45 protein-coding genes, 2 tRNA genes and 1 riboswitch are annotated in these 51,500 nt (G+C 73.2%); of the genes, 15 read left to right on the top strand and 32 right to left on the bottom strand.

Annotation, left to right across the window (positions count from 1 at the left end):
* Nucleotides 1–130 precede the first annotated feature (130 nt).
* Nucleotides 131–1,075, top strand: coding sequence for a hypothetical protein (locus ABZS66_RS28975; RefSeq protein ID WP_354763039.1), 945 nt, complete (start codon nt 131–133; stop codon nt 1,073–1,075).
* A gap of 40 nt (nt 1,076–1,115) precedes the next feature.
* On the opposite strand, the gene ABZS66_RS28970 is transcribed toward ABZS66_RS28975, so the two are convergent.
* Nucleotides 1,116–2,078, bottom strand: a complete 963-nt coding sequence (locus tag ABZS66_RS28970; RefSeq protein ID WP_354763037.1) for an RICIN domain-containing protein — start codon at nt 2,076–2,078, stop codon at nt 1,116–1,118.
* A 358-nt stretch (nt 2,079–2,436) separates the two neighbouring features.
* Between ABZS66_RS28970 and ABZS66_RS28965 the strand changes: the two genes are divergently transcribed.
* From ABZS66_RS28965 to ABZS66_RS28950, 4 genes are all read left to right on the top strand, one after another.
* A complete protein-coding gene (locus tag ABZS66_RS28965) occupies nt 2,437–2,628 on the top strand; it encodes a hypothetical protein (RefSeq protein WP_354763035.1) in 192 nt (63 codons plus the stop codon).
* Nucleotides 2,629–2,868: 240 nt separating this feature from the next.
* On the top strand, nt 2,869–4,938 hold the full coding sequence (locus ABZS66_RS28960) for an alpha/beta hydrolase-fold protein (protein WP_354763033.1): 2,070 nt from the start codon (nt 2,869–2,871) through the stop codon (nt 4,936–4,938).
* A gap of 126 nt (nt 4,939–5,064) precedes the next feature.
* The gene (locus tag ABZS66_RS28955) at nt 5,065–5,523 is read left to right on the top strand and encodes a MarR family transcriptional regulator (RefSeq protein WP_354763031.1); all 459 of its coding nucleotides are present in this window, start codon (nt 5,065–5,067) and stop codon (nt 5,521–5,523) included.
* Between the two features lie 24 nt (nt 5,524–5,547).
* On the top strand, nt 5,548–6,060 hold the full coding sequence (locus ABZS66_RS28950) for a nitroreductase family deazaflavin-dependent oxidoreductase (protein WP_354763029.1): 513 nt from the start codon (nt 5,548–5,550) through the stop codon (nt 6,058–6,060).
* On the opposite strand, the gene ABZS66_RS28945 is transcribed toward ABZS66_RS28950, so the two are convergent.
* The 5 genes from ABZS66_RS28945 to ABZS66_RS28925 form a co-directional block, all read right to left on the bottom strand.
* Nucleotides 6,019–6,894, bottom strand: a complete 876-nt coding sequence (locus tag ABZS66_RS28945) for a leucine-rich repeat domain-containing protein (RefSeq protein ID WP_354763027.1) — start codon at nt 6,892–6,894, stop codon at nt 6,019–6,021. The two genes, ABZS66_RS28950 and ABZS66_RS28945, sit on opposite strands and share 42 nt — an antisense overlap.
* Before the next feature lie 39 nt (nt 6,895–6,933).
* A complete protein-coding gene (locus ABZS66_RS28940; protein WP_354763025.1) occupies nt 6,934–7,926 on the bottom strand; it encodes an RICIN domain-containing protein in 993 nt (330 codons plus the stop codon).
* Between the two features lie 410 nt (nt 7,927–8,336).
* Nucleotides 8,337–9,065, bottom strand: a complete 729-nt coding sequence (locus tag ABZS66_RS28935; protein ID WP_354763023.1) for a hypothetical protein — start codon at nt 9,063–9,065, stop codon at nt 8,337–8,339.
* Between the two features lie 560 nt (nt 9,066–9,625).
* Nucleotides 9,626–9,699 (bottom strand) — tRNA-Ile (locus ABZS66_RS28930).
* A 103-nt stretch (nt 9,700–9,802) separates the two neighbouring features.
* Nucleotides 9,803–9,875, bottom strand: a tRNA-Asn gene (locus ABZS66_RS28925).
* Nucleotides 9,876–10,101: 226 nt separating this feature from the next.
* Between ABZS66_RS28925 and ABZS66_RS28920 the strand changes: the two genes are divergently transcribed.
* On the top strand, nt 10,102–10,431 hold the full coding sequence (locus ABZS66_RS28920) for a hypothetical protein (protein WP_354763021.1): 330 nt from the start codon (nt 10,102–10,104) through the stop codon (nt 10,429–10,431).
* A 49-nt stretch (nt 10,432–10,480) separates the two neighbouring features.
* Here the strand turns inward: ABZS66_RS28920 and ABZS66_RS28915 are convergent, their stop codons facing one another.
* From ABZS66_RS28915 to ABZS66_RS28865, 11 genes are all read right to left on the bottom strand, one after another.
* The gene (locus tag ABZS66_RS28915) at nt 10,481–11,488 is read right to left on the bottom strand and encodes a sugar phosphate isomerase/epimerase family protein (protein ID WP_354763019.1); all 1,008 of its coding nucleotides are present in this window, start codon (nt 11,486–11,488) and stop codon (nt 10,481–10,483) included.
* 367 nt (nt 11,489–11,855) lie between these two features.
* The gene (locus ABZS66_RS28910) at nt 11,856–13,394 is read right to left on the bottom strand and encodes a ThuA domain-containing protein (RefSeq protein WP_354763017.1); all 1,539 of its coding nucleotides are present in this window, start codon (nt 13,392–13,394) and stop codon (nt 11,856–11,858) included.
* Nucleotides 13,395–13,583: 189 nt separating this feature from the next.
* Nucleotides 13,584–14,762: a xylose isomerase gene (xylA, locus tag ABZS66_RS28905; RefSeq protein ID WP_354763015.1), complete on the bottom strand. Its 1,179-nt coding sequence runs from the start codon at nt 14,760–14,762 to the stop codon at nt 13,584–13,586.
* Nucleotides 14,759–15,919, bottom strand: a complete 1,161-nt coding sequence (locus ABZS66_RS28900; RefSeq protein ID WP_354763043.1) for a Gfo/Idh/MocA family oxidoreductase — start codon at nt 15,917–15,919, stop codon at nt 14,759–14,761. The genes xylA and ABZS66_RS28900 overlap by 4 nt, the downstream gene beginning before the upstream one ends.
* Nucleotides 15,920–15,995: 76 nt before the next feature.
* Nucleotides 15,996–17,051: a substrate-binding domain-containing protein gene (locus tag ABZS66_RS28895; RefSeq protein ID WP_354763013.1), complete on the bottom strand. Its 1,056-nt coding sequence runs from the start codon at nt 17,049–17,051 to the stop codon at nt 15,996–15,998.
* 129 nt (nt 17,052–17,180) lie between these two features.
* Nucleotides 17,181–18,239, bottom strand: a complete 1,059-nt coding sequence (locus ABZS66_RS28890; protein WP_354763011.1) for an ABC transporter permease — start codon at nt 18,237–18,239, stop codon at nt 17,181–17,183.
* A complete protein-coding gene (locus ABZS66_RS28885) occupies nt 18,236–19,801 on the bottom strand; it encodes a sugar ABC transporter ATP-binding protein (protein ID WP_354763009.1) in 1,566 nt (521 codons plus the stop codon). Before ABZS66_RS28885 ends, ABZS66_RS28890 begins: the two co-directional genes overlap by 4 nt.
* A complete protein-coding gene (locus tag ABZS66_RS28880; protein WP_354763007.1) occupies nt 19,798–20,988 on the bottom strand; it encodes an ROK family transcriptional regulator in 1,191 nt (396 codons plus the stop codon). The genes ABZS66_RS28885 and ABZS66_RS28880 overlap by 4 nt, the downstream gene beginning before the upstream one ends.
* A gap of 281 nt (nt 20,989–21,269) precedes the next feature.
* Nucleotides 21,270–22,082: an ABC transporter permease gene (locus ABZS66_RS28875; protein ID WP_354763041.1), complete on the bottom strand. Its 813-nt coding sequence runs from the start codon at nt 22,080–22,082 to the stop codon at nt 21,270–21,272.
* A 9-nt stretch (nt 22,083–22,091) separates the two neighbouring features.
* The gene (locus tag ABZS66_RS28870; protein WP_354763005.1) at nt 22,092–22,853 is read right to left on the bottom strand and encodes an ABC transporter permease; all 762 of its coding nucleotides are present in this window, start codon (nt 22,851–22,853) and stop codon (nt 22,092–22,094) included.
* A gap of 1 nt (nt 22,854) precedes the next feature.
* Complete coding sequence (locus tag ABZS66_RS28865) at nt 22,855–23,787, bottom strand: ABC transporter ATP-binding protein (protein WP_354763003.1); 933 nt, start codon at nt 23,785–23,787, stop codon at nt 22,855–22,857.
* 54 nt (nt 23,788–23,841) lie between these two features.
* On the opposite strand from ABZS66_RS28865, the gene mptB reads away from it, so the two are divergent.
* On the top strand, nt 23,842–25,188 hold the full coding sequence (gene mptB, locus ABZS66_RS28860) for a polyprenol phosphomannose-dependent alpha 1,6 mannosyltransferase MptB (protein ID WP_354763001.1): 1,347 nt from the start codon (nt 23,842–23,844) through the stop codon (nt 25,186–25,188).
* Here mptB and ABZS66_RS28855 read toward each other — a convergent pair.
* Both ABZS66_RS28855 and dnaG read right to left on the bottom strand, forming a co-directional pair.
* Complete coding sequence (locus ABZS66_RS28855; RefSeq protein ID WP_354762999.1) at nt 25,117–25,647, bottom strand: hypothetical protein; 531 nt, start codon at nt 25,645–25,647, stop codon at nt 25,117–25,119. The two genes, mptB and ABZS66_RS28855, sit on opposite strands and share 72 nt — an antisense overlap.
* A 13-nt stretch (nt 25,648–25,660) precedes the next feature.
* Nucleotides 25,661–27,511 carry a DNA primase gene (dnaG, locus tag ABZS66_RS28850; protein WP_354762997.1) on the bottom strand — a complete coding sequence of 617 codons (1,851 nt, stop codon included), beginning with the start codon at nt 27,509–27,511 and terminating at the stop codon, nt 25,661–25,663.
* Between the two features lie 104 nt (nt 27,512–27,615).
* Between dnaG and ABZS66_RS28845 the strand changes: the two genes are divergently transcribed.
* Together ABZS66_RS28845 and ABZS66_RS28840 are read left to right on the top strand one after the other, a co-directional pair.
* A complete protein-coding gene (locus ABZS66_RS28845; RefSeq protein ID WP_354762995.1) occupies nt 27,616–28,605 on the top strand; it encodes an ElyC/SanA/YdcF family protein in 990 nt (329 codons plus the stop codon).
* Between the two features lie 167 nt (nt 28,606–28,772).
* On the top strand, nt 28,773–29,837 hold the full coding sequence (locus tag ABZS66_RS28840; protein ID WP_354762993.1) for a polyprenyl synthetase family protein: 1,065 nt from the start codon (nt 28,773–28,775) through the stop codon (nt 29,835–29,837).
* 263 nt (nt 29,838–30,100) lie between these two features.
* On the opposite strand, the gene ABZS66_RS28835 is transcribed toward ABZS66_RS28840, so the two are convergent.
* Both ABZS66_RS28835 and ABZS66_RS28830 read right to left on the bottom strand, forming a co-directional pair.
* A complete protein-coding gene (locus tag ABZS66_RS28835; protein ID WP_354762991.1) occupies nt 30,101–30,796 on the bottom strand; it encodes a hypothetical protein in 696 nt (231 codons plus the stop codon).
* Nucleotides 30,797–30,974: 178 nt separating this feature from the next.
* A riboswitch (cyclic di-AMP (ydaO/yuaA leader) is annotated at nt 30,975–31,129 on the bottom strand.
* Nucleotides 31,130–31,175: 46 nt separating this feature from the next.
* On the bottom strand, nt 31,176–32,720 hold the full coding sequence (locus ABZS66_RS28830) for a diguanylate cyclase (protein WP_354762989.1): 1,545 nt from the start codon (nt 32,718–32,720) through the stop codon (nt 31,176–31,178).
* A gap of 91 nt (nt 32,721–32,811) precedes the next feature.
* Between ABZS66_RS28830 and ABZS66_RS28825 the strand changes: the two genes are divergently transcribed.
* A complete protein-coding gene (locus ABZS66_RS28825) occupies nt 32,812–33,633 on the top strand; it encodes an aldo/keto reductase (protein WP_354762988.1) in 822 nt (273 codons plus the stop codon).
* On the opposite strand, the gene ABZS66_RS28820 is transcribed toward ABZS66_RS28825, so the two are convergent.
* From ABZS66_RS28820 to ABZS66_RS28805, 4 genes are read right to left on the bottom strand one after another with little or no spacing between them, the layout of a single operon-like run.
* On the bottom strand, nt 33,630–34,274 hold the full coding sequence (locus tag ABZS66_RS28820; protein ID WP_354762986.1) for a response regulator transcription factor: 645 nt from the start codon (nt 34,272–34,274) through the stop codon (nt 33,630–33,632). The two genes, ABZS66_RS28825 and ABZS66_RS28820, sit on opposite strands and share 4 nt — an antisense overlap.
* Nucleotides 34,262–35,536, bottom strand: coding sequence for a sensor domain-containing protein (locus ABZS66_RS28815; protein WP_354762984.1), 1,275 nt, complete (start codon nt 35,534–35,536; stop codon nt 34,262–34,264). Before ABZS66_RS28815 ends, ABZS66_RS28820 begins: the two co-directional genes overlap by 13 nt.
* A 20-nt stretch (nt 35,537–35,556) precedes the next feature.
* Nucleotides 35,557–37,965, bottom strand: coding sequence for an ABC transporter permease (locus tag ABZS66_RS28810; protein WP_354762982.1), 2,409 nt, complete (start codon nt 37,963–37,965; stop codon nt 35,557–35,559).
* Entirely contained in the window at nt 37,962–38,681 is a 720-nt protein-coding gene (locus ABZS66_RS28805; protein WP_354762980.1) for an ABC transporter ATP-binding protein, read from the bottom strand. The genes ABZS66_RS28810 and ABZS66_RS28805 overlap by 4 nt, the downstream gene beginning before the upstream one ends.
* A 162-nt stretch (nt 38,682–38,843) precedes the next feature.
* Here ABZS66_RS28805 and ABZS66_RS28800 point away from each other — a divergent pair, with 162 nt between their 5' ends.
* Complete coding sequence (locus tag ABZS66_RS28800) at nt 38,844–40,061, top strand: DUF6596 domain-containing protein (protein WP_354762978.1); 1,218 nt, start codon at nt 38,844–38,846, stop codon at nt 40,059–40,061.
* A gap of 90 nt (nt 40,062–40,151) precedes the next feature.
* On the opposite strand, the gene ABZS66_RS28795 is transcribed toward ABZS66_RS28800, so the two are convergent.
* Both ABZS66_RS28795 and ABZS66_RS28790 read right to left on the bottom strand, forming a co-directional pair.
* Nucleotides 40,152–42,413 (bottom strand): FtsX-like permease family protein, encoded by a 2,262-nt coding sequence (locus tag ABZS66_RS28795; protein ID WP_354762976.1) that lies wholly within the window; start codon nt 42,411–42,413, stop codon nt 40,152–40,154.
* Nucleotides 42,410–43,087 (bottom strand): ABC transporter ATP-binding protein, encoded by a 678-nt coding sequence (locus ABZS66_RS28790; protein ID WP_354762974.1) that lies wholly within the window; start codon nt 43,085–43,087, stop codon nt 42,410–42,412. Before ABZS66_RS28790 ends, ABZS66_RS28795 begins: the two co-directional genes overlap by 4 nt.
* Nucleotides 43,088–43,211: 124 nt before the next feature.
* Here ABZS66_RS28790 and ABZS66_RS28785 point away from each other — a divergent pair, with 124 nt between their 5' ends.
* On the top strand, nt 43,212–44,429 hold the full coding sequence (locus ABZS66_RS28785; RefSeq protein WP_354762972.1) for a histidine kinase: 1,218 nt from the start codon (nt 43,212–43,214) through the stop codon (nt 44,427–44,429).
* Nucleotides 44,426–45,091, top strand: coding sequence for a response regulator transcription factor (locus tag ABZS66_RS28780; protein ID WP_354762970.1), 666 nt, complete (start codon nt 44,426–44,428; stop codon nt 45,089–45,091). Before ABZS66_RS28785 ends, ABZS66_RS28780 begins: the two co-directional genes overlap by 4 nt.
* 17 nt (nt 45,092–45,108) lie before the next feature.
* Here the strand turns inward: ABZS66_RS28780 and ABZS66_RS28775 are convergent, their stop codons facing one another.
* Together ABZS66_RS28775 and ABZS66_RS28770 are read right to left on the bottom strand one after the other, a co-directional pair.
* Complete coding sequence (locus tag ABZS66_RS28775) at nt 45,109–46,170, bottom strand: tetratricopeptide repeat protein (protein ID WP_354762968.1); 1,062 nt, start codon at nt 46,168–46,170, stop codon at nt 45,109–45,111.
* A gap of 23 nt (nt 46,171–46,193) precedes the next feature.
* On the bottom strand, nt 46,194–46,331 hold the full coding sequence (locus ABZS66_RS28770; protein WP_354762966.1) for a hypothetical protein: 138 nt from the start codon (nt 46,329–46,331) through the stop codon (nt 46,194–46,196).
* A gap of 121 nt (nt 46,332–46,452) precedes the next feature.
* Here ABZS66_RS28770 and ABZS66_RS28765 point away from each other — a divergent pair, with 121 nt between their 5' ends.
* Nucleotides 46,453–47,613, top strand: a complete 1,161-nt coding sequence (locus ABZS66_RS28765; protein WP_354762964.1) for an MFS transporter — start codon at nt 46,453–46,455, stop codon at nt 47,611–47,613.
* Here the strand turns inward: ABZS66_RS28765 and ABZS66_RS28760 are convergent.
* Entirely contained in the window at nt 47,573–47,995 is a 423-nt protein-coding gene (locus ABZS66_RS28760; protein WP_354762962.1) for a VOC family protein, read from the bottom strand. The two genes, ABZS66_RS28765 and ABZS66_RS28760, sit on opposite strands and share 41 nt — an antisense overlap.
* Before the next feature lie 62 nt (nt 47,996–48,057).
* On the opposite strand from ABZS66_RS28760, the gene ABZS66_RS28755 reads away from it, so the two are divergent.
* Nucleotides 48,058–49,041 (top strand): YafY family protein, encoded by a 984-nt coding sequence (locus ABZS66_RS28755; RefSeq protein WP_354762960.1) that lies wholly within the window; start codon nt 48,058–48,060, stop codon nt 49,039–49,041.
* Nucleotides 49,042–49,198: 157 nt separating this feature from the next.
* Here the strand turns inward: ABZS66_RS28755 and ABZS66_RS28750 are convergent, their stop codons facing one another.
* Complete coding sequence (locus ABZS66_RS28750) at nt 49,199–50,440, bottom strand: FAD-dependent oxidoreductase (protein ID WP_354762958.1); 1,242 nt, start codon at nt 50,438–50,440, stop codon at nt 49,199–49,201.
* A partial coding sequence (locus ABZS66_RS28745) for a deoxyguanosinetriphosphate triphosphohydrolase (RefSeq protein ID WP_354762956.1) occupies nt 50,433–51,500 on the bottom strand: 1,068 nt, incomplete at its 5' end. The genes ABZS66_RS28745 and ABZS66_RS28750, both read right to left, overlap by 8 nt.

Raw genomic sequence — 51,500 nt, 5'->3', positions numbered from 1 at the left:
GGCAGTCACGATCGCGGCGGCATGCGGTCTCCGGGGCGACTCGCGGGGATCTTGTCTGGCGTAACGCATCGACGTAGCGTGGCCGATTGTCGATGGCGGGCATCGGCGCGGGTCGGCAAGGATCGGACAGATGCGACGTAAACGGATCGGCAGCGTCGCGACGGCTGTGCTCGGCCTGATGATCGCCGTGCCGGCGACGGTCCTCACCATGGCGTCGCCGGCATTCGCCGAGGGTGGATGCTGCCAGGTCAGCATCGACGACCTGCCCGCACAGTTCCCCGCCGGAGGTGACCCCGTGCCCTTCACCGTGCACGTGGTCAACCAGTCGCAGGAGACCCTCCGCTATCTCGACGTGTCGTTCCTGCTGCAGGCGGACGGCCTCGTCGGCGACCTGGTGGACCTGCGGCGCCAGCGCACCCCCGACAAGCCGCGCGACGTGGGGACGTTCACCCAGCGCGGCGTGCGCAGCGGTGCCGTCACCGCAACCGAGCAGATCGACTTCGGGGCGCTCGCGCTGCCGCCCGGCGACGGACTGGACGTCACCTACCAGCTGTCGTTCAGCAAGAAGCTGCCGAGCACCGCGCTGACGCTGTCGGTGCAGGTGCGGCCCAGGAAGGACAACACGGGCGTCAGCGCGGCCGGCCCGTACCGGTCGTCGATCGTGCCGCCGGGACAGCAGCCCCCGACCCAGGCGGGTTCGACGCCGACGCCGTCACCGGCGGGCAGCGACCCGTCGGCGCCGGCCGGCGGCACAGCGCCGATCGGCCAGTCACCGCTTGCCGGCGGCGGCTCGCCGGGCGGCGGCGGCTCGCTGACCTGGCTGACGTACACGATCGGCGCGCTATTGCTGCTCGGTGGGATCGGCGTGATCGGCCTGCTGGTGTGGCGGCGCGGACCGCAACGCGTTGCGGCCGATCGGGACCCGACGTATCCGCACGTACCGACCCAGCCCGGCAGCCCCGGCACGTACGGCACGCCCGGCGTTCACACGGCGCCGACCGCCCTGTACCCGATCGCGCAGAACCCCTCCACCGACCCCGGTCAGCCCTGGTCCGGCACGGCCGCCGGCCGGTGAGCGGCGCATCTCGAACCGCACCGGGTGCGCGCGGCGTGCGTCACGGCAGGGTCCATCGTTGCCCATCGGACTGGTTACAGGCCGCCATGCGCAGCGAGGCCCGGCTGCCCTCGTCGTCGTCCGGCCCGCTGAGACACCGCCCCGACGCCGGGTTGACCAGCGAGTCCGCGGTTCCCGGCCGCCACTGCTGGGCGGGGCCACCGTCGCAGGTCTGCAGGGTGACCCGGTCGCCCGATGCCTGCAGGCATCGGGCCAGGGCCTGAACGGTGCCGTCGGCCGCCACGGTCCAGGTCTGACCCGAACTGCCGTCGCAGTCCCACCTGCGGATCCTGTCGGCGCGCGGGCCGGCGTCGCCGTCGAGGCACAGTCCGGAGACGCTGGTGATCCGGCCGGTGCGGGTGCCGGCCGGCGGTGGCGGCCCCGCTACGGGCTGCTCGTCGGGCACCGGGGAACCGCTCGGCTGGACGCCGTCCGATGGAAGGGGTGGCGGCACGGATCCGGGCGGCGACCCGGGCGGCGACGACGCCCCGGTGGTTGACAGCGGGTTGGCCGGCAGGTCTGCCGCCGGCGACGGCGGTGAGGCCGGCGCGGCGCCGGTGGCGAGGTGACTGCCCTCCGGTGCCGCGGCCCCGTCCACGTCCGCGGCCGGCGCCGCCGACTGGTCGCCGAACGCGAGCACAAGCGCGGTCGTACCCAGCAGCAGGATCAGCGTGCCCGAGCCGATGGAGAGCAGGCGACGCCGGCCGCGATGGACCGCCGAGGCGTGCCTGGTCAGGGCTGAGCCGATCCGCCTGCCTGTACGGGCCGGGCCGGCGCGCTCGGGCGTCGCCACCGGCGGGTCGTCATGCTCGGGTTGACCGGCCGACGGCGGCGGGCCGCCCATGGCGTCGTCCGCGGGGCGTTCCGGGTGCTCGCGAAGGCGGACGTAGGGACGTACCAGCAACGGCTCGTCGTCGATATCCGGACCGGCTGTGGCCAGCTCCGCCTGGTCGGGGTACGTCATCCGCCGGCCCCCACTGTCCGTGCGAGGACGACGAACATCACCAACAGCGTGTCGAGCGGCATGCACCGACGGTAGGGGCCATGGTCGTACGCCGATGAGAGCGTCCGAGGGTGAGATGCGGTTTCACCCTCCGGCGTCACCCTGCGCGGGCGAGAACGTGTGCGGGCGGTAGGCCGCCAGATGATCTGACTCCTTCCCGACACTCCCCCGGATCTGCGTAACCCGAGCGAGCCGATGCCCGCCCGTTCAACTAGGGCAGACGTGGGGAGCGCACCTGGAGGCGCGGCTCAACAACTGGCTGCGTGCGCCGCGACCCTGCCCTGTGACGTGATCATCAGCATCCTCACCAAGGACCGTCATGAAGGATTTCAGGGCACCCGAAACCCGCAGCGAGGCCCTCACACTCCTTGAGAAGCACACCGAACGGGACGGCATCTGCGAAGGCTGCCTGGGCTCGTGGGCGCGGCTGGTCCCCTTCCCCTGCTCGCTCGTACGGTCGGCCCACCGCATCCTCGCCGGCACCTCAGCCGACCCGGCCACCGACCGGTGACCGCGTCCTCGAGACCGCTGCGCGTCGCGCCGCGGGCTCGGGGTGCCGGCCTGTCCAGCCACCCGGCGGGCGCCGCCGACTGATCTCATACCGGGTTTGTCCGGGTCGACCACCGACAACGACACCCGTGACTTGACAGCGATCATCGCGAAGACGACACTCGCCGGACACGATCCCGTCATCAGCCGCCATTCACACAGCCGTGTCTGTAAACGTTTACAGCGCGCTGAGGAGGCCCCCGTGAAGCGTTTCCTCATCCCCATACTCTCGGTACTTTTCCTCGCCGTGGGCAGCGTCGGAACCGCCGAGGCGAGCCGCGCCCAACCCGGCACCCTCGTCACTGCGGTGGCGGACAGTCCGGCGCTGGCAGAGCAGATCGCCTACACCGCCTACCTGCCCTACGGGTACGACAAGAACACCAATCGCTACCCGGTGCTCTACCTGCTGCACGGCCGCGGCGACACGATGGCCGCCTGGACGCAGGTGAAGTCCGCACTGGACCAGCTGATCCAGCAGAAGACGATCCCGCCGGTCATCGCGATCCTGCCGGACGCACCGTGGAGCGAGCGGGGTAACTGGTACGTCGACTCGCGCTACGACAGCGGCCGGCCGGTCGAGACGGCGCTGACCCGCGACCTGGTCAACGCCGTGGACGCCAGGTACCGCACCGCACCGATCCGCCAGGCCCGCCTGGTCGGCGGCTACTCGATGGGCGGTGCGGGCGCGCTGCGCTTCGCGCTCGCCCACCAGGATCTGTTCGGGTCGGCACTGGTGCTCAGCCCGGCCGTCTACACACCGCTCCCGCCGGCCGACTCGTCCACCCGGGAGTTCGGCGCGTTCGGCGACGGCGCCGCGGCCTTCTCCGACGCGGTCTATCAGGAGCTGAACTACCCGGCGCTGCTGGCACGCGTCGACGCCGACCTGCCGGTGCGGCTGTTCATCGCGGTCGGCGACGACGAGTGGGCCAACCCCGACCCCGCCGACGCCCGCCACGACCTGGACTTCGAGGCCGAGGCGCTGTACAACGCCGCCCGCCGGGTCCCCGGGATCTCGGCCGAGATGCGCATCCTCAACGGCGGCCACGGCTGGGACGTCTGGGGCCCGGCATTCGCCGCGGGCATGGCGGACCTCGGCCCGCTGCTGAGCACCGTCGCACCGCAGGGCCTGCCGGCGGCACCCGTCGGAACGGCCGGCACCGACTGGGCCGGCGGGGTCGCGCCCGGCCCGGACGGTTCGGTCATCACCGGATTCGCCGCCAGCGGGTCGTTCGGCGCCAATCCGTACCACGGCAAGCTGGACGCGGTGGTGATCCGCCGCAACGCTGACGGCACGACCGCCTGGAGCACCCAGTTCGGCACCGCCGCGGACGAGCGGCTGTACGGCGTGGTCACCCTGCCGGACGGCGGTGTGCTCGCCGCCGGCTACACCAAGGGCGATCTCGACGGTCGGCACCCGGGCACGAGCACCGACGACGCGTTCGTGGCGCGCCTGGACGCGGCCGGCGCGGTCCAGTGGATCACGCAGTTCGGCGCCGCGGACGCGGCGGATCGCGGCTACGGCCTCGCGGCCGCCCCGGACGGCGGCGCCTACGTCACCGGCTACACCAAGGGAGCGCTCGACGGCGCCAACGCCGGCGACAAGGACGCCTTCCTGGCCCGCGTCTCCGCCACCGGCCAGCTCTCCTGGGTGCGCCAGCTCGGCGGTACCGGCGAGGACAAGGCGTTCGGCGTGGCGGCTGACGCCACCGGCGCCTACGTCGTGGGTACCGCCGGCGCGGCCCTGCCCGGGACGCAGGCGCTCGGCGGGTACGACGGCTGGCTCGCGCGGTACACCGACGCCGGGGCACGGTCCTGGGTGACAGCGCTCGGCGGCGCGGACGACGACCGGCTCAACGGCGTCGCCGTCACCACCGGCGGGCTCGCTGTGGTGACCGGATCAGCGGGCGGCGATCTGGTCGCCGCCGCGTACACCAATGGCGGGCAGCAGCGCTGGACCAGCACGGTCGACAGCGGCGCGACGGACGGTGGTGCGGCGGTCGTGGCGCTGCCGGACGGGGGCGTCGAACTGGTCGGGTACACCCGCGGCCGGGTGACCGTGCCGGCCGGCGGAGCGGATGTGCTGACCGTCCGGCTGTCGGCGAAGGGCAAGACGCTCGCCACCGGGCAGCTCGGCTCGGCTCGCGACGACGGCCTGGACCCGTTCGCCGAACCCAACCTCTACGCCGCGGCCGCCGCGGACGGGGCTGTGCTGATCAGCGGGCTGACCTACGCCAGCAACGGCCCTGGAAACGGTGACGTGTTCACCGGATGATCCGGCGGCCGGCCGTTCACCTCCACACGGAAGTTGTCGCCTTCGGTGCCAACTTCCGTGTGGAGGTCGGTCAGCCACGATACTTGAGCTACTCAATCATTGAGTCGGTGTAGTAATGTCGGCGACATGGCAGACCGCGAGGCAAGGTTCGCCGAGGCGGCCCGGCTGGCGCAGCTGCTGGTCGACATCACCGAACAGGCGAAGGCCGACTTCGCCGCCACGGTCGCGGCCTTCGGTCTGCCCGTGCCGGTCGCCCGCGCGATCGTCCTGCTCACCACGCCGGCGCCGATGAGCGACCTGGCCGAGCAACTCGCCTGTGACCGCTCCTACATCACCAATCTCGCCGACCAGATGGAAGAGCGCGGCCTGATCACCCGGGTGGCGGGCAAGGACCGCCGCGTCAAACTGCTCGCGCTGACCGACGCCGGGCTTGCCGTCCGGGACCAGATCTCCGAAGCGGTCAGCACGAACAACATGATTTTGCGCCGGCTGACCGACGCCGAGCGCCGAACCCTCGCACCCCTGCTCGAACGACTCCGCGGCGCCCCTGGCCCGCGCGCTCCGCACCAGGGTGGCGGCTGCTAGCACCCAACACGAGTAGGAACCCTCATGAGCTTCGATACACGCAAGGGCACCCGCGGCACCCGGCAGCCCAACGGCCGGTTCTTCCGCTGGGTCAACAGCCTGATGACCCGGCGGCTGCGCCGTTCCCCGGAGGGCAGGATGATGGGCTTCAACGCCCTGATCCTGCACACCGTCGGGCGCCGCAGCGGCCAGGAGCGCGTCAACCCGGTCGGCTGGTGGCCCGGCCCCGACGGCTCCTGGATCATCTGCGCATCCGCCAACGCCGCAGCCGACAACCCGGCCTGGTACTACAACCTCGCCGCCCACCCCGACAAGGTCACCATCGAGGTCAACGGCCAGACGATCCCGGTCACCGCCGAACAGCTGCACGGACCCGAGCGCGAGCAGGCCTGGCAGCAGATCACCGGCTCCGCGCCCCGGTTCACGCAGTACCAGGAGAAGACCGACCGCGAACTCCCGGTCATCCGCCTCACCCGCCACGTCACCGCCGGCGAGTCATCCCGGCCACTCGCTGACGGTGATCCCACGCGCCCGTAGCTGCGCGATCTGCCGCTCAGGCAGCAGGGCAAGCGGGGTGAGGGCCAGCTTCCGCAGGTTGCGCAGCGCCTCCACACCCGCCAGCGACCGGATGCTGAACTCGTCGGACTCGCCGTCCCACTGCGCCCAGACCATGTGCGCGGTGGCGTGCCCACCCCCGAGCCAGCTGAGGGTCTCGACGGTGTCGAGCTCCGCCTGGGGTACCGCGACCGCCATCAGCCGGGCCAGGTTGTCCTCGTCGAACTCGAACTCGTCGAAGAAGTACGTCGGCGGCAGCTCGACCGTGCGCTGCAGCGTGTCGAGCACCGCCAGCTTCAGGATCGGGTCGCCGAACGGCGCCGCCGCCGCGACCGGGTCGGGCAGCAGGTTGTCCACCTGGACACCGCGCGCGGCCAGCGCTGCGAGCACCTCGTGACCCGGAGGGTGCAGCACGCCCGCGGCGGCGATGTGCACCCGCTTGAGCCCGTCACACGCGAGCAGCGGGGTGAGATCCGCGTCCGGCGGCACACCGAGCCACAGCAGCTCCAGACCGGGCAGCGCGGCGAGCGGTCCGAGGTCGTCGACCTCGGATTCCCGCAGGTACAGGTTGCGCAGCCCCGGGAAGCGGTCGATGCCGGCCAGTGCCCGGATCCTGCCGTCGGCGCCGTCCGGCAGGGCGTCCCACAGGTCCGCCTCGTCGGTCCAGCAGGCCCGGTCGGCGTCGGCCGGGACCTCCACCGCGAGCAACTCGGCGTAGCGGGCCTTGAGCTCCTCGATCGGGCGGTCCCGCGCTTCGCCGACCACGTCGTTGTGGTAGTCGGCCTCGAGCAGGGCCAGGCGCAGGCAGGGGTCCATGCGGGCAACCTACTCGTCGTCGAGATCGACGTGGCGCTCCTACGGCAACGTCCATCGCTGCGCATCGGACTGGGTGCACGAGGCGATCCGCTGCGGGCTTCCGCGGCCCGAGTCACCCTGCAGCTTCCCGAGACACCGCCCCGACGCGGGGTTGACCAGGGAGCCCGCGACGCCGAGCCGCCACTGCTGGTCCGGACCACCGGTGCAGTCGCGCAGGCGCACCAGACCCGTCGTGGCCTGCAGACATCTGCCCTGGACCCGCATGGTCCCGTCGTCCGCCACGATCCACACCTGGCCCTCGGTACCGTCGCAGTCCAACAGCCGGACTCTGTCGTCCTTCCCGCTGTTGCCCACGCCGCCGTCGAGGCACAGGCCGGCGACGCTGGTGATCCTGCCGGTACGAGCCGGAACGAGGGAAGACTCAACCGGGCTCGGCGACGTCGAGGACGTGACGGAATCGCTTGGCTGGGGCTCCAGCGATCTCGTTTCCGGCGGTCGGAACGGACTCGAGTATGGACTCGAAAACGGACTCGGGTACGGGCTCGCGAACAGGACGAGCTGGGGTATCGCCGACGTCGCGGCTCCGGGCGAGCCCGATTCGGCCGGAGCGATCGGCGGGCGGGTCGTCTGGAGTTGGCCGACCGCGGGCGAGCGGTCCGGCGCGGCGTCCACGTCACGTTCTTCGAACCGGCCGCCGGCGCTGATCGCCACCACCATGGCGGCCAGCGCAAGCCCCAGCGCGCCGCAGCTCGCGGCGAGGAGCACCCTTGGCCGGCCGCGGGCAACGACGACCGCGGAAGGCACGGGCTCCACGAGGGCCGCGCCTTCGACCGCCGGACGTAGCACCGGTTCGCTCCGCACCGGTTCGACGACAGGCACCGGCGCACCGTCCGAGGCCGCTGCAGACGCGGTCGCAAATGCGCGCTCGGCGCGCGTCTGTTCGAATCGCCGGATGTACGGACGAACAAGGCGATGCTCGCTGTATTCGTCCGGTGCGGCAGGAGCATGCTCCGGCCTGTCGTCGTCGAGCATCGGCTGCTTCCCCCCACGCTGTCGCGCTCTGCAACCTAAGCGGTGTGTACACGTTGAGATACCCCACGTCACCGTAGCGAACATGAATGCGTCCGCACCTCAGCCGGTCGTCCCCGGCCGCCCTGACTGATCCGACGACCCCGTCCGGTATCTCGGGATCTGCGAGTCCCCGACCCACGCCACCGACCACGGACCCCGTTGGCCTGAATTCGGGGAATGCCTACGTATAGGAGCTCAATTCCATCAGACTAACAACGAAGTTTATAAATACACTTGCCGAGATCTTTGCCCGTTACACATAGACGGAGGTGTCGGCGAGACACAGCAGGCACCGGGCTCCGTGGTCGGTGTGCATGATCACCCCCTGCAGGCTGCTGCGGGTCCACTTGCAGCGTCGACCAGCAGGGATGTCAGCGGATCAGCATGACGGACACCCAACCAAGCTCGACTGCGAGGTTGCCACCATGCTCGACCGATAGGGGCTGGCCGGTTGCGGCGATGGCGGCGCCGACGGCGATTGCCTCAGCAGTGGCAGGACGGCGGGCTCGGTATCGGTCGACGTACGCCCTGACCAGGTCGGGCCGGCCACGACTGGCGAACCACTCGGCAAGCGCCGCCGGCACGTTGGTACGGTCCGCGACCGGAGCACTGACGGCCACGTCAGGGTCGCTCGCCTCAGCGAACCAGGGCAGCACGGCGATACGGAACATGGCGACGAACTCATCGAGGTGCCGGATGCGAGCCGCCGGGTCGGTCAGATCAAGCTCACCATCGTCGAAGTCGCCGTACACGTACCCGTTCGCTCGGCCCGATACGTACCCGAGGAAGTGGGCGCAGATCATGTCGCCCGAGGTGACGCAGCGGTCCCGATTGGTGCGCCGCCACATCGCCAGCGCCGGCTCCCGAAGGTTCAGCAGGGTCTGGGCGGTAATGGTGCCGGTCGCCCGGTTCAGACTGCTGGGCTGTAGCGGTACTTCCTGCAGCAGACCGTTCCACTTCCGGGCCAGCGTGGTGGTTCGCTCCAGCCAAGCGAACCCGGTGTCGTCCAGCTTGTTCGCGAGATACCGCCCTGCGGCGCGCACGACATCTCGCGGCCGGCACGCCACGACGAACTCCGCGGCAAGCTGGTCCGACGCCATCCGCCCATCTTGCCCGGCTGGAGTCGCGCGCCGAACGCAGTTCGATGCCGTCGATGAGCGGATCCCACGGCCGGCACCAGCCGGTGGGGCCGGAATTGCCATACCTGCCCGCTAGGCTGTCACCCAAGAATCGTGGCGAAAAGGGCAAGTGGGGCGAAGGCTACGCACGCCCGAATGGTGGCCAACATGGCGATCTGTCCAGCTCTTCCAGAAGACTCCGCCAGAAGAACAGCCACTCTCCAGCCGCAGGACTTGGCGGTCTGGCCAGCGGACCACAGCCAGTGGCCGCGCCGAGGCGGGGGTTCCCACCCCGCACCCCCATGGCCGCTCGCCGCAGGCGCGAGGCACAGGTAGTGGAGCGGACGACCCACGATGCAAACCGCAAAGCCGCAGCCAACAACCGCAACGAACGCAACGAACACGATCACCGCAACCACCGACATGGGGGGTGTGGGTGGCGAAGCCCCCACCGGGGAGCGAGCGAAGCGAGCGCGAGGAATCCCACCGGCTCCCGGCGAGCCGTCCCCAAAGGGACGGCGAGCAGGGTGAGCCCAAGTCGGTGGGGCGGGCGGGACTCGAACCCGCGACCAAGGGATTATGAGTCCCCAGCTCTAACCTGCTGAGCTACCGCCCCCGAGCGTCGCAAGCTTACCGAGTGGCGCAACCCGAATGCGGACCCGAAACGGTGTCAGGGCACCCGCGCATGAAAAATGGCCCCCGTAAGGGGCCGTTTGGAGCTCCCGCGATAGGACTCGAACCTATAACCTGCCGGTTAACAGCCGGCTGCTCTGCCAATTGAGCTACGCGGGACCGTGCATCTCCCCCGTGCGAGGGCGACCGGGAAAGAGTACAGCACGAACCGGGGGTCCCGCGCCACCGGGTATCCGCGCGTGCCGCCAGGCAGGTCACCGCGTCGGGGGACGGATCTTGGCAAAGGGCCCACAAGATCGATGTGTCGGAACGACGATAGACGGGTAACGAAACCACAGGGCGGCAACCTGATCGATCCGTCGCCGTCCAGAAGGAGGTCGTCGCGATGCGCGGCAAGCTACTGTTCCTCGGCGGCCTGGCCGCGGGCTTCGTGCTCGGCGCCCGGGCGGGTCGGGAGAAGTACGAAGAGCTCAAGTCCACTGCTCTGAAGATCAAGGAGAGCCCGACGGTCCAGGAAGCCGCCGGGGTCGTCCAGGAGCAGGCGACGCGGCTCTACAGCGAGGGCAAGACCAAGGTTACCGACCGCCTCGCCAACAGCCGGTTCGCCGAGACCGATCTCGGCCATCGGCTGCTGCACACGCCGGACACCCCGGCGATCGAGCGTGACACGCTCGCCACCACCGGGCCGGCGGCGACGCGGACCCCGGGGTTGTAAGGAACGCACGAGCGCGTGGGGGGCCGGCGAACGCCGGCCCCCCACAGTGTCAGGACGACGACGAGAACGCGGCGTCGAACGCAGCGGCGGGAGCGTCGAAGGCCAGGCGGCGCACGAACTGCAGCGCCTCGGGGGCGCCGACCAGGCGGTCCATGCCGGCGTCCTCCCACTCGATCGAGATCGGGCCGTTGTAGCCGATCGCGTTGAGGGCGCGGAACGAGTCCTCCCACGGCACGTCGCCGTGGCCGGTGGAGACGAAGTCCCAGCCGCGGCGCATGTCGGCCCACGGCAGGTGGGACGCGAGGCGGCCGCGGCGGCCGTCGCCGGTGCGGACTTTCGCGTCCTTGCAGTCGACGTGGTAGATCCGGTCGGCGAAGTCGAAGATGAAGTTCACCGGGTCGAGCTCCTGCCACACGAAGTGCGACGGGTCCCAGTTGAGGCCGAAGGCGGGCCGGTGCCCGATGGCCTCCAGGGTGCGCTTGGTCGTGTAGTAGTCGTAGGCGATCTCGCTCGGGTGGACCTCGTGCGCGAACTTCACGCCGACCTCGTCGAAGACGTCGAGGATCGGGTTCCACCGGTCCGCGAAGTCCTGGTAGCCGGCCTCGATCATCTCCGGCGGGACCGGCGGGAACATGGCCAGCGTGTGCCAGATCGACGAGCCGGTGAAGCCGACGACGACGTCGACGCCGAGCTTGCGGGCGGCCCGGGCGGTGTCCTTGATCTCCTCGGCGGCCCGCTGGCGGACGCCCTCGGGTGAGCCGTCGCCCCAGATCCGCGCCGGCAGGATGCCCTGGTGCCGCTGGTCGATGGGGTGGTCGCAGACCGCCTGACCGACGAGGTGGTTGGAGATGGTCCAGACTTTCAAGTTGTACTTCGAGAGCGTCTCCAGCTTGCGATCCACATAGGAGTCGTCGGAGATCGCCTTGTCGACCTCGAAGTGATCGCCCCAGCAGGCGATCTCAAGGCCGTCGTAGCCCCACTCGGAGGCCAGGCGGCAGACCTCCTCGAACGGAAGGTCGGCCCACTGGCCGGTGAAGAGCGTGATGGGACGCGCCATGCTGTGTCCTCCGGTGCACTGTGGTGAGCACGTTGGGTCCAGGCGCGAGGGTGACCTGCGGGCAATCAGTAGCACCACCACGGACGTGTCCGAGGCGGGCGGGTTGCGCCTCCCGCCCGCGCCGGCCGACCGGCGAAGGCCGAGTCCATGTGCGCTGCGAAAATCATCCTACGGGCAAGAAAAGCCAGGGAAAAGAGCTCCCCGCCCGCCCGGACCGCATCGGTAGCGGACGTCGGGTGGAGTCGGCGTCACCACCCGAAGCCCGTGCCGGCGCGTTGAACATCCGAGCGGACGGGGCCCGGAGAAGGGGTCGGTCGGCGTCGCGACCCCGTCTTCCGTCTAGGCCGGCCCCGCAGGGCCGGGCAACTCAGAGGGCATGCAGCGTGAACTCGTCGACGTCGAAGAGAGACCCGCTGCCGCCGCGGAACACCAGGTAGAGGCTGGTCGACGCGTTGGGCGTCAGCGGTACCGAGGCCTCGCGGAACGTGTCCCAGCTGCCCGTGTTCGTCACCGCGAGCGTGCCGAGCAGCGTCCCGGTCTGTGAGCCGGCGCGGAACTCGATGGTGCCGCCGGCGCCGGCCGAGGACCACCGCACCCGGACGCCGGCCGCCGAGGCCAGCGCGAGCCCGGTGTACCCGGCCCAGTCGTTGTTGTCGACGAAGCCGGCGGTCTGGCCGCCGACCGCGGGACCGTGGGCCGCCACCTGCAGGCCGCCGGTCGAGGACCAGGCCTCGCCCTGGCGGGTCGTCGCGGTGCGGGTCAGCGTGAACTGGTCGAGGTCGAACAGCGAGCTGCCGGTGCCCTTGAACACGAGGTACAACGTGGAAGAGGAGTTGGACGCGAGCGGGGTGAACACGTCGCGGAACGTGTCCCAGCTGCCGATGTTGGGCACCGAGACGGTGCCGAGCAGGGCTCCGGTCGCGGATCCGGCACGGAATTCGACGGTACCGCCGGCGCCGGCCGACGAGACGCGCACGAGTGCGCCCTTCGCCGTCGCGAGGTTGACGCCGGTGTACGAGATCCAGTCATTCGGGTCGATGTAGCCGGCGGTCCGGCCGCCGACGGCCGGGGCGTGGTTCGCGACCTGGACGCCGCTCGTCGCGGACCAGGACTCGCCCTGGTAGACGCTGGACGCCGGCGGCGTCGGCGGCGCGCAGTTGCCGTCCACCCGCTTCGCGGTGTAGCGCAGCGCGCCGAGGAGCAGCGACGTGAACGCCGCCTCGGTGTAGGACGCCTCGGTGTGGCCCAGGCCGGTGTAGAACGAGCGGCCGTTGTCGATCGTCTTGCACCAGGTGATCGGGTGGTCGCCCATGGTCCCGCCGGAGTACGACGACTCGGTGAGCGACGCGAGCACGCGGGCGGACGAGCGCGGGTTGGTCTGGTAGTTGTACCACTCGTCGGTGCGCGCCCAGGTCGCGCCGAGGTGCGCCGTGGCCGGGTGGCTGCGGTCCTCGACGGCGATGGTGGCCTGCTGGATCGCCGGGTGGGAGGAGAACCAGGCGCCGACGAGCGTGCCGTAGAACGCCCAGCCGTACTCGGTGTCGGCCGCCGCGTGCACGCCGACGTACCCGCCGCCGCCCCTGATGTACGACTCGAAGGCGGTCTGCTGGGCGTCGTTGAGCACGTCGCCGGTCGTCGACAGGAACACGACCGTCTGGAACTGGGCGAGGTTGGCCGTCGTGAACGCCGCGGCGTCCTCGGTGGCGGTGACGGTGAAGTTGTTGGCGGCGCCGAGCGACTGGATGGCGGCGATGCCGTTGGGGATGGACGAGTGGCGGAAGCCGGCGGTCTTGCTGAAGACGAGCACCTTGTACGGGGCGTCGGCGGCGCTGGCGGGCGCCGGAACGAGCGTGGTCGCTGCGGTGAGGCTCACCGTAGCGGCGGCGAGCCACGAGCGGATTCTCATGACAGTTCCTTCACGTCTGGTAAGGCGCGCGCCGCCGCGCTGTCATGGTGAGCGTCGGTGCGTCCCGGTGGCCCGGCGCGGCGACTGGTTGACGCCGCGCCGGCCTCCGGTCTCCCCCGTTCCGGTACCCCCGCCCGCGGGGCGCAACCGCGGGCGGGCCCTCGCTACCGGTCCGGGAAAGTCATGCGGTCAGCCACGGATACCGAGCAGATGCTCCATGGCCAGCTGGTCGAGCCGTTCGAACGCCATCCCCCGGGCGGCGACCGTCTCGACGTCGATCTCCTCGGCCCGCAACTCGTCCAGGGACTCCCCGGGCAGCAGCGTCGGGACCGACAGCTCGTCGACCCGTGCGGTCGCCAGTGCGGCGGACACCTCGGGGTCGTCGCGGAAGGTGCGGACCTTCTCCTTGAGGATCAGGTAGTTGCGCATGCAGGCGGCTGCCGTCACCCAGACGCCCTCGGCGTCCTCGGTGCGCGGCGGCTTGTAGTCGAAGTGACGCGGCCCGGCGTAGGCCGTCGGGTAGCCGGAGCTGTTCTCCAGCACGTCGACGGTCCAGAACGCGCCCCGCAGGTTGCCGGCGCCGAAGCGCAGGTCCTGGTCGAAGCGCGGCCCGTGCTGGCCGTTGAGGTCGACGTGGAAGAGCTTGCCGTGCCACAGCGCCTGGGCGATCCCGTGCGCGAAGTTCAGCCCGGCCATCTCCTCGTGCCCGACCTCCGGGTTGAGCCCCACCCGCGAGGGCTCATCCAGCGTCGAGATCAGCGCGAGCGCGTGCCCGATCGTCGGCAGCAGGATGTCACCACGCGGCTCGTTCGGTTTCGGCTCGATCGCGAGACGGATGTCGTACCCCCGCTCGCGGATGTACGCGCAGATCGCGTTGATCGCCTCGCGGTAGCGGTCCAGCGCCGCGCGCATCTGCTTGCCCGCCCCGGACTCGGCGCCCTCGCGTCCGCCCCACAGGACGTACGTCGGCGCGCCCAGCTCGGCGGCGAGGTCGATGTTGCGCAGTACCTTCTGCAGCGCGAAGCGACGCACGGCACGGTCGTTGGCGGTGAACGCGCCGTCCTTGAAGATGGGATGGCCGAACAGGTTCGTGGTGGCCATCGACACCACCAGGCCAGTGCCGTCGAGCGCCTCCTTGAAGCGCTTGACGACCTGGTCGCGGACCGTCTCGTCGCTGCCGAACGGGATCAGGTCGTCGTCGTGGAAGCTGACACCGTACGCCCCCAGCTCCGCCAGCCGGTGCACGGACTCGACCGGGTCGAGCGCCGGGCGCGACGCCGAGCCGAAGACGTCCTGGGCCTGCCAGCCCACCGTCCAGAGCCCGAACGAGAACCGGTCGGCGGGCGTGGGGGCGTACGGATCGGTCATGACTCCACCACGCTGATCCACGAGGCGTCCGCGGCCCCGGACCGCTCGACCGCGTCCAGCACGAGCTGCACCTGCAGCGCGTCCTCGAACGACGGCGTCGGGTCGGCGCCGGTCGCGACCGCCTCGATGAAGTCGCGCATCTCGTGGGTGAACGAGTGCTCGTACCCGAGGATGTGCCCCGGCGGCCACCACGCGGCGACGTACGGGTGCTCCCCCTCGGTCACCAGGATCCGGCTGAAGCCCTGCTCCGCCACCGGCTTGGTGGCGTCGTAGAACTCCAGCTCGTTGAGCCGTTCCAGGTCGAACACCAGCGAGCCGCGCTCGCCGTTGATCTCGACCTTGAGGCCGTTCTTGCGGCCCGTCGCGAACCGGGTCGCCTCGTACGTGGCCAGGCCGCCGCCGGAGAGCCGGGCGACGAACACGGCCGCGTCGTCGACGGTGACCTCGCCCGTCGCCGCGCCGGCCGACCCTTCCGACGACGCGGACAGGCCGCTCGACTCGGCCGGCAGCGGCCGCTCCTTGACGAACGTCTCGGTCAGCCCGGCCACGCCGGTGATGGTCTGCCCCGTGACGAACTGGGTCAGGTCGATGATGTGCGCGCCGATGTCGCCCAGCGCGCCCGACCCGGCCTTGTCCTTCTGGAGCCGCCAGACGAGCGGGAAGTTCGGGTCGGTGATCCAGTCCTGCAGGTACACGGCCCGGACGTGACGGATCGCGCCGAGACGGCCCTCGGCGATGAGGTTGCGCATGAGCGAGACGGCCGGCACCCGGCGGTAGTTGAACCCGCAGGCGGACCGGACGCCGAGCGCCCGGGCCTTCACCGCTGCCGCAACCATGGCGCGTGCCTCGTCGACGGTGTTGGCGAGCGGCTTCTCGCACAGCACGTGCTTGCCCGCTTCCAGCGCGGCGATGGCGATCTCGGCGTGGCTGTCGCCCGGGGTACAGACGTCGATGACGTCGATGTCGTCCCGGGCGATCAGCGCGCGCCAGTCGGTCACCGCTTCGGCCCACCCGAGCCTGCTCGCGGCTTCCGCCACCTTCGCCCCATCGCGACCGCAGACGGCGACCATGGTCGCCCGCGCCGGGAGGTCGAAGACACGGTTCACGGTGCGCCACGCCTGCGAGTGCGCGGCGCCCATGAACGCGTATCCGACCATGCCGACACGCAGCTCCCCGCTGCTGCCCTGAGTGGACACTGGCGGTTCCTTTCTGATGGTTGGGTAGGAGGACCCCTTAGGACTTGAAGCCGAGCGGGAGGTACTTGTCGACGTTGTCCTTGGTGATGGTCTCCGACTGCAGAACGATCAGCTTCGGCACCTGCAGCTCGACCAGGTCGCTCATGCCCTTACCCTGGGCCGCGAGCCGGGCCAGGATGATCGCCGACGAGGCCATCGACGGCGGGTAGGTGACGGTCGCGGTCAGCACCGAGTCGCCGGCCTTGATGTGGTCCATGGCGTCGCGCGAGCCGGCGCCACCGACCATGAAGAACTCCTTGCGGCCGGCCTGCTGGATCGCGGCGAGCACGCCGACGCCCTGGTCGTCGTCGTGGTTCCAGACGGCGTCGAGCTTCGGGGCCGCCTGCAGCAGGTTGGCCGTGGCCGCCTGGCCGCTCTGGACCGTGAACTGCGCCGGCACGCGGTGCTTGACGGTCAGCCCGTAGGTCCTGAGGGCGTCCGCGAAGCCCTTCGACCGGTCCTTGGTCAGCTGCAGCTCGTCGATGCCGGGGATCTCACCGATCACGGCGTCGGTCTTGCCCTTGAGCTTCTCGCCGACGTAGTGACCGGCCGCGATACCCATGCCGTAGTTGTCGCCCTTGATCAGGCAGAACGACGCGGCCGAGTCGGAGAACTCGCGGTCGAGGTTGATGACGATGATGCCGGCTTCCGTGGCCTTCTTGCCGACCGCGGTGAGCTGCGCGCCGTCCTGCGGCAGCAGCACGATCGCGTCCGGCTTGCTCTGGATCAGCGACTCCAGCGCGGCGATCTGGGCCGGGGCGTCCTTACCGGCGTCGACCACCTTGAGGGTCACGTCGGAGAACTTCTTGGCCTGCGCCTGGGCGTTCGCGGTGATGGCACCGATCCAGCCGTGGTCGGCGGCGGGGGCGGAGAAGCCGATGGTGACCGGCTTGCCCGGGGCCTCGCTGGCGGCGGTGTTCTCCTTGACGTTGGTGCCGGCGTCGGAGTCCTTCGACTCGTTCGAGGTGCAGGCGGCAAGCAGCGCGCCGGCGCCGACCGCCGCCCCGCCGAGGAGAAGACGGCGACGGGACATGTCACCCGAGGATGCGCTCATCACGACCTCCTGGTCGTCTGTGGGATGGGGTGTTCTTTGGTTCGTACCGGTGGGTCTGTTTTTTGGGCGCAGTGATCAGAGCTGCCGTCTCGGCGTGACGGCGGCGTCAGCTGACTGATCGATTGGTTCTTATGAGGTGGCGCTGGGCTTCGCGCCCGGCCTGCGCCAGAGCGACGTCACCCGGAACTGCTGGATGAGGACGGCGGCGACGATGATGCCGCCGTTGATGATGCGCTGGATGTCCAGCTGCAGGTTGTTGACGATGAACAGGTTGGTGATCTGGGTGAAGATCAGCACGCCGAGCAGCGAGCCGACGATGGTGCCGCGGCCGCCGGTGAGGGCGGTGCCGCCGATGATCGCGGCGGCGATCGCGCTGAGCTCGTAGAGATCGCCGTGGGTGTTGCTGCCCGAGGTGGTCTGGGACACCACCATCAGCGCGGCGATGCCACAGCACAGGCCGGACAGCACGTACAGCAGCAGGGTCTGCAGGCGGACGTTGATACCGGCCAGGCGGGCGGCCTCGGTGTTGCCACCGATCGCGATCGTGCGCCGGCCGAAGGTCGTGCGGTTGAGCAGGATCCAGCCGAGCACGACGACCAGCAGGAAGATGATGACCATGTACGGCACGCCGAGGAACTTGTCGCCGGCGAGGCTGAGGATCACCGGCTCGGTGGTGATCTGGGTGTGCGAGCCGGAGATGTTCTGGGCGAGGCCGCGGGCCGACAGCATCATCGCCAGGGTCGCGATGAACGGCACCAGCTTGCCGTACGAGATGAGCACCCCGTTGACCAGGCCGGCACCGGCGCCGACGGCGAGCGCGGTGAAGATCATCGCTGCGGCGCCCAGGTCCTGCGTGGCGACCGTGGTACACCAGACGCTCGCCAGGGCCAGCAGCGCGCCGACCGACAGGTCGATGCCGCCGCTGATCATCACGAACGTCATGCCGACCACGATCACGCCGATGCTCGACGCCTGGGTCACCACCGTCAGCTCGTTCGACCAGAGGCGACTCGGGTCGAGGAAGATGTCGCTGCGGGTGATCGCGCCGATGATGAGCAACAGCAACAGCACGCCGATGAGGGCGAGGTTGCGCTTCACCGAGTCGGCGCCGTCGCGCTGCCACCAGTTCTGGCCGGCAGCCTTGGGCTGTTCCTGCTGGAGCTCCACCGGTTCGGTCGCGGTGCTCATGCGGCGTTCCCTTCAGGGGCGGTGCCCGCCAGGCCGGCCCCGTCGAGCAGCGAGCCGGCCATCACGAGGTCGAGCACTGTGTCTTCGTCGAGTTCAGCGGCGGGCGCCTCGTGGACGACCCGGCCCTCGCGCATGACGAGCACGCGGTCGGAGAGGCCGAGCACCTCGGGCACCTCGCTCGATACGAGCAGCACGCCGACACCCTCGTCGGCGAGTTTGCGGATCACCTGGTAGAGCTCGGCGCGGGCGCCCACGTCGACGCCGCGGGTCGGCTCGTCGAGCAGCAGCAGCCGGGTGCCGCCGAGCAGCCACCGGCCGACGACGACCTTCTGCTGGTTGCCGCCGGACAGGGTGCGCACGGGCCGCCGGACGTCGGCCGGCCGCAGGTCCAGGCCGCGGGTGACCCGCTCGGCCTCGGTCCGCTCCTGGCCGGCGTCGGTGAAGCCCGCCTTGGCGAAGCGCGCGAAGCCCGCGAGCGTGACGTTGCGGTAGATCGGCTCGGCGAGCAGCAGCGCCTGGCTCTTGCGCTCCTCCGGGGCCATGCCGATGCCGGCCCGCACCGCCGCGTTGACGCTGCCGCGGCGCAGGGGGCGGCCGTCCAGCTCGACCCGGCCGTCCGTGGCGCGGCGCGCGCCGTAGATGGTCTCCAGCACCTCGGTCCGGCCGGAGCCGACCAGCCCGGTGATGCCGACGATCTCGCCACTGCGGACGGTCAGCGACACCTCGCTGAACCGGCCCGCCAGGGTCAGGTCGTGCACCGCGAGCAGCGGGGTCCCGTCGGGCACCGGCTTCTCGGTGCGCTCCGGGAAGACGTACTCGATGGTCCGGCCGGTCATCCGGCTGACCAGCTCCCGGTTGGGCGTCGTCTTGGCGTCGAGGTTGGCCGCGGTCGTGCGGCCGTCCTTGAGCACCGTCACCCGGTCACCGATCTCGCGGATCTCCTCGAGCCGGTGCGAGATGTAGATGACCGCGATGCCCTGGGACGTCAGCCCGCGCACCACGCGGAACAGGTTCTCCACCTCGTCGTGGGCGAGCACGGCGCTCGGCTCGTCCATGATGAGCAGCCGGGCCTCGCGGGACAGCGCCCGGCCCATGCTGACGATCTGCTTGGCCGCCGCCGGGAGCTTGCCGACCTCGCGGCCGGCGGGGATCTCGGGGTGGCCGAGCCGCTGGAGGATCTCGGCGGCGCCGCGGCGCATCGTGCGCCGCGCGACGAAGCCGGCGCTGTGCGGCTCGTGGCCGAGGTACATGTTCTCGGCGACGGTGAGCCCGTCGACGAGGTCGAGCTCCTGGTAGATGGTCGCGATGCCGGCCTTCATGGCCGCCTGCGGACCGCTGAAGCTCATCGGCTGGCCCTGCCACAGGATCTCGCCCGAGTCAGGGGTGTGTGCACCGGAGAGCACCTTGATCAATGTCGACTTCCCGGCGCCGTTCTGGCCGAGCAGGCAGTGGACCTCGCCGGCTCGCACCTCCAGCTGGACGCCGTCGAGCGCCCGGACGCCGGGAAAGGTCTTCACCACATCGGTGAGCCGGAGGACCACGTCTTCCGGGGAATTTGTCATGATGGCCGCCCATATGCGAGTTCGCTGGCCAGCACCGCGGCTCCGACAACGCCGGCGCGGGGGCCGAGCTCGGACAGGACGACCGGCAGGTTGCCGGTCGCGAGGGGCAGCGAGCGCCGATATACCACGCTGCGGATCTCGGCGAGGAGGATGTGACCGAGGCCGGCGAGACCGCCGCCGATCACTATCATCGACGGGTTGATGAAGCTGACCAGGCCGGCCAGGACTCCACCGACCCGGCGCCCGCCGTCACGGATGAGGCGGATGCAGGTCACGTCGCCCTCGGCCGCACCGTCGGCGACGTCCTTGGCAGTGACGGCGCCGTTGGCGTTGAGCCGGTCCGCGAGCGCCGGGGAGGCGCCACTGCGGGCCGCGGCGGTCGCGTCGCGGGCGAGCGCGCCGCCGCCGAAGAGAGCCTCCAGGCAGCCGACGTTGCCGCACGAGCAGACCGGCCCGTGGCTGTCGACCTGGATGTGGCCGATGTCGCCGGCGCAACCGTCGGTGCCCCGGTACACCTCGCCGTTGAGGTAGATGCCGCAGCCGATGCCCGTGCCGACCTTGAGGAACAGCAGGTTGTCGACCGAATGAGCAACGCCGCCGTAACGCTCGCCGATGCTCATGATGTTGACGTCGTTGTCGACGACGACCGGGCAGTTGTGCTCGCGCCCGAGCGCCTCCCGCACCGGGAACCGGTCCCAGCCGGGCATGATCGGCGGTGACACCGGGACGCCGTCGCGGAAGCTGACGGGCCCGGGCACGCCGATGCCGATCGCGTGCAGGCGCTCGAAGGCACCCTCCGCGCGGAACTTGTGGATGATCTCGTTGACCCGCTGGAGGATCACCTTGGGCCCGGACCGGATGTCGGCCGGCTCGCCGTAGGCGGCGACCGGCTCCAGCCGGCCGTCGGTGATCTCGACGTCGATCGAGCTGGCACCCAGGTCAACGGCGGCGAACCGCAGGCCGGGGTTGAGCTCCACCAGCGTCGATCGCCGTCCGCCGCGGCTCGCCGCCGGCCCGGCCTCGCGGATCAACCCGGTCGCGACGAGCGCGTCCAGGTCGGCGAGCAACCGGGGCCGGGGCACCTCGAGGCGATCGGCCAGCTCCGCACGCGACAACGCACCGGTGTCCCGCAACAAGCGGAGCAGGCGCGACTGAACGGGTCCATCTACCGCACTGACCGTGTTCATCGGGGCACCTCCTCGTCTGGTCGCAGGCAGGCGTCCGCGACATGCGGCTACACCACCACACCTTCACGAAGGTGCTGGTAACCGGGCCGTGTGCCGTGCGTTACACCCGTGTTGCGTCGAGACTTTAGGCCGTCCTCCGCGCCGCGTCTAGAGCTTCTATCGCTCGTTACCAAACTTTTGCTCTCTCCAGCAGAAGTTGGAACGATCTCGAAAATATGTATGTTTGAGCAGCTCAGCATGGGTGCCGAGAGATCATCCGACCTTTCCCAAACTGGGACAAACTAGGTCAGCAGAAGTTTTTCCATCCGCCGCCCGGCGAGCCACAGCCCGCCCCATGCGAGCGCTCCCAGATAGACGACGTGCCATAGGAGACCCCACGACGGCGAGGCGGTGGTGACGGCCCGCAGGAGGGCCACGCCGTGATACAGCGGGGTCAGCTCGACGATCACTCTGAGTACCGGCGGAAAGTCCCCGGGCGGCGAGAACGTCCCGCTGAAGAGGAACAGCCCGAACTGCGTGACATTGATGTAGTCGAAGTCCTGCCACGACCGCAGGAGCGTGGACAGCCCCATCCCGAGCCCGCCGAACGCGAACCCGACGAGCAGCGACACGGGGAACGCGGCGAGCGCCCACAGCGGCGTGGTGAGCCCGAGCGCGGCCATGACCACGAGGAACGCGGCCGAATACACCCCGCCGCGCACCATCGCCCACACCAGCTCGCCGGACGAGACCTGCATGGGCGTCAAGGGCGTGGCGAGCGTGGCGTCATAGATCTTCATGAACTTCAACTTGCCGTAGAAATTCATGGTGGTCTCGGCCAGGGCCCCGTTCATGGCCGAGGCGGCGAGCATCGCGGGCGCTACGAACTGTGCATACGTCACGAGCCGCCCGTCGGGCAGCGCCACGTCCCCCACCAGCCGCCCCACCCCGACCCCGATCGAGAGCAGATAGAGCAGCGGCTCGGCGAATCCGGACATGAGCACCCACCAGTAGGCGGCGTGCCGGGCGGCGGCGACGTTACGCCCGGTGACGGACAGCGCCCCGGCGGCCCCCCGATCGAGCCGGGCGAGCCGGGACGCCACCAACAGGGTCACCACAGGGCATCAGTCCTCGAGTTTCCGGGTGAAGTAGCGCAGCGCCAGGGCGTAGCCGGCCGCGGACCACAGCAGGAGGGCCGCCGTGTGGAGGGGGACGCCCCAGGCGGTCGGCGTGCCGAGGGTCGCGGCGCGGCACAGCTCGACGCCGTGCCACAGCGGCGACGCGTACGCCAGCAGGCGGGCCGGGCCCGGCAGGTCCTCCACCGGGAAGAACACGCCCGAGAACAGCGTCATCGGGACCACGGCCAGGCGGAACAGCACCGCGAAGAAGCCGTCGTTGTCCACCGCCGCGGCGAAGGCGAAGCACGGCGTCGCGCAGGCCAGGCCGACCAGCAGCGCCGGCAGCGGGGTGGCCAGGGCCCACCAGGAGTGCAGGGCGCCGAACGGCAGCAGGACCAGCAGGAAGCCGGCCGTGGCGAGCAGGACGCGGAGCAGGATGTACAGCAGGTGTCTGCGCACGATCGCCCCGCTCGTCAGCGGGCTGGCGCGCATCGCATGGTAGGTGCGGATCCAGTTGAACGCCGAGAACACCGGCCACGTCGACTCGCCGATGGCGACCTGCAGCGCGGTCGAGGCGAGCAGGCCGGGGCCGATGTAGTCCAGGTAGGGCACGCCGATCGCGGTGGAGCGGGCGTCGACGTAGTGCCCGACGGTGACGCCCATCGCGACCAGGAACATCGCGGGCAGCGCGAACGAGCTGAACACGCTGGAGCGCCAGGTGCGCCGGTAGGACACCAGGTGGTATTCGAGGGCCGCGAGCGTCGCCATCTCAGTCCACCAGGGTGCGGCCGGTCAGGTGCAGGAACACGTCCTCCAGGGAGCCGCGGCGGACGAGCACGCTCGACGGGGTCAGGCCGCGCGCGGCGATCTCGGCCACGCCGGCGTCGCCGTCGTCGGTGTAGAGGAGCACGCGGTCGGGCAGCACCTCGGTGCGCTCGCCGATGCCGTCGAGCTTGTCGGCCAGGCCGTCGAGCGGGTCCAGGCCGAAGCGGACCTCGACCACCTCGCGGGTCGAGTGGCGCTCGATGAGCTGGCGGGGCGAGCCCTCGGCGACGATCCGCCCGGCGTCCATCACGACCAGCCGGTCGCACAACTGCTCGGCCTCGTCCATGTAGTGCGTGGTCAGCACCAGCGTCACGCCCCGCTGCTTGAGCCGGAACAGCCGCTCCCACACCAGGTGGCGGGCCTGCGGGTCGAGGCCGGTCGTCGGCTCGTCGAGCAGCACGATGTCGGGCTCGTTGACGAGCGCGCGGGCGATCGTCAGCCGCCGCTTCATGCCGCCCGACAGCGGCTCCACCTTGTCGTCCGCCCGGTCGGCGAGCTGCACGAAGTCGAGCAGCTCCATGGCCCGGGCCCGGGCCACCTTGCGCGGCACGCCGAAATAGCGCGCATAGACGATCAGGTTCTCCACGACGGTCAGCTCGAGGTCGAGCGTGTCCTGCTGCGGGCAGACCCCGAGGCGCGAGCGGATCGCCGCGCCGTCGGCCGCCGTGTCCCGGCCCAGGATCCGCAGCGCGCCGCTCGTCGGCCGCGACACGCACCCGATCATGCGCATCGTCGACGACTTCCCCGCCCCGTTGGGCCCGAGGAACCCGAACGCCTCGCCGGCCGCCACCCGGAGGTCGATGCCATCGACCGCGGTGAAGTCACCGAACCGTTTGACCAGCCCCGTAGCCTCGATCAACGCCCCGTCATCAGCCACGGGCAGACACTAACCCAGGGGTACGACAAAATCCGATCCGTTTACCATGCACCAGTGCGCATCAACCCGCGCTGGCTCGGGCTGGGCGCGTCCGTCCTGCTGGCCGTCAGCGGCTTCCTCGCCGGAAGGCCGTATCACCACGACGCCGCCTGGGTCACCGGGGTCGTGGTCTGGTTCGTCGCGTTGATCCTGCTCGTCCACGCCTGGTGGGGGCTGCGCGACGAGACCGACAGCAAGCGCCTGCTCGTCACGGCGGCCCTGTGGAGCCTGCCGCTGCTCGTCGCGCCCCCGCTGGGCGCGCAGGACGTGTACGCCTACGCCTGCCAGGGCCAGCTCTTCGACGCCGGCCTCGACCTCTACCGGGTGGGGCCGGCGGAGCTGCCGTGCACCTGGCTGGACTCGGTGCCGCCGCTGTGGCGGGACACCCCGACGCCGTACGGCCCACTGTGGCTCGCGATCGAGGGCGGCGTCACCTGGCTCGCGCACGGCAACCTGCACGTGGCCGTCGGCCTGTTCCGCGTCGTCGCCGTCCTCGGCCTGCTGCTCTGCGTCGCCGCGGCGGCGCGGCTGAACCGGACCAACGCCGTGCTCGCCGCCAGCCCGCTCGTCCTCGTGCACGTCGTATCGGGCGTGCACAACGACATCCTGCTCGCGGCGTTCGTCCTGGCCGCGTTCGCGCTCGCGCGCCGCAGCGCGGCACTGGCGGGCGTCGCGCTCGGGCTCGCCATAGCGATCAAGGTGACCGCGCTCATCGCCGCGCCGTTCGTGTGGCTGCTGGTCTTCACGCGCAGGGGCACGGCCGCCCTGGCCGCCACCACCGTGGGCACGTACGCGGTCCTGGCCCTGGTCACGGGACACGGCCTGGGCTTCGTCACGGCGCTGGGCTCCACCACCGGCCTGGTCCAGTGGCTGTCGATCCCCACCGGCGTGGGCATGGCCGCCGGCTACGTCCTGCGCTGGTTCGGCGCACCGGAGGCCTTCGGCACGGCCGTCGCCGTGGCCCGCGCCGCCGGCTTCGTGGCCCTCGCCGGGGTCCTGGTGGGCCTGTGGCTCTGGGCGTACAAGGACAGGACACGGGTCCTCACCGCGGCCGGCATCGGACTGCTCGCCGGCGCCGTGCTCGGCCCGGTGTTCTACGCCTGGTACGCGATCGCGGGCATCGCGGTGCTCGCCGCGACGGACCTCCACGGCCGCCTGCGCACCACGGTCCACGCGGCGGCCGCCGGGCTGGTGTTCCTCACGCTGCCCGACAGCCTGGGCCTGGCGACGAAGACCAAGGTGCCCGGCGCGTTCCTCGACGTCGCCCTCGTCGGGTGGGCGGCCGTGACGCTAGGGCGTCGGGCCCGCGCCCGAGCGCGCCCAGGCGACCAGCTCGGCGGTCTGCCGCGCGACCTCGGGTGAGGCGGTGTCGACGCCCTCGTCATACCGCACCGTCCAGCGCAGCCCGTCGATCCCCGGCACCCGCCGGCCGACGACCCGCACGCCGGCCTCGCCGTCGAGCGGATGGTGCGAGGTGTGCGCGATCGACCTGTTGACCCGGACGCGCACCTGCTCGGGCACCCGGTCGGGGTCGAGCAGCGTGAGCACCAGCGGCGGCAGGTCCTCCATCACCACGTAGTCGGCGCCCTCGACCGGCACCTCCCGGGCCGCGACCAGCGTGAGCTGCCGGCCCGACCAGGTCGCCTTGTGCAGCTCGTGCCAGCCGAGCCGCTCGCCGGCCCCGGGCAGCCACAGCCCGAGGTTGGTGGCCACGACGACGTTGTCGCCGGTCGCGCCGGACCAGGCCACGACGCGCTCGTCGGGCGCCAGCCCGGGCTGCCGACCGGCCGGCAGCCGGCGCCGCTTCAGGAAACCGAACATGACGGAAGGCTCCTCACCACCGGCTCGCGCCGCGGTCACGCAGCGCGCGGGCGTGCTGCTCCAGTGACACCAGCTCGCTGAACAGCCGCAGGTGCTCGTCGGGGTTGCTGACCGGGTTGATCCGCTGCAGCTTCGACTTGAGGTCGGCGATCGTGCGGTTGAGCGCCGGCAGCTGGAGCCGGATGATCGTCGCCTCGACGTAGCGCGGGTCGGGGTCGCCGTCGAGCCGCAGCGGCTCGACCGCCAGCTCGGTGACCAGGGCGCTCGCGGCCAGGTCGACGCAGGCCTCGCGGACCTGCTCGATCCAGACCGCGCCGCCGCCGGACGCCGACGAGGCGCCCCCGGCCTCGGCGATCGCGGCGCGCAGCGACTGGTACGTGGGGTGGGCATACGTCTCGGCGCCGACCGCGTCGAACATCGGGCCGGCCAGCACCGGCTGCTGGAGCGCGAGCTTGAGGGCCTCCCGCTCGACGAGCGCCTCGGCGCTGTCGGGGGCGAGGATGCGCCGCTGCGGCGGGACGACCGGGTCGACGACGCCCTTGGCCGCCGAGTTGACCGCGCGCTGCACCGTCTCCAGCTCCATGCCGAGGTCGCCGGAGAGCTTCCGGGCATACTCCGGGCGTAACGTCCGGTCCTTGATCTTGGCCACCAGCGGGGCGGTCGCCTTCAGCGCGCCGACCCGCCCCTCGGCCAGGTCGAGGTCGAAGCGCTGGATGACCGAGCGCAGCGCGAAGTCGAGCAGCGGCTGCCGGTCGGCGACCAGGTCGCGGACCGCCGCGTCGCCCTTGGCCAGGCGCAGCTCGCACGGGTCCATGTTGTCGGGGCCGACCGCGATGAACGTCTGGGCCACGAACCGCTGGTCGTCCTCGAACGCGCGCAGCGCCGCCTTCTGCCCGGCGGCGTCGCCGTCGAACGTGAAGATGATCTCGCCACCGTAGCCGTCGGCGTCCATGAGCAGCCGGCGCAGCACGGAGATGTGGTCGGTGCCGAACGCGGTCCCGCAGGTGGCGACGGCGACCGGCACCCCGGCGAGGTGGCAGGCCATCACGTCGGTGTAGCCCTCGACGATGACGACCCGGCTCTGCTTGGCGATCTCCCGCTTCGCGTGGTCGATCCCATACAGCACGTGCGATTTCTTGTACAGCGGGGTCTCGGGCGTGTTGAGATACTTCGGCCCGTCGTCGTCGTCGAACAGCTTCCGCGCGCCGAAGCCGATGACCTCGCCCGAGATGTCCTTGATCGGCCACAGCAGCCGCCGGCGGAACCGGTCGATCAGGCTGCCGGAGCGCGCCTCGCGGGACAGCCCGGCGCTGGTCAGCTCGGCCGCCGTGTAGCCCTTCTGGCGCAGGTGCCGGGTCAGCGGGTCCCACCCCTCGGGGGCGAACCCGCAGCCGTAGCGCTCGGCCGCCTCCCGGGTGAACCCGCGCGCGGCGAGGAACTCCCGGGCGGCGCGGGCGCCGGGCGTGCCGAGCTGCTCGGCGTAGAACCGGGCGGCCTCGCCGTGCGCGGCGATGAGCCGCTGCTTCTGCCCGGTCTGGCGGATCGGCGCCGCGCCCGCCTCGACATAGCGCAGCTGGAGGCCGGCCCGCCCGGCGAGCCGCTCGACCGCCTCCACGAACGAGAGGTGGTCGTGGTCCATGAGGAACTTGATCGCGTCGCCGCCGGCGCCGCAGCCGTGACAGAAATACACGTTCCGGGCGGGTGAGACGTTGAACGAGGCGGTCTTCTCGTCATGGAACGGGCACAGCCCCTTGAGGTTGCCGCCGCCGGCCGACTTCAGGGTGACGTGCTCGGAGATGACGTCGGCGATCGCCGTGCGCTCACGCACCAGGGCGATGTCCTCGTCCTTGATCTTGCCGGCCATTCGCCACCTCCCCGGATCCGACGGGATACATCCTGCCTCGCGGCACCGACAATTTACGACTCACGGGTCAGCGGCGAGCCGCCGCCCCGTGCGAAGCTGCGCGGGTGACCAAGCTGCGCGACGACCGTCTGGCCTGGCTGGCGGCCGAGCAGCGGCTGCGCCGCCGCAGCCGGGGCCGTGGCCCGCTCGGCTGGCTGGTGGTCGTCGCCACACTCGGCGCCTGGCTGATCTTCACCTCCCGCGGCCGCGGCGCACGCCGGATGGCCCGCTACTCGGTCGCCGTCGACCACGTCACCGGCTTCCTGAACGACGAGGAGCGCGCGAGGCTGCGCGACGGCCGGGAGCTGCCCGGGTGGTTCCTCTTCGAGGTCGGGCGGGCCGAGCGCCGCGTGCGCCGGGGCCGCCCGCTGCCGGCGGGCCGGGAGACCCGCCGGGAGCGCCGCCGGCGGCTGGCCGGGCGGGCCCTGGTCACCGTCGCCGTGCTGGCCGCGCTGGTCCTGGCACCGACCGCGTGGATACGCGTGGCCTCGGCGGGCCGGATCAGCACGATCGCCGACGCGCCGGGCGCCGACGTCGCGATCGTGTTCGGCGCCCAGGTGGCCCCCGGCGGCGAGCAGCCCATGCCGTTCCTGAAGGGCCGCCTCGACATCGGCGCCGAGCTGCTGCGCTCGGGCAAGGTGAAGGCCCTGCTCATCTCGGGCGACGCCCACGGGGGCAGCGGCGACGAGGTCCGGGTGATGCGGCAGTACCTCATGGGGCAGGGCGTCGACCCGTCCCGCGTGGTCGTCGACCCGTTCGGCCTCGACACCTACGACACCTGCCGCCGCGCCCACGACGTGTACGGCCTCGACCGGGCGCTGCTGGTGAGCCAGGAGCTGCACCTGCACCGCGCGATCACCCTGTGCCGGCGGCTCGGGGTCGACGCCGTCGGGGTGCCGGCGCGCTGCGACGGGTGCCAGCGGGTGACGATCTGGTACAACACGGCCAGAGACGTCGCCGCCGGGCCGAAGGCCGCGTGGGAGGCGTTGCGGCACCGGCCACCGGCGGTACAGTCGCCGCCCGATCCGTCGCTGCGGCTCGCTGTCGGTCCATAGTGGACGATGCCGCCGCGTCGCCCCGACACGCCGAGCTGCGCGCGACACGCACCGGACGGGCGACAAGTGCCGGCGCCACACCGGCCGTTTCCGGTACGGCGGGGCACCCGCACCGGCATACTTGACCGGGTCCCGAACCGAGAGCCGATAGGGGTGCGAGCCGGCTGATGGTCATCGTGTTGCGCAACGCGGACGACGTCCTCGGCTGGGCCGGCCTCCTGGTGGACCCGGCCCTGCACGCCGCGGTGGCCCGGCTGCCCGAGCCGTCCCGCGCCATCGCGGAGCTCCAGCTCGGCTGGTCCGACGGCCCGCGCGGCAACGGGGCGCACGAGCGCTCGGCCCTGACGCTGGTCAGCGCCGACGCCGTGGGTGGTGACCCGCACGACGCGGTGCCCGCGGCGGTCATGATCGAGCTCGTGTACCACTGGGCAGCGATCCGCCGCGACCTCTACGACGGCGACCTGTCCCGCCGCAAGCGCCCGACCGCCTGGAGCGTCTTCGGCGCCCAGCGGGCCGCGCTCGGCGCCGAGGCGCTGCTCGCCCTCGCGTTCGACGTCGCCGGCACCGGCACCCCGGCCCGGGTCGCGCCGGGCCAGTTCCGCGGGCCGGCACACGACCGCGCCGCCCCGGTCGCGGGCAGCACCACGGTCCGCATCCTCGGCGACACCGTCCAGCAGCTCCTGCACGGCCAGCACACCGCACTCGCCCTCGGCGGCGGCCCGACGGCCGGCAGCGACCTGCTCCGCGACTGCCTGAGCTCGGTCGAGCAGCGCGCCGGCGCCGTCTTCGGCTGCGCGTGCGCGCTGGGCGCCCGGGCCGGCGGCGGCACCCTGGCCCAGGTCGACCAGCTGCGCCTGTTCGGCGTGCGGCTCGGCCTGGCCGTCCAGTTCACCGAGGACCTCACCGGCATCTGGGGCGACCCGGCCGAGACGGGCCGCCCGCTCTACGCCGACCTGCGCCGGCGCCGCCGCTCCCTTCCGGTCGCGGCGGCCCTGGCCGCGGGCGCGACCGAGGTCGCGGAGCTGCTGGGGAGCAAGGGCCGGCTCACGGACACCGACCTGGAGCGGGCGGCGAAGGCCATCGAGCAGTCGGGCGCCCGGGCCTGGTGCCGCCAGCAGGCCGACGACCTCCTGGCGCAGGCGCTGCTCGCCCTGGACCTGGCCACCCCGTCGGCTTCGGCGGTGGCCGAGCTGGTGGCCCTGGCCCGCCGGGCCACCCGCCACTCGCCGTAGCCCGCGCCACCCACCGTCGCGAGCGCCCACCGCAAGCGCCTACTACCGCCGCCGCCGCCGCGAGCGCCCGCCGCCGCCCGCCGCAAGCACATGCCGTTCCGATCTTGGAGTTGTGGTCCCGGAAATATCAGATATGAGCGATAAAATCCGGGACCACAACTCCAAGATCGCGCAGGTCTGGCGCCGACGCGGGTCTGGCGAAGGTGCGGTGTGGCGCAGCGCGGTGTGTGGCGCAGGTGTGGTGTGGCGCAGGTGTGGTGTGGTTAGGAGAGGGCCGCCACGATCTGTTCGGCCTTCGCCGCGTGCTTCTGGTAGGCGCCCGGAAAGGCCGACCGCTGGACCGCCTGGGCCGCGGCCGTCACGCTCATGCGCTCCCAGCCCCGCACGCGCGACAGCGCACCGTAGAACAGCATCGCCGAGTGGGCCGGGTCCATGAGCTGTGGCACGGTGCCCCAGCCCTGGCTGGCCCGCTGCTGGAACAGGCCGACCGAGTCGTGGTCGCTCGACAGGCCCTCGTGCGGCAGCCGCAGCGACGACGGCACGGCCTTGCTCGCGACGTTGTACAGGCTGCTCTCCTGCATCGCCGTCGCCACCGCGACGACGAGGGCGCGGCGCGGCATGCCCTGGGCGCGGCCCTGGCGCACGATGGTCGCGGCGTTGTCCATCTGGCGCTGGTCGAGGCCGGCGACCGGCCGTGGCTTGGCCGGCGCGGCGGCGGGCGGCGCAGCGGAGGTCGCCGGGGCCGGCGGTGCGGCCGGCGGGACGGTGGGCACGGAGGTCGGCGGCGCCTCGTAGGCGGCGTACGCCGGCAGTGCCATGAGCTGACTGTCTACAGTGGACGTGCCGGAGCCGGCCGCCAGCAAGGTGACGGACAGCGCGGCGATCGAGGCGGTGCCGGCCCGGACGGCCAGCCCGGGTCGGCGATGGCGTGGATGGAACTGGCGTGGCAGAACTCTCACGGAAACGGTTCCCTCAACAGACGAATGAGCGCAGGAGTCATCGGCACGGCACCGTGGAGCAAGGTGCCGCGCGAAATCGCGAAACAGGAGCCGCTAGGCGGGGCTCACCCGTCTGAGGGGAGGACGGCGCAGGGCCGTCGGAGAAGCATCTGAACGAGCATGCTGACGCACGAGCCTGAACTCCTTCCGAGGCCGCCTACCGGGTTAGCTGACGGGTTCGGGCGGGAGGATTCGCCCTACCACGGGCCGGCTGGGAGGCCGGCGCGCGGATACACCCCAGAACTACCTGGGTCCCCGGCTCGCGAACGGATCGCGACTCGACGGCGCCTGCCCGGCGGCACCAACCCGGCGCCCGTCGACCGGAGCAGACGACCCGACACTACTGGGCGTTATCCGGCCCGGCCAACCGCAGCAACGGGATCCCACCCGGTGCACCCGCATGCTCACCGAACGCGGTCACCCGACCGGTCACCCCGGACGCGTGTCGATGGCCCTTGACCAGGTACATCGCGCGATCGGCGGCGCGCAGGGCCGCTCCGGCGTCGGCAATCGTGGCATCGATCACGGCCACGCCGACGCTGACGCGTACGCGCAGAGCGTGACCTTCGTGACCGATCGGCGCGGACACGGCGCGCTCGACCCGGTCGACGAGCGTGGCGAGGTCGTCGGCGGGGACGTCCCCGGTGAGGATCACGAACTCGTCGCCGCCGAGCCGGGCCACCGTGTCGGTCGGGCGGACCAGCGACACCAGTCGCTGGGCGACCGCGACGAGCACCGCGTCGCCGGCGTCGTGGCCGAACGTGTCGTTGACCACCTTGAAGTCGTCGAGATCGCAGAACAGCAGCGCACCGGTCCCCCCGCCGGCGGCCGCCCGGTGGACCGCGGCGTCCAGGGGCGCGGCGAGCGCCTCGCGGTTCACCAGGCCGGTGAGCGGGTCGCGGGACGCGCGGCGGACCAGGTCGGCCTCGGCCGCCTTCCGGCCGGTGATGTCCTGCACCTGGGCGATCGCGAACGGCGGCGGGCCGGCGACCACGGAGACGGTGGCCGACACCCACACGATCTCGCCGTCGCCGCGCACGCAGCGCAGCTCGTAGTCGTGCATGGCGGCGCCGCCGAACGCGCCGGTCAGGACCGCGCGGCCCTCGTCGACGTCGTCGGGGTGGATGAGGTCGGCGAACCGCATGCTGAGCAGCACGTCCTCGTCCCGCCCGAGGAGCCGGCACAGGGCGGGGTTGACCCGGTTCAGCCGGGTGCGGTCCGGATCACCGGATGCCATCCCGATCATGCACATGCCGGTGCCGGCGCTGTTGAAGGCGAGCCGGAACGCGGCCTCGCTGGCGGCGAGCTGCCGGCGCTCGCGGCGCAGGGCCTCGACCAGGTTGGCGTTGTCGATCGCGATCCCGGCCTGCGCGGCGAGCATCTCCAGCAGCTCGCGCTGGAACGGGCCGGGCCGGCGCCCGTCGGCCGGCAGGTCGACGCCGAGGATGCCGACCAGCTCGCCGCCGGGGGCCCGCAGCGGCGCGAACAGGGCGTCGAGCGGGTGCCAGGCGTCGTCGGCCTCCGGGGCGCCGGGGACCTCCGCGGGCACCCACGACGGGATGGCGTCGCTGAACCGCTCCTGCGGGAGGTACCGCAGCTGCCCCCACCGCTCGGCCCGCTCCAGGTAGCCGTCGAGCTCCTCCGCCGGGTAGCGCACGCCGAGCAGCGTCTCGCGTGCCTCGTCCGACCCGGCGATCGCGACCGCCTCGTACACCTTGTCCGGATGGAGGTAGTTCACCACGGCCACGCCGAACCCGACGCCGTCGACCACGGCATCGACGATGAGCTGGAGCGTCTCGGCGAGCGTGACACCGGTGTTGATGCGTCCCGTGATCCGGTACACGGACCGGATGGCGGCCATCGCCATGTCACGATCTCGCTCCACCGCGCGCCCACCCCGGTCCGGCTGACCTTGCACCAGTACATCGACGCATCAAACGCGACCTGAAGCAAATGTCTCTCGTAGGGTGGAGCCCATGAAGATCACGCTGAACTCCGGCGCCGAGATGCCCGCGCTGGGTTACGGCACCTATCCGCTCAAGGGCCGGGCGGCGACGGATGCGGTACTGCGAGCGCTGGACCTCGGCTATCGCTTGATCGACACCGCCGCGTCGTACGGCAACGAGGACGCGGTCGGCGCCGCGCTGCGCGAGAGCGGCCTGTCCCGCGCCGAAATCTTCGTGACGACCAAGCTGCGGGGCAGCGACCAGGGCCGCGCCGCCACCCGGCCCGCCCTGGAGGCGTCGCTGACCCGCCTCGGCCTCGACTACGTCGACCTGTACCTCATCCACTGGCCAATGCCGGCCGTCGGCAAGTACGTCCAGTCGTACGAGGAGATGGTGCGCCTGCAGCAGGAGGGCCTGATCCGCTCGGTCGGCGTGTCGAACTTCCTGCCCGAGCACCTCGACGCGGTCGTCGCCGCGACCGGCGTCCAGCCGGCGGTCGACCAGCTCCAGGTCTCGCCGTCGTTCGCGCGGACCGGGATGGTCGATGCGGTCCAGCACCGGGGCACGGTCGTGCAGGCCTGGAGCCCGCTGGAGCGCAACACCGGCATCCTCGACCACGGCGTGGTCACGGAGATCGCCGCCCGGCACGGCGTCACCGGCGCCCAGGTCGTGCTCCGCTGGCTGCTGGAGCGGGGCATCACGGCGGTACCGCACTCCGGCAACGCCGAGCGCCAGCGGCTCAACCTCGACGTCGAGGGCTTCACGCTCGGCCCGGACGAGGTGGCCGCGGTCACCGCCCTCGACTCGGGCCGCTCCCCCAAGCAGGACCCGGCCACGTGGGAGGAGTTCTAGCCGTTCAGGTACGCCAGGACGGCGCGCACCCGGCGGTTGGTGTCGTCGGCGGGCGGGAGGTCCAGCTTGCCGAAGATGCCGGTGATGTGCTTCTCGACGGAGACCGGGGCGAGGAACAGCGCGGCGCAGATCGCCGAGTTCGACAGGCCCTGCGCCATCAGGTCGAGCACCTCGCGCTCGCGGGCGGTGAGCGCCCCGACGCCGTGGTGGCGGGCGCCGCGGGTGAACAGCTGGCGCACCACCTCGGGGTCCATGGCGGTGCCGCCCGCGGCGACCCGCTCGATCGCGTCGAGGAAGTCGTCGAGCGCGGTGACCCGGTCCTTCAGCAGGTAGCCGACCCCGCCCCGGCCGTCGGCGAGCAGCTCGGCGGCGTAGGCGCGCTCGACGTACTGCGACACGATGAGCACCTTCGTGTCCGGGGCGGCGGCCCGCAGCTCCAGCGCCGCCCGCAGGCCCTCGTCGCGGAACCCGGGCGGGAGCCGGACGTCCACGATGGACAGATCGGGCCGGTGCTCCGCGACCGCGGCGAGCAGGCCCGGCGCGTCGGCGACGGCGGCCACCACGGTGTGGCCGGTGTCGGTCAGCAGCCGCACCATGCCCTCGCGGAGCAGGAGCAGGTCTTCGGCGATCACGATGCGCATGGGAACTCCGCGTGCAGGACGGTCGGGCCGCCCGGTGGACTGTCGATGGTGAGCGTGCCGTCGAGGGCCTCGACCCGCCGCCGCAGCCCGTCGAGGCCGGACCCGGCCGGGTCGGCGCCGCCGCGGCCGTCGTCGGTGACGCGGACCCGCACGGCGTCGCCGGCCCGGGCCAGGGTGACCGTGCAGCGGCTCGCTCCGGCGTGCTTGGCGGCGTTGGCGAGGCCCTCGGCGACGACGAAGTAGGCCGCCGACTCGACCGCGGCCGGGTACCGCTCGGCGTCGCCGTCGACGGTCACCTCGAGCGGGCTGTCGCCGGCCAGCGCGGCGACCGCGGCGTGCAGGCCGCGGTCGGTGAGGATCGGCGGGTGGATGCCGCGCACGAGCCGCCGCAGCTCCGCGAGGGCCTCGTCGAGCTGCCGCCGCGCCAGCCCGATATCGGCACCGACGTCCGCGCCACCGGAAGCACCCGCCGCGGACGGGCCCGCCGCGGACGGGCCGGCAGAAGCGGCGGTGCGCAGCTTGCGGGCGGCCAGGGCGAGGGTCATCCCCGCCGCGACGATCCGGGCCTGCGCGCCGTCGTGCAGGTCGCGCTCGATGCGGCGCAGCTCGGCGGCCTGGGCGTCGACCACCCGGCGGCGGGTCGCGGCCAGCCGCTCGGTCTCCTCGACCAGGCGCCGGTGCAGGCCCGGCGCCAGCAGCGCCCGGGCGGCGGCCGCGACCAGGCCGGCCAGCCACCGCACGAACCAGGCGGCCGGCGGCAGCACCGCCAGGCCGAGCACCACCAGCGCGAACCGGCCGGGAACGGTCGTCATCAGCGGCCGGGCCGGGAACGGCGCGTGCGGGTTCGGCACCGCCCACAGCCACAGCGGCGCCAGGATCGCGCCCAGGTCGACCGCGGTGACCACGACCGCGGCGACGCCACCGGCCAGGCCGAGCGGGAACAGGGCGATCAGCCAGGCCAGGTCCCGCCAGGTCGCCGGCTGCGCGGCGGTCGCCAGGACCCGCTCGCGGAGGCTGCGCCCGCGCACCGGGACGTACGGCGAGCCGATCGGCGCGCCGAGCACCCAGCCGGCCCGCCGGCGCTCCAGCCCGGCGAACCGCCGGGTCACCCAGGTGGCGCCGAGGAACACCGGGGCGCCGAGCTGGGTGACCGACAGGACCGCGGTGACGAGGGTGCTCACCACCGCCCACACCAGGCCGGCGACCCCGGCGACGAGGCCGCCGGCCAGGTAGGCGAGGGCCTTGACCGTCCGGAGCAGCACCGGCCCGATGCTACCCATGATCAACGGGACCGGACGGCGAACCGGGTCGGCAGCACGCCCGCCAGCAGGCCGAGCCCGCCGACGGTGCCGAGCATGGTGAGGTACGTGCGGGCGTCGGCGAACAGCCGCAGCGTGCCGTCCTGCGCGACGCTGAACACCCCGGTGACGACGCCGGTGACGAGCGCGCCGAGCAGCAGCCCGACGGCGACCGTGATGAGCGCCTCCCGGGCCGCCAGCCGGTGCAGCTGCCCGGCGGTCGCCCCGGCCAGCCGCAGGTCGGCGAACTCCCGCCGCCGGCCGGCGGCCGCCATCGCGAACGTGTTGACGACCGCGATCGCGGTGAATCCCAGGGAGACGACCACCATCAACTCCCAAGCGCCCTGCTGGTCGGCGTCGGAGGACACGACCGCACCGGACAACGACGCACCGCCACCCCACAGCCACACCGGGCCGGTCAGGCCGACGGCATCGTGGGCCGCCACCAGCTCGGCCGGCAGGACCAGGTCACCGAAGCCGCGAGCCCGGTCGTAGACGGCGGCCAGTCGCAGCGGTACCTCGGTGCCGTCGGCCAGCCAGACGGGAACGGTGTCGCCGACGTGCCAGCCGTAGCCGTCCGCCAGGTAGGCGCTGGCGGCGAACGTGCCGTCCCCGGCCAGCGAGCCGGAGGTGACCGCCAGGTCGAGGACCGGCTCGGCCCCCAGCGTCAGCAGGCCCTGGGCGGCGTAGTCCTCCGGCTTGCCGTCCCGTACGACGATCGCCCGCGTCGGCAGCGTGATCGCCGCGCCGGTGACGCCGGGCGCGGTCGCCACGCGCCGGGCCTCGGCCAGCGGCATCCCGCCCGGCGCCCGCCCGGTCGCCGGGGACGTCCGCGCGGCCTGCTCGGCGGTGGCCAGGTCGGTGAGGAGCGCGCCGTTGAGCAGCATGACGGCGTTGAGGGCGAACATCAGCACGAGCGGCACGGCGACGGCGGCGACCCGCCGGCTCTCGGCCCGGGTGATCATGGCGGCCAGCCGTCCGGTCGCCCCGCCGGCCCCGAGGACGCGGGAGACGACGGCGGTGAGCGGCCGGACCGCGAGCGGCCCGAGCGCGGCGACCGTGCACAGCAGCAGCGCGGTGGCGACGAAGCTCATCCCCATCCCGAGCGGGCCGCCGAGCGGCACGAACGTCAGCACCGCGACGGCCCCGGCCGTGGTGACCAGCGCGGCCAGGACCCGCGTCAGCACCCCGCCGGACGGGGCGACCGCCGTCTCGGCCAGGGCCTGGGTGGGCGCGATCCGCACCGCGCGGCGGCCGGCAAGGCGGGCACCGGTGTAGGCGACGAGCAGCCCGACAAGAACGGCGCCCAGCACGACGAGCACGTTCACCCGGACCTCGAACTGGGCCGGCACCGCGCCGAGCGCCCGGAACCGCGCCGCGACCAGCGCCGCGAACGGGATGCCCAGCGGGGCGCCGGCGAGCGCGGCCAGCCCGGCGAGCAGCAGGCTCTCCAGGCCGAGCAGCCGGCGCAGCTGGCCGGGCGTAGCGCCGGCCGTGCGCAGCAGGGCCAGCTCCCGCAGCCGCTGCCGCACGCCGAGCGTCACGGTGCCGGTGAGCACGAACACGGCGGCGAACCCGGTGAGCCCGATGACGAACCCGAAGATCGAGATCGGGGCGATGTAGTCGGGCAGCGCGCCCGGCAGGTCGGCCCGCACCTTCTCGTCGCCGGTCAGCACCGTGCCGGCGTCGGCCGGCAGCGTGAAGCCGGAGCCGGACACCGCCACCGCTGTCGGGCCGGCCAGGCCGGTGACCGCGGCGACGTCCGCGTCGGCCAGGAACAGCGCGCCCTGGGCCGGCAGCGCGTCCCGGCCGGCCGGCGCCGCGACCCCGGCGACCCGGACAGTACGGACGCCGGTGCGGGACGTCAGCACGAGCGTGTCGCCGGCCCGCGCGGCCAGGTCGGCGTCCAGCACCACCTCGCCGGGGCCGGGTGCGTGGCCGGAGCGCAGCGTGAAGGGCGTGACCGCGGCCGAGGCCCAGCCGTGCGCGACGACCGGCGCGTCGTCGGCGCCGAGCACGGCCCGGCCGTCCGGGGTCGCGATGCGCACCGGCGCCGCCGTGTCGGCCACGACCGAGGTGACGCCCGGCACCGTCCGCAGCCGGTCGGCCAGGCCGGCCGGCAGGGTGCCGGCGCCGGTCAGTCGCTCGGTCTTGGTCTTCGTCTTGGTCTTGTCCTTCTTCTTGTGCTTGGAGGAGGTGACGGTGACCTCGCGCGCGCCGGAGACGACGGCGTCCGCGGCGGCGAACCGGTCGGCGGGCGGCGCGGCGGTCAGCACCGACGCGAGCAGCAGACCGGCGCCGCAGAGGAGGGCCACCGCCAGTACCGCCGCGAAGAACGTCCCGGCACAGGCGGCCCGGTGCGTGCGCAGCGTGCCCAGGGCGAGGCGGATCATCGCGCGCTCACCGCCGTCATGTGCGCGGCCACCAGCTCGGCGGTCGGGGCGGCCAGCTCGGCGACGATCCGCCCGTCGGCCAGGAACACGACCCGGTCGGCCCAGCCGGCCGCGGCCGGGTCGTGCGTCACCATGACGACCGTCGTACCGAGGTCGTCGACGGCCTCTCGCAGCAGCGCCAGCACCTCCCGGCCGCTCGCCAGGTCGAGCGCGCCGGTCGGCTCGTCCGCGAAGATCACCTCGGGCCGGCCGGCCAGCGCGCGGGCCAGGGCGACCCGCTGCCGCTGCCCGCCGGACAGCCGCGCCGGGCGCTCGTCCGCACGGTCGGCGAGGCCGACCCGGCGCAGCACCTCGCGCGCCCAGCCCCGGTCCGGCCGCACCCCGGCGAGCCGCTGCGGCAGCAGGACGTTGTGCCAGACGGAGAGCGAGTCCATCAGGTTGTACTGCTGGAACACGAACCCGACGCGCCGCCGCCGCACCTCGGTGAGCCGCGGTTCGCGCAGCCCGGCGAGGTCCTGCCCGGCGAGCAGCACGCGGCCGCCGTCCGGGCGGTCCAGCGCGGCGGCGCAGTGCAGCAGGGTCGACTTGCCCGACCCGGACGGCCCCATGACGGCGGTGAACGTGCCGGCGGCGAAGGCCACCGAGACGCTGTCCAGCGCCGTGGGGCCGCCCGGGTAGTGCTTGGAGACGGCGACGAGTTCGACGATCGTGGTCATGCCGTCGAGCCTCCCGGGACCGGCCCGCCAGCGGCACACGGCGAGCCATGCGACCGGGGGTGGGGAAACCCCTACTCCTGCGCGGCGCGCGTCCCGGGCACCCGCCCACTCGGTGGAGAATGGCCCGATGGCGCAGTACCCGCTCTCCTCGCCCGCCGGCGCATGACCGGCGCCGGCGAGGCGATCGCCCGGGCCCACCGTGAGGAGTGGGCCCGGGTGGTCGCGACCCTGGCCCGGCGCATCGGGGACCTCGACATCGCCGAGGAGATGGCGGCCGAGGCGTTCGCGACCGCCGTCGAGCGCTGGCCCGTCGACGGCGTGCCGCCGAACCCCGGCGCGTGGCTCACCACCACCGCCCAGCGCAAGGCCGTCGACCGGCTCCGGCGCGAGGTCCGCCGCGAGGAGAAGCACCAGGCGGCGGCGCTGCTGCTGGCGGACCCGGCCGAGCCGCTCGGCGCCATCGACGACGACCGGCTCCGCCTCGTCTTCACCTGCTGCCACCCCGCGCTCGCCATGGAGGCGCGGATCGCGCTGACCCTGCGGATGGTCGGCGGGCTCACCGTGCCCGAGATCGCCCGCGCGTTCCTGGTCCAGGAGAGCACCATGGGCCAGCGGATCACCCGCGCGAAGGCGAAGATCAAGGCGGCGCGGATCCCCTACCGCGTGCCGTTCCGCGAGGACCTTCCGGCCCGGGTGAGCGGGGTGCTCGCCGTCCTCTACCTGATCTTCAACGAGGGCTACCTGGCCTCGGACCCCGAGCGGGAGGCGGTCCGCGGCGACCTGACCGCCGAGGCGATCCGCCTGGCCCGGCTGGTCCGCGACCTGCTGCCCGCCGACGGCGAGGCCGCCGGGCTCCTGGCACTCATGCTGCTGACCGAGGCCCGCCGGGCCGCCCGGGTGTCGGCGACCGGTGAGCTCGTCACCCTCGACGAGCAGGACCGCGGCGCCTGGGACCGCGAGCTGATCGCCGAGGGCCACGCCCTGGTCCGGGCGCGCCTCGCCACCGGCCAGGCGCCGGGTCGGTACCAGATCCTCGCCGCGATCAACGCCGTCCACACCGACGCCCCCGACGCCCGCGACACCGACTGGTCGCAGGTCCTCGCGCTCTACGACCAGCTGGCCCGCCTCGACCCCTCGCCGATCGTGCGGCTCAACCGGGCGGTCGCGGTCGCCGAGCTCGACGGCCCGCAGCGAGCCCTGGCGGAGGTCGACGGCCTGCCGCTGGAGGGCTACCACGCCTTCCACGCCACCCGCGCCCACCTGCTGCGCCGGCTGGGCCGCGGCGGGGAGGCACGGGCGGCCTACGACCGGGCCATCGGCCTGGCCGGCAACACCGCCGAGCGCGCCTACCTCACCCGCCGCCGCGACCAGGTCCGCTGAGCATCCGCCGGCGCACTCCGTGCGCAGGGCGCGGGCCGTGGTCGTGCGGGCCGCCCAGCCGACAGGAGCAGGGAGGACGGCCCGGCCGGCTCACTCCGTGCGCAGGGCGCGGGCCGTGGTCGTGCGGGCGGCCCAGCCGGCCGGGAGCAGGGCGCCCGCCAGGGCGATGAGCAGGCCGCCCGTGGCCAGGGCGGCCACCAGGGCCGGGCCGTAGACGTCGAGCGCGGACGCCGGGAGGCGGGTGCCCGCGGCCCGGCCCATCGCCGGCAGCACCGCGCCGTGCAGCGCGATCCCGGCCGGCACGCCGGCCAGGCCGGCCACCAGGCCGATGCCGGCCACCGAGGTCAGCACGAGCGCGACCGTCTGCCGCGGTGCCATGCCCAGGGCCTTGCACACGCCGAGCTCGTGGACCCGCTCGCGGGTGTCGAGCACGACCGTGTTCAGCACGCCCAGCCCGGCCACGGCGACGAGCAGCAGCGTCAGCGTGCCCGCCATGGTGTCCAGGGCGACGACCGTGCCACTGAGCTCGCCGGTGTTCACCTCGGCATGCAACAGGGCGTGCCCGGCGTTGAACGCGTCGGCCCAGGCCTGCGGGGCGGTGCCGGCGGCCAACTCGACGTGGACCTCGGAGAAGCCCTCGACGAGGTCGAGCCCGGCCAGTGAGCGCCCGTCGGTGATCAGCCGGATGCCGTCGGAGCGCAGGTCGAGCACCTCCCCCACGATGCGCAGGCGAGCGGTGCCGCCCACCACCACGTCGTCGCCGACGCGCAGGCCGGCGGCGGTCAGGAAGCCGGTCGGCACGACCGCCTCGCCCGGCCCCGCGAACCAGCGGCCGTCCAGGATCTCGTACGTCGCCCAGGACGCGTCGCCGTCGAACGCCACCGTCTGGACCGGCCCGGCCAGCCCGGCGACGGGAAGCTCCAGCCGGGTCGTGGTGAAGTACCGCGCGGTCCCCGGCTGGGCCCGCACTGCGGCCTCCACCGTCGCGGCCGGGTCGCCCGGGCGCTCGGCGATCACGACGACGTCGCCGGCGTCGCGGCGGTTGAGCGCAGTCTGGATCCCGCCGACCGACAGCGCCAGGCCGACGCCGAACGTGACGCCGAGCGCGCCGAGCGCGACCGCGGCGGCGATCGTCGCCGACCGGCCGGGCCGGGTGAACGGGTTGGCCAGCCCGAGGGTCACCGGGCGGGGCAGCGGCAGCCGGCCGAGCAGCCGCCGGGCGGCGCGGCCGCGGCCGACCGCCGGGGTGCGCCCGACGGCGAGCGCCTCGACGGTGCGCAGCCGGGCCGCCCGCAGCGCCGGGGCGAGCGCGGTCGCCGCGACGACGGCGAGGGCGCCCAGCGGCACGACGACCGAGATCCACGGCTCGAGCGCCGCCCCGCCGGAGAACTCGTCGGTGAGGACCGGGACCGCGGCCAGGTTGCCCAGCACCGCGCCGGCCGCCGCTCCCGCTGCCGCCGGGACCAGGGCCTGGGCGAGGTACCGGCGGGCGACCTGGGCCGGCGTGTGCCCGAGCGCCTTGAGGATGCCGATGCGCCGGGTCTCGCTGCCGACGGCGCCGCTGACCACGATCCCGATGACGAGGACCGACATCACGAGGCCGAGCACGCCGAAGGCGACCACGAAGGGCAGGAAGAGCGCCGCCATCCGCTCGGCGACCCGCTGCACGGCGAGGTAGGAGGCGCCGCTGGTGAGGGCTTCCGGCGGTACCGCTGCCTCGACGGCCTTCCGTGCGGCGTTGACGTCGGCGTCGGTCCCGGCGCTCGCCAGCCGGTAGAGCATCTGGAACCCGTGCGGGCCGCTCAGCGCGGCGACCGTCGCCGGGGTGGCCCAGGCCTGCGCGGACTGCCCCGCGGACCGGGCGAACCCGACGACGGTGAGCGTCGTGCCGCCGGCCGTGAACTGCCCGCCCACCTCGAACGGCACGAACGGCACGGTGCCGGCCAGCCACACGACCTCCCCCGGCCCGGTGGCCCACCGCCCGCCGGTGAGCTCCAGGCGGTCGACGTCGCCGCCGGGGTCGGCCCGCCCGACGATCGTCACCGGCGGCAGCTCGATCCCGGGCGGGGCGGCGGGCGCGGGCCCGCCGGGCGGCGGTGGCACCACCGTGCGGGGCCGGACGCTGACGGTCGGGAACGGCCCCGCGGCGGCGGTCACCCCGGTCACCCGGGCGGTCGCGGCGACCTGGTCGGCGGTCGCCTTCCCGGCGTCGAACCCGGCGGCGAGGTGCGCGCCGTGCTGGCGGGCGAACGCGCGGTCGAACGGCCCGCGCGCCTCCACGAGCAGCCCGGCCGCGAGCACCGACGCGGTGACGGCGAGCAGCGTGGTCAGCGCGATGACGAGCCGCTTCACCGGGCCACCTCCCCGTCGACCAGCTCGATGGTCCGGGTGGCGCACGCCTCGGCCAGCGCCAGGTCGTGGGTGACCAGCACCAGCGTCTGCCCGTCCCGGTTGAGCTCGGTGAGCAGCTTGCGCACGTCGTGGCCGGAGGCGGTGTCCAGCGCGCCGGTCGGCTCGTCGGCGAGCAGCAGCGGCGGCCGGTTCATGAGCGCGCGGGCCACCGCGACCCGCTGCCGCTCGCCGCCGGACAGCCGGCCGGGATACGTCTCCCGAAATCGCTCGATGCCGAGGTACCGCAGCAGCTCCAGCGCCCGCGTCCGCGCCTCGGCCCGGGGCGTGCGGGCCAGCTGGGCCGGCAGCAGCACGTTGTCGAGCACAGTGAGGTCGTCGAGGAGGTTGAAGAACTGGAAGATCATGCCGATCCGCTCGCGCCGGTACCGCGCCGACGCCGCCTCGCCGAGCCGGTCGACCCGCACGCCGTCGACCGTCACCGTGCCCGCGCTCGGCCGGTCCAGCCCGGCGACCAGGTTGAGCAGCGTGGACTTGCCGCTGCCGGACGGTCCCAGCACGGCGAGCGCCTCGCCGGCGCGCACCCGCAGGTCGAGCCCGGCGAGTGCCGGGGTGCCGTTGTCGTACCGCTTGGTCACGCCTGCGCACTCGATGAGTGCCCTGTCGACTGCCGTCATGGTGACGGACCGTATCGACGGGACCCCGCGGCGCGCGTCGGCCGCGGTAGCGGTCTGCGTCATCACTGCGATGTACGCATCCGTCGGGACGCGCGCCCGTGGGCGCACTTGCCACACTGGTGCGATGGAAGCGATCCGGCGGCGGTGGTGGGCCGCGATCGCCTGGCTGCGGCGGACGACCGGCGAGCCGCCGCGCCTGTCCGCCTGGGCGTGGGCCGCCGACCTCATCCTCGCCGTGCTGCTGACGATCGGCGCCGTCAACGGCGTGGCCGAGCAGGCCCACGAGCCGATGCCGATCGACCTGTTCCCGGACGCGCCACCGCTGCCCCCGTTCGGGGAGCCGCCCGTGGAGCCGCACGACTGGCGGCTGCCCCTGATCGCGGCGGCGTCCGCGCTGCCGCTGGCGACCCGCCGCCGCTTCCCGCTCGCGTCGTTCTGGATCATCGCCCTGGCCGCAATGCGCATCTACACCGAGAGCGGCGACCCGACCTGGACCGTCGTCGCCTCCGTGGTGGCCGCGTACAGCGCGCCGATGTACAGCCGGTACCGCAACCTCGCGCTCGTCAGCGTGGTCGTCGCCGGCATCCTGGTGATCACCGGCAGCAGCACCACGCTGCCCGGCCTGCCGTCCGGGGTGGTGACGTTCCTGCTGCTCTCCTCGGTCGGCCTGGCCGCCAACGCGATCCACGTCTGGCGGCAGCGCGCCCACGAGGCGGCCCGCCTGGCCACCGACCTCGAACGGGCCCGGCTGGCCCGCGAGCTGCACGACGTGGTGAGCCACAACGTGAGCGTGATGGTCGTGCAGGCCGGCGCGGCCCGCAAGGTGCTCGACGCCGACCCGGCGCTGGCGAAGGAGGCGCTGCTGGCCGTCGAGGCCGGCGGCCGGGCCGCGATGACCGAGCTGCGGCAGGTGATCGGCCTGCTCACGGTCGACGACGACGGCCTGGACCTGGCGCCCCAGCCCTCGCTCGCCGGCCTGCCCGCGCTGGTCGACCGGGTCCGCTCGGCGGGCGTTGCGGTGACGCTGGACGTGTCCCCGGTCGACGGCCTGCCGCCGGGGGTCGACCTGGCCGCGTACCGGGTCGTGCAGGAGGCCCTCACCAACGTCATGCGCCACGCGGCCGGCGCGTCCGCGGCCGTCTCGGTCACGGTGGCGGCGGGCGGCGCGCTGCGCGTCGAGGTCACCGACACGGGCGGGGTCCCGACGGGCGCCCGCGGCAGCGGCCGCGGGCTGGCGGGCCTGCGCGAACGGCTCGCGGTCTACGGCGGTACGTTGACGGCGGGACCGCGCCCGACGGGCGGCTTCCGGGTCCTCGCCGAGCTCCCCCTGGAGGCCCAGTGACCGCGCCGCCCCGGGTCGTCATCGCCGACGACCAGGCCCTGGTGCGCACGGGCTTCCGCATGATCCTGACCGCCGACGGCATCTCGGTCGTCGCCGAGGCCGCGAACGGCGCGGAGGCTGTCGAGGCGGTCCGCCGCACCACCCCGGACGTGGTGCTGATGGACGTCCGGATGCCCGAGATGGACGGCCTGGAGGCGACCCGCCGCATCCTGTCCGCGCCGTCGGACACGTCGCCGCGGGTCATCATCCTGACCACGTTCGACCTGGACCGCTACGTCTACGCGGCCCTGTCGGCGGGCGCGAGCGGCTTCCTGCTCAAGGACGTGAGCCCGGAGCACCTGGTGGCGGCGGTGCGCCTGGTCCGCGCGGGCGACGCGCTGCTGGCCCCGGCGATCACCCGCCGCCTGATCGAGCGCTACGCGACCGGCGAGCCGGCCACGGTCCACCGCGACCTGTCGTGCCTCACCCCGCGCGAGCTGGAGGTGCTCCGCCTCCTGGCCCGCGGCCTGAGCAACGCCGAGCTGGCCGGGCGCCTCCACCTGAGCGACGCCACGGTGAAGACGCATGTGGCCCGGATCCTGTCGAAGCTGTCCCTGCGCGACCGGGCCCAGGCCATCGTGCTGGCCTACGAGACGGGCCTGGTGACCCCCGGCGCCCGGTGACCCCGAACCGCTGGACGTCAGGCGGCGGCCCCCAGGTACGTCGTCAGGGAGCGCAGGACCGGGTGGTCCGGCGTGACGCGCGGCTCCAGGATGCGGTGGGCCTCCGTGGCGAGGGCGCGGGCCTCGGCGGGGTCGGCCGACAGGGCGGCCAGGTTGTTCAGCGTCAGCGCCACCTCGGGGTGGTCCGGGCCGAACGCGCGGCGCTTGCCGGCCAGCGCGCGGTGGTACAGCCGCTCGGCCTCGGCCCGTGCGCCCCGGTCGGCGTGCACCGCCGCGAGGTTGTGCACCGCGGTCAGGACGTCGACGTGGTCGGGCCCGTGGCGGGCGGTGAAGTAGTCGATCGCCCGGCGCAGCAGGGGCTCGGCCTCGTCCGGGCGGCCGGCGGCCTGCAGCAGCGCGCCCAGGTGGGCCTCGTCGGCGACGACGGCCGGGTGGTCCGGCGGGTACGCGGCGCGGTGCAGGGCCAGCGAGCGGCGGGCGTACGCCTCGCCCTCCACCGGTGCGCCACGGCTGTGCGCCAGCCCGGCCAGGTTGTGCCAGACGGCGGCCAGCGCGGGGTGGCCGGGGTCGGGGACCGCCCGCAGCGCCGCCTCGTAGCAGGCCTGGGCCTCGTCCAGGCGGCCCGCGTACTTGTACAGGATGCCCAGCTCGTTGCGGATGGGGACCAGCTCCAGCTCGGACCACCGGGGGGCCGCGGTGGCGAGCGCGGTGCGGTACACCCGCTCGGCCTCGGCGTAGCGGCCCTGGCGGCGCAGGCAGCCGGCCAGGCCGACCTCCGCCTGGACGCGCAGGCGCAGCAGGTCGCCGGTCCGCGTCGCCGAGGCCGGCAGGGCGGACATGAGCGCCACGGCCCGGCGGTGGCGGGCCTCGGCCGGCCCGTGGCGGCCCAGCTCGTCCTCGGCGCTGCCGAGCAGGGTCAGCACGTTGGCGACGTCGGCCGAGCCCGCGTATGCGCCGGCGTGCGCCTCGAGCAGGTCGAGGGCACGCCGGCACAGGTCCGCGGTCTGCGGGTAGCGGTGGTCGTCCCACATGGACAGTGCCTGCTCGTGCAGCGCGACCGCCTCGTCGACGGGGTCCATGGCCGCCTCCGCCGCCCGCCCGCTCAGCCCAGCCGGGCCACGGCCTGGCTGTGGTTCGTGGCCAGGCCACCCGCGGCGGCCTGGCTGTGGTTGGTGGCCAGGCCGCTGTCGCGCACCTTGGTGCGGACGACGGTGGTGGTTTCGGCTGCAGGACGGTTCATCGTTGTGCTCCTCTCGAGTGTCGGCCTCAGGAGCGTGGGCCGGGGCGCTTGGCCGGCACTTGCGGCGCACTTGGAGACCGGACGCAAGTCGTTGCCCAGAGCCGCGCCCCAGACTCCCCGCATGAGCGCACTCCCCGTCCGGCTGCGGCTGCTGCTGTGCGGAGACGCGGTGTCGGCGATCGGGATCGGGCTCACCCAGCCGTACCTCGTGATCCTCCTGCACACCGGGAAAGGCGTCCCGCTGGCGACCGCCGCCGCCATGACGTCCCTGCCGGCGCTGGCCAGCTTTCCGGGCAACTGGCTCAGCGGCGCCCTCGCCGACCGGGTCGGCGGCCACCGCGCGATGACCGCCGGCCTCGTCGCCACCATCGGCGGCCTGGCCCTCGTCGCCACCGCCGGGCACCCCGTGCTGCTCGGCGTCGCGGTTGCCGCGGTCGGCTTCGGCTGGTCGGTGGCGCTGCCGGCGTACTCGGCGCTGATCGCTGCCCTGGTGCCCGAGGAGGCCCGGAGCCGGGCGTTCACCCTCCAGTACGCCCTCTTCAACGCCGGCATGGGTGCGGGCGCGGCGGTCGGCGCGGTCGTCGGCGTCACCGGGACCCTGTGGTGGGTCGCGGCCGCCACCTGCGGCGTCGCCGTGGCGTGCGTGTGGGCGGCGAGGTCGCCCGCGCCGCCGCCGGACGCGCCGGCGCCCAGGTCCGGCGGCTACCGGGCGGTGGCGCGCGACCGGGCCCTCCTTCGCGTGCTGCTGGTCGCCGCCCTGACTGCCGCCGCCGGCTACGGCGTCTACAACGCCGGCCTGCCGGTGGTGGCGGTCCGGTCCGGCGACCCGGGCCTGATGCCGTGGGCGAGCGTGGTCAACTGCCTGGTCATCGTCGCCGGCCTGCCGGTCGCGCTGCGCGCCGCCGAGCGTCTGCGCCCGCCGCAGCTCGTCGCCGTGGCCGCGACCGTGTGGTCGGCCGGCTGGCTGCTGTGCGTCGTGCTGCGCGGGTGGGTGGCGCTGCCCCTGGCGGCCGGGCTCATGGGCATCGGGGAGCTGTTCCTGTCGGGCGCGCTGCCGTCGATGGTGAACGCGCTGGCGCCGGACGCGCTGCGCGGGCGGTACAACGCCGCCCTCACCGTCGCCATGACCTCGGGCATGTGGGCGGGCCCCCTGCTCGCGGCGGCCGCCACCGCGCTGGACCGGGTCTGGCTGCTCTTCGCCCTGGCCGTGGCGCTGCTCGCGGTGGCGTCGCGGGTCGCGCTCAGCGGGACACGCAGAACTCGTTGCCCTGCGGGTCGGTGAGCGTGCTCCAGGTGTGCGGCCCCTGCGAGCGGTGGTGCACGAACGTCGCGCCCCGGTCGACCAGCTGCCGCACCACGGCGTCGAGGTCCTCGTCGCCGACCCGCAGGTCGAGGTGCATCCGGTTCTTGGTCGTCTTCTCCTCGGGCACCCACTGGAACAGCACCCGCGGCCGGTCGGGGTGGCGGATCGCGGCGCCGGCCTTCCACACGAGCCTCCCGTGGTGGGTCGTGGTCTCGTCCTCGGTGGCGTGCCCCTCGCTGACCATCCGCCGGATGAACGCCTCGTCCTGCGGCTCGACCTCCCAGCCCAGGGTCTCGGCCCACCAGTCGGCGAGCGGGTGCGGGTCGGTGCTGTCCTGGGTGACCTGAAACTCGAATGCCATGACCTCACGCTAACCGCAATCGCGGACAGGTTCGGTCCTCAATGGCGGGCAGAATCGGTTCCATGCTCGACACGTCGGCCCGGCTGCTGCGCCTGCTGTCGATCCTGCAGGGCAGGCCCGAGTGGCCGGGCGCCGAGCTGGCCGAGCGGCTCCAGGTCACGGTGCGGACGCTGCGGCGCGACGTGGCGCGGCTGCGCGAGCTGGGGTACCCGGTCGAGGCCAGCCCGGGCGTGGCCGGCGGCTACCGACTCGGCGCCGGCTCGGTCCTGCCGCCGCTGCTGCTCGACGACGACGAGGCCGTCGCGGTGGTGCTGAGCCTGCGCACCTCGACGAGCATGACGGGCATCGCGGAGACGTCGCTGCGGGCGCTGGCGAAGCTGGAGCGCATCCTGCCGGCCCGGCTGCGCGAGCGGGCGGCCGCGCTGCGCCAGGCCACGGTGCCGCTCGGCGGCCCGGCCCCCACGGTCGACCCCGAGGTGCTGGCCGTGATCGCGGAGGCGTGCCACAGCCGGCACCGGCTCACGTTCGAGTACCGCCGCCACGACGGCCGGCGCAGCACCCGCGACGTCGAGCCGCACCGCCTGGTCCACGCGGGCCGCCGGTGGTACCTGGTGGCCTACGCCGGCGACGACTGGCGCACGTTCCGCGTCGACCGGATCGCCGGCCGGCCGGCCCCGGGCCCACGCTGCCCGCCCCGCGACGCGCCCGACGCCGCCGCGTTCGTCGCCGACTCGATCACGACGTCGGTGTACCGCCACCGCGCCCGCGTCCTCGTGCACGCCCCCGCCGCGGCGGTCGCCGAGCTCGTCCCCGCCACCATCGCGGTCGTCGAGGCCGTCGACCGGGACCGCTGCCTGCTGACCGCGGGCGCCGACTCGCTGACGTTCCTCGCCACCCGCCTGGCCCTGCTGGACCACGACTTCACGGTCCTGGAACCACCCGAGCTGATCACCGAGCTGCGGGTCCTGGCGGAGCGCCTGCTGCAGGCCCACCGCCGGTCGTCCGCGACGGTGCCGCCGCTGCGGCATCCCGCGCCGCCGGGCTGAGGGACTCCGACGAGGAAGCGTCCCGACGGCGGCCCGCCCGCGGGTCCTTGGGACGACGGCGCTGGCAGCGTCCGTGGGCCCGGGACGGATGTCCCGGGCCCACGAGCGGTGTCCGACGGGAGCAACGGTCGTCCGCCCGACGGTGATTTGGCAATCCTCAGCCGAGCAGGTCCCCCAGCGGGACGTCCGGGTCGGCCAGGCGGGCCAGGTCGACCGATCGGCCCGCGTAGCCGGCGCGGACCAGCTGCTGGATGTCGTCCGTCACGTCCCACACGTTGACGTTCATGCCGGCCAGGACGCGGCCCTCCCTGACCCAGAAGGCGACGAACTCCCGGGCCGCCACGTCGCCGCGGAAGACCACGCGGTCGTAGCCGCCCGGCTCGGCGAAGCCGGAGTACTCCATGCCCAGGTCGTACTGGTCGGAGAAGAAGTACGGGACGCGGTCGAAGACGACCGGCTCGCCCAGCAGGGCCTTGCCGGCCGCCTTGCCGCCGTTCAGGGCGTTGGCCCAGTGCTCGACGCGGATGCGGCGGCCCAGCCACGGGTGCTCCAGGTTCACCACGTCGCCGGCGGCGTAGATGTCCGGGTCGGAGGTGCGCAGGCCGGCGTCGACCAGGATGCCGTTGTCGACCTCCAGGCCGCCGTCGACGGCCAACTCGGTGTTGGGCTGGATGCCGACGCCGACGATCGCGACGTCCGCGGGCAGGACCGTGCCGTCGGTCAGGGTCACCGACGACAGCGTGCCGGCGCCGTCGAACGACGACACCGAGGTACCGAAGCGGAAGTCGACGCCGTTGGCCCGGTGCAGGTCGGCGAACACCGTCGCGACCTCGTCGCCGAGGACCCGCTGGAGCGGCAGGGACGCCTGCTCGACCACGGTGACGGTGGCGCCGTGCTTGCGGGCCGCGGCGGCGGTCTCCAGGCCGATCCAGCCGGCGCCCACGACGACGACGTTGCTCGCGACGCGCAGGTGGGCGAGCAGCGCGTCGGACTCGTCCACGGTGCGCAGGTAGCGCACGCCGGTCAGCTCGGCGCCGGGGACGGGCAGGGTGCGGACCCGGGAGCCGGTGGTGAGCAGGAGTTTGTCGTACCGCACCGGGTCCACGCCGTCGAGGGTGACCGTGTGGGCGACCGGGTCCAGGTGGGTGACCCGGGTGGCGAGGCGGAGGTCGACGTTGTGCTCGCCGTACCACGGCAACGGGTGGACGAAGGCCTTCTCGCGCGCCTCCTCGGAGCCCAGCAGGTAGCCCTTCGACAGTGGCGGCCGCTCGTACGGCGGCTCCGTCTCCTCGCCGATCAGCAGCACCGCGCCGGTGAAGCCCTCGGCGCGCAGCGTCTCGGCGGCCTTCGCCCCGGCGAGGCTCGCTCCCACGATCACAAACGTCCGCTCGTCAGCCATGCCTACCAGCCTTCCGCAATCGCTCGTGCCATGCCAGCGCTGCCGGATCCGTCAGGCTGGCCACCTGGTCGATCACCACCCGCAGCCGCGCCGCGTCGTCGGGGGCGGCCCGCCACATCGGGGCGAAGACGGGGTCGAGGCCGTCCGGCGCGCGGTCCAGCAGCGCCGCCACCAGCTCCTGCAGGACGGCGACCTCGTCGGCGTAGCGCCGAGCGGACCCCGGGCGGCGCATCACGTACCGCAGCGCGATCCCCTTGAGCAGCGCACAGTGCGCCCGGACCAGCGGCGGCACGACGAGGTCGGCCGCGTAGCGGCGCAGCGGCCCGTCGCCGTGCACGGCCCGGGTCGCGGCCACCGCGGCGGCGGCGAACCGGCCGGTCAGCACGCTGGTCATCCGCTTCAGCGCGACCTGCGCCGCGTGGCTGCCGTCGTAGTCGCCGAGCGGCGCGAACACCGGGTCGGCGAGCAGGTCGACCAGGACCAGCCCCAGGTCGTCGGCCGTCTCGTGGGAGTACGCGGCGGCGACGTCGGCGCAGAGCGCGGCCCGCTCGCCGGCGTCGTCGCGCAGCGGCGCCAGGTGCACGTACCCGCCGTGGATGCCGTCCTCCAGGTCGTGCACCGAGTAGGCGACGTCGTCGGCCCAGTCCATGACCTGGGCCTCCAGGCAGCGCCGGCGCTCACCAGGCACGCCGGCGCGCAGCCAGTCGAAGACGGCGCGGTCGTCGGGGTACACGCCGAACTTGCGGGACTCCGGGCCGCGCGGCCACGGGTACTTCGAGACGGCGTCGAGCGCCGCCCGGGTGAGGTTGAGCCCGGCCGAGCTGCCGTCGGGGGCCATCACCTTGGCCTCCAGGCGGGTGAGCACCCGCAGGGTCTGCGCGTTGCCCTCGAACCCGCCGCACGCCCCCGAGACGGCGTCGAGCGCGTCCTCGCCGTTGTGCCCGAACGGCGGGTGCCCCAGGTCGTGGGCGAGGCCGGCGGTGTCGACGACGTCCGGGTCGCAGCCGAGCCGGGCGCCCATCTCCCGGCCGATCTGGGCGACCTCCAGCGAGTGGGTGAG

Source organism: Dactylosporangium sp. NPDC005572 (assembly GCF_040605515.1).
GTDB lineage: Bacteria > Actinomycetota > Actinomycetes > Mycobacteriales > Micromonosporaceae > Dactylosporangium.
This window is presented reverse-complemented; position numbering and strand designations above follow the sequence as displayed.

Coding starts and splice junctions, on each gene's coding strand:
- ABZS66_RS28975 (WP_354763039.1), top strand. CDS start 131: ATGCGACGTAAACGGATCGGCAGCGTCGCGACGGCTGTGCTCGGCCTG.
- ABZS66_RS28970 (WP_354763037.1), bottom strand. CDS start 2,078: ATGACGTACCCCGACCAGGCGGAGCTGGCCACAGCCGGTCCGGATATC.
- ABZS66_RS28965 (WP_354763035.1), top strand. CDS start 2,437: ATGAAGGATTTCAGGGCACCCGAAACCCGCAGCGAGGCCCTCACACTC.
- ABZS66_RS28955 (WP_354763031.1), top strand. CDS start 5,065: ATGGCAGACCGCGAGGCAAGGTTCGCCGAGGCGGCCCGGCTGGCGCAG.
- ABZS66_RS28950 (WP_354763029.1), top strand. CDS start 5,548: ATGAGCTTCGATACACGCAAGGGCACCCGCGGCACCCGGCAGCCCAAC.
- ABZS66_RS28945 (WP_354763027.1), bottom strand. CDS start 6,894: ATGGACCCCTGCCTGCGCCTGGCCCTGCTCGAGGCCGACTACCACAAC.
- ABZS66_RS28940 (WP_354763025.1), bottom strand. CDS start 7,926: ATGCTCGACGACGACAGGCCGGAGCATGCTCCTGCCGCACCGGACGAA.
- ABZS66_RS28935 (WP_354763023.1), bottom strand. CDS start 9,065: ATGGCGTCGGACCAGCTTGCCGCGGAGTTCGTCGTGGCGTGCCGGCCG.
- ABZS66_RS28920 (WP_354763021.1), top strand. CDS start 10,102: ATGCGCGGCAAGCTACTGTTCCTCGGCGGCCTGGCCGCGGGCTTCGTG.
- ABZS66_RS28915 (WP_354763019.1), bottom strand. CDS start 11,488: ATGGCGCGTCCCATCACGCTCTTCACCGGCCAGTGGGCCGACCTTCCG.
- ABZS66_RS28910 (WP_354763017.1), bottom strand. CDS start 13,394: ATGAGAATCCGCTCGTGGCTCGCCGCCGCTACGGTGAGCCTCACCGCA.
- xylA (WP_354763015.1), bottom strand. CDS start 14,762: ATGACCGATCCGTACGCCCCCACGCCCGCCGACCGGTTCTCGTTCGGG.
- ABZS66_RS28900 (WP_354763043.1), bottom strand. CDS start 15,919: ATGGTCGGATACGCGTTCATGGGCGCCGCGCACTCGCAGGCGTGGCGC.
- ABZS66_RS28895 (WP_354763013.1), bottom strand. CDS start 17,051: ATGAGCGCATCCTCGGGTGACATGTCCCGTCGCCGTCTTCTCCTCGGC.
- ABZS66_RS28890 (WP_354763011.1), bottom strand. CDS start 18,239: ATGAGCACCGCGACCGAACCGGTGGAGCTCCAGCAGGAACAGCCCAAG.
- ABZS66_RS28885 (WP_354763009.1), bottom strand. CDS start 19,801: ATGACAAATTCCCCGGAAGACGTGGTCCTCCGGCTCACCGATGTGGTG.
- ABZS66_RS28880 (WP_354763007.1), bottom strand. CDS start 20,988: ATGAACACGGTCAGTGCGGTAGATGGACCCGTTCAGTCGCGCCTGCTC.
- ABZS66_RS28870 (WP_354763005.1), bottom strand. CDS start 22,853: ATGGCGACGCTCGCGGCCCTCGAATACCACCTGGTGTCCTACCGGCGC.
- ABZS66_RS28855 (WP_354762999.1), bottom strand. CDS start 25,647: ATGTTCGGTTTCCTGAAGCGGCGCCGGCTGCCGGCCGGTCGGCAGCCC.
- dnaG (WP_354762997.1), bottom strand. CDS start 27,511: ATGGCCGGCAAGATCAAGGACGAGGACATCGCCCTGGTGCGTGAGCGC.
- ABZS66_RS28840 (WP_354762993.1), top strand. CDS start 28,773: ATGGTCATCGTGTTGCGCAACGCGGACGACGTCCTCGGCTGGGCCGGC.
- ABZS66_RS28825 (WP_354762988.1), top strand. CDS start 32,812: ATGAAGATCACGCTGAACTCCGGCGCCGAGATGCCCGCGCTGGGTTAC.
- ABZS66_RS28820 (WP_354762986.1), bottom strand. CDS start 34,274: ATGCGCATCGTGATCGCCGAAGACCTGCTCCTGCTCCGCGAGGGCATG.
- ABZS66_RS28810 (WP_354762982.1), bottom strand. CDS start 37,965: ATGATCCGCCTCGCCCTGGGCACGCTGCGCACGCACCGGGCCGCCTGT.
- ABZS66_RS28805 (WP_354762980.1), bottom strand. CDS start 38,681: ATGACCACGATCGTCGAACTCGTCGCCGTCTCCAAGCACTACCCGGGC.
- ABZS66_RS28800 (WP_354762978.1), top strand. CDS start 38,844: ATGACCGGCGCCGGCGAGGCGATCGCCCGGGCCCACCGTGAGGAGTGG.
- ABZS66_RS28790 (WP_354762974.1), bottom strand. CDS start 43,087: ATGACGGCAGTCGACAGGGCACTCATCGAGTGCGCAGGCGTGACCAAG.
- ABZS66_RS28785 (WP_354762972.1), top strand. CDS start 43,212: ATGGAAGCGATCCGGCGGCGGTGGTGGGCCGCGATCGCCTGGCTGCGG.
- ABZS66_RS28775 (WP_354762968.1), bottom strand. CDS start 46,170: ATGGACCCCGTCGACGAGGCGGTCGCGCTGCACGAGCAGGCACTGTCC.
- ABZS66_RS28770 (WP_354762966.1), bottom strand. CDS start 46,331: ATGAACCGTCCTGCAGCCGAAACCACCACCGTCGTCCGCACCAAGGTG.
- ABZS66_RS28765 (WP_354762964.1), top strand. CDS start 46,453: ATGAGCGCACTCCCCGTCCGGCTGCGGCTGCTGCTGTGCGGAGACGCG.
- ABZS66_RS28760 (WP_354762962.1), bottom strand. CDS start 47,995: ATGGCATTCGAGTTTCAGGTCACCCAGGACAGCACCGACCCGCACCCG.
- ABZS66_RS28755 (WP_354762960.1), top strand. CDS start 48,058: ATGCTCGACACGTCGGCCCGGCTGCTGCGCCTGCTGTCGATCCTGCAG.
- ABZS66_RS28750 (WP_354762958.1), bottom strand. CDS start 50,440: ATGGCTGACGAGCGGACGTTTGTGATCGTGGGAGCGAGCCTCGCCGGG.